The organism is Streptomyces camponoticapitis (assembly GCF_014646115.1).
GTDB lineage: Bacteria > Actinomycetota > Actinomycetes > Streptomycetales > Streptomycetaceae > Streptomyces > Streptomyces camponoticapitis.
Map to the genome: position 1 here is coordinate 1 of NZ_BMMV01000025.1, position 55,529 is coordinate 55,529.

Below are 55,529 nucleotides of genomic sequence, written 5' to 3' on the forward strand. Positions count from 1 at the left end.
TCCTACGAAGCAGCTGTCACCCTCGCATCACTCCTGATGTGGGCGTGACATTTGACGACAGAACCTAGGGCGTGTTTTGAAAGTCCCGTCTGGCTCACGGCGCCTGGCACGCACGCTCGCCGCGTTGTCGGGTCGCCCGAGTACGCCCGGTACGAGGGCGATCCTCCGCCTTGCGATCGCACGCACCAGACGCCGTGAGCCCCGCCCTGCGGGCGGACGACGCCACTTTCAAAACACGCCCTAGACCGAGCTGGTGCGGCAAGGCTGAAGCCGATCGAGGGCAGCCCCGTCCTGCGTAGGCAATGGCGAAGAACACGGCGAGCACGCCGGCCCCGGAAGCGGGCCGTGCGGCCGCCACGCTCAGGAGCGGACAGCCGTCCCAGCGCCAACTGGGCCACGGCAGAGGCGGCGAACACCGCGCCGCCCCCCGGGCGTAGCCCGAACCGGGCGGCGGACTCTCCCGTCTCCTGCCGGTCCAGGGTCTCCGGGCCGGTGGCCACAATGGCTCCCAGGACCAGGAGCACCACGCCGAACAGCACGAAAGAAGTGGTCAGGGGCGCTGGGGCCCGCTGGGCCAACATCCGGGCAACCAGTGGTCCCAAGGCCAGGCCCGCCGAAGTTCGCGACGGCCGGCCGCCACCGCCCCTGGCACGGGCGATCCGGTCCGCTTCGGATGGGCCCGGGAGTAGAGGTCGCTCAGGTAGGCGGTGGCTGTCGAGGCCATCAGCCCCGTGCCGATCCCTGTCACCACGCGAGCGACGAGCAGCCCCGTCACTCCGTGCCAGGTCACCAGCAACAGGGCGGCGAGGGCGGACGTCAGCAGCGCCGGGACGATGATGCGCCGACGGCCCAGCCGGTCAGAGAGGTGTCCCAGCAGGAGAAACCCCGCCGCGGCGCCCACGACCATCGCCGCGAAGGCCACAGTGACCATCGTGGAGCCAAATCCGTCACGGCCCGCGAACAGCGGCCACAGAGGCGTCGGCACCGTACCGAAGGCCATCAGCGCTCCCAAGGCGATCGCCACGGTCCAGAAACTCCGCGCGGGCGCGATCCCCCCGGATGGCTCGTTCAGCGCCCCGCCGGAACGGTTGTAGAGAGTGAGAAGACAACGAAACAGCTCCGCTCGTGCGAGAGGAATGAAACGCGCCAACCTCGCTGACCAGTACTTCCGTTCCAACCTGCTCTGTGACTCTCACGATTTCCACTGATCAACAGCAGGTAGAGATGATCCACATCTCTGTGAGAGATTGCTTCTATGGAACTTCGCCACCTGCGGCATTTCGTCGCGCTCGCCGAGGAGCACAGCTTCACGCGCGCCGCCGCGAGGGAGCTGATCGTCCAGTCCGGACTGTCCTCCTCCGTGCGCGCTCTGGAAAAGGAGGTGGGGGCCCTCCTGTTTGTGCGCGGCAGCCGCCCGGTCCGGCTGACACCCGAGGGCCAGGCCCTACTGCCCGCCGCCCGCCGCACCTTGGAAGCCGCGGCAGCAGCGAACCAAGCGGTGCAGGATGTGCGCGGCCTGCTCTCCGGGCATCTGCGCATCGGCACCTACCCGGTCAGCCCTCGGCTCCTGCCGCTGCCTTCGTGGCTGGCCGGATTCGCCCGCGCCCATCCGGCGCTGGAGATCACTGTGCGTCAGACCGACGGACCGGCCATGACACTCATGGTCGCCGACGGCCGACTCGACTGCGCCGTGGCCGACCCGATCGCGGGCCCACCGCACGGCCTTCTTGCCATGCCTTTGGCCTCCGAACCTCTCAGGGTCGCCCTTCCGACCTCGCATCCGCTGGCAGAGGAGACGGACCTGACGCTTCAGCAGCTCGCAGGGGAACCCTTCGTCGAGACCGATCTGGCCTGGACGACCCGTACCCGCACCGACGCGGCGTTCGCCGCCGCAGGCCTGCCCAGACGCATTGTCTGCGAGGTCGCGGACTGGCAGCTTGTGCTCGACCTGGTGCGCGCCGGGCTCGGAATCGCCCTGGTCCCCCCAAGCCAGGCCGACACCTGCGACGTGGAGACCTTGAACGGCCTCCGGCTGCTCCCCCTGTCGGGAGTGGACATCCAGCGGGAACTGGCCCTGGTGCTTCCTGTCGGCCAGTCCGCCTCCCCGGCGGCCAGGCGCTTCGCCTCGTACCTGAGCCAGAGGGTTCAGGAGAGTGCGACATAAGCATGGATCCCTTCGGTGGCGCCTACGCGGAGTACATCGTCCTTGACGCCCGACAGGTCGTCAGGGCCCAGGCCGGAACCACACACGCGGAGGCTGCCACGCTTCCCGCGAATGGTCTGACCGCACGCCGCGCGCTCGACGTACTCAACCTGGCCACCGACGACTGGGTCGCTGTGACCGGTGCCGCAGGCGCTGTGGGCGGGTACGCCGTCCAGCTGGCCAAGGCGGACGGGCTGCGCGTGGTGGCTGACGCGGCGCCGGCCGACGAGGAGCTGGTGCGTTCGCTGGGGGCCGATCGGGTCGTCGGCCGGGGACCGGGCATTGCGGGACGCATTCGGAAGGTCGTTCCCGCCGGCACGGAGGCCGTTGTGGACGCCGCGCTGATGGGCCCCGAGGCACTCCCCGCCATCCGGCCCGGCGGCCAGATCGCCCTGGTACGTGGCGACGGGGAACCCGGCACGATTTCCCTCGGCGAGCACAAGAACGTGACGGTCCGGAACGTGTTCGTGCCTGAGTGCCGCTATGCCAACGACAAACTCGACGCCCTGCGCGTGCTCGCGGAAGAGGGCCGGATTTCCTTGCGGGTCACGGAGAAGTTCCCGGCCGACCAGGCGGCCGAGGCACACCGCCGTCTTGAGGCAGGCGGTGTGCGAGGGAGGCTTGTCCTCGACTTTTGAGTCGACGCGGGTCCCGGCGGTCGGCGGCGGGTGGTCACGATCCTGCTCGACGGGATGCGCTGCTCCCGGGCGAACACTCCTCGACGGGCCCGGACCGCAGCTCTGCCGCGTGGAAACCAGTGCTGCGCACGCCCCATAAGCCCTTGACGCGGCGACGCGCCGAGACGATAGCACCGCTGGGTTCGTTCCGGTGAGCGCCGTCACGCCTGTTCGGCGTTGAAGGCTGTTCTTGAATCGAGAATGCCGCTGGCATTCTCCTCCGCCCACCGGGCCAGTGCCCGGACGACTCCCAGCAGGCTGAGCCCGCGCGGCGTGAGGGCGTAGTCGACCCGCGGAGGCTTGGTGTTGTGGACGGTCCGCGTGACGAGACCATCGCGCTCCAGCCTCCGCAGAGTGGCGCTGAGCATCCGCTGGCTGATGGGGCCGCTGAGGCGGCGTAGCTCGTTGAACCCGCGCGTGGTGTCGGCGAGCTTGCAGATCACGACGACGGACCATTTGTCGCCGATCCGCTCAAGCACGTCGCGGGTGAGGTCGCGGCCCTCCTCGCACAGGGCGGGACCCGTGTCGAGAGGTTCCGTGATCAACTCCGTCATGGCACCAAGTATACGAGCGTAACCGGGTACGGGGCATCAACCAGGTACGGTCACGGCCCGTCCGGCTGGGGTGGTTCCCCCGGGTGTGACACCTGCGCACTCAAAAGTGCTCTCTTGCGGCATCGCGCCTGGTTCCAGACACTCGAAACCAGGTACGGAATGCGTACCCGGTATTCATCAGTTATTGCTCTAGGGGTTTTATCGGCACCGCCCTTCTCAACACCATCGCCGCCAGCTCCACCACCGCCTACCTCCTCTCCCACGGACCCGGACTACAGCACACCCTCCGACGAGACGACGTCCCCGGGCACGACCCGCCCCCGGGCACCAGTAGCACATCGTCGGCTTGTTCTTTAAAGTCTGGCCTGGCCACGTTCAACGATGTTGGGGATGTCTGGTCGTTTGGCCCACTCGGGGTGACGGGGTGCCGGTTCTCCGAGCGGGCGGGCGTCCGGGGCCGGGCCCGCCGAGCTTCAGGCGGGTCCAGCACAGTGTCTGCCTGAACAGGCGGAATATGTGCTTCACATCCAATCTGCGTAATCGACGTCCTCACCCCACAGACTCGTCGCCGACGACCACATCCAGACAGCCAGTGCCCGCCAGGCAGACGGCCAACAGCTGGCGACAGAACCAGGAGAGATACCGCCCAGAGTGGCACCTTCGTCAATTCCATCTGCCCATTTATCCTCTGCGAAGCAGGCAGACCAGTGGCGCCTGTCGCCCGTTGGTTCGCTGGTTCGTTGATGGATGAAAGGTCGTCGATGTCGACACCCGGCCTGACACACAACAAAAAGGAGCCGATGAACTGCGACTTCGACGCCCTTGCCGCGAACGAGCACAGATGGCGGGCGCGCGGTGCCGATGTCGTCGCGGTAGTCGCAGCCGGCGGCATCCTCGGAGCAGAAGCCCGCTACCTCGCATCTCGTCTCTGGGCCGAGCCTCCCGGCCGGTTCCCTTACACGACCTTCGGCGTGAACCTATTCGGCTGCTTCCTCATCGGCGTCCTGCTCGTCATCGTCAGCGATATGCGCACGGTGACCCGGCTGGTGAGACCATTCCTGGCAACAGGCGTACTGGGCGGCTTCACAACATTCTCCACCTACGTTGTCGACAGTCAGCGCCTGATCTCCGCCGGACACCCCGGGGTGGCACTGGTCAACATCGTGGGCACGATGGCAGGGGCGCTGGTCGCCGTGAGTATTGGCGCGCTCGGGACGCGCCGTATCATCGCTCTCCGCCACAACCGGCACGCTCGGTGAACGGCCTGTGGGTCGCGCTCGGCGCTGCCCTGGGCGCACCGATGCGCTACTTGATCGACAAGCAGGTACAGGCTGCATGGAAGACGGTGTTCCCCTGGGGGACGCTCGCGGTCAACATCCTGGCCAGTTTGGTCCTGGGCGTTGTCACAGGACTCGTCCTCGCCGGCTCCCCCGACGCATTGTTCAGTGGTCTGGGAGTCGGGCTGTGCGGAGCACTGTCGACATACTCGACGTTCTCCTACACCGCCCTCCGCCTGTTCGAGGACGGGTTCAGGTTCTACGCCGCCGTCAATGTCGCGGTCTCCATCATGGCTGCCCTGGGCGCCGCCTCACTGGGCTTGGCTCTCGCCGCCTACTCGACGGCATAAGGCTGGACTCGGGCCTGGCAGAGGGTGAGCACGGCGTGGGCGGGCTGTCAGGATCGGAGAATCGAGACGTTGGCCCGGCGCCGGGGGCTCCTCCGCCAAGCGCCAGGCTTGGCTTGGGCTTGTGGGAGGACCTGGATTGCGCACGACCTCTCTGGCCCATCAATGAGGGCTCCGGCGGTTCGTTCTCATGGCACCGGTGCCGGCCGTGAAGACGGTGTCGTCAACGCTGCGGGGGCTGAGAGGCCGGAAGACGCAGCCCGCGAGTGCACCTCCGGCCAGGTCCGCCACAAGTCAAATCCAGATCTTGGCCGACGCAAAAAGGCCCGTGGCAGCCGATCCGATGGCGACAGCCGGATTAAAAGCTCCGCCGGATACACCGCCTACCGCTACGGCGCCCGCCGTCACCGTCAATCCAATCGCCAGCCCGTAGAAGCCGTTGTGCGGGTGGTCGGAGGATGTCGCCACGTTGAGCATCACGTGGACCAGAGCGAAGGTGAAGAGGAACTCCGCGAGTAGCGCAATGCAGGTTGCGCGGACCGAGGGCGACAATGTCCGCACTCGGTCCGGGTCGATGAGGTACCGGGCGACGGGTGTGGCAAGCGCCGCGCTCGCCACCTGGGCAACCCAGTGCGCGACGGCACGTTGCCAGGAGATCTTGCTGCGGATCAGTACGCCCAAGGTGACCGCCGGGTTGTAGTGACCGCCGGAGATGTGGCCGCCTGCGTAGACCATGATCATGAGGGCCAGCCCGATGGCGAGCGGAGCCAGTGCGGCCTTGCTGAAGAGGACACAACCGACCGTGAGGACAAGAAAGAAGGTACCGATCGCCTCGGTCATGACGCCTCGCAGGACATTCCGCTTCATCCCTGAGACCCCGCTCTCTTCTCTGGCCCTGCAGGACCGACACATCGCGACAGCACCGGAACGGGAAGTCTGCGAGTTGCGCCAGCAGCTGCCGGGATATTCCACGCGTGTTCCCAGGTGGCACGCAAAGGCGGAGAGGCGAGACTCTCGGTGCGACGACCCGGCTGGTCATCGGAGTACGGTTCTCAACAGACTGGCAACGGGGGTTATCCAAGGGTGGCTGGGGCTGACGGCTGCTCGACGCGCCCGAGTGCCGGTTGTCGGTTAGCCTGGTGAAAACGACGTGCTCATACCTGTCGCGTTTAGCTGCTGACCTCATCGTCGCTTTCTTTGCACGTCATTTGCTGATAGCGGCGTGAACCCCAGCTTCTGGCCGGCGACTGAACTCCGCGGAACTGTGGGGTTCCGTACGAGCTGGAAAGGAACGCACCATGCCCTTCGCCACCGCAAAAGACGGCACACAGATCTACTACAAGGACTGGGGCGAGGGTCAGCCCGTCGTCTTCTCCCACGGCTGGCCGCTCATCGCCGACGCGTGGGATCCCCAGATGAAACTGATGGCGGACAACGGGTTTCGCGCTATCGCTCACGACAGGCGTGGCGGCGGGCGCTCCGGCCAGCCCTGGGGAGGCAACGACCTCGACACCTATGCCGACGATCTCGCGGCGGTCATCGAGGGCCTTGATCTGCGCGACGTCATCCTGGTCGGCCACTCGACCGGTGGTGGAGAGGTAACCCGCTACATCGGCAGGCACGGCACCGGACGGGTCGCCAAGGCGGTACTGGTGGGAGCGATCCCGCCGCTCATGCTCAAGACGGAGGCGAATCCCGAAGGCCTTCCGATCGACGTCTTCGACGGAATCCGGGACGGGGTGGCCAAGGACCGTTCGCAGTTCTACAAGGACCTCAGTGCCGCCTTCTACGGTGCGAATCGTGATGGCTCGACCGTCACCCAGGGGACCCGCGACGAATTCTGGCTGTGGTCAATGTCGGTCGGTATCAAAGGCGCCTACGACTGTGTGAAGGCGTTCTCCGAGACCGACCTCACCGAAGACCTCAAGCAGATCGACGTCCCCACGCTGATCGTGCACGGAAACGACGACCAGATCGTTCCCATCGTCGCGGCCGGCGACAAATCCTCCAAGCTCGTCAGGGACGCCGTCTACAAGGTCTACGAGGGCGCGCCCCATGGGCTGGCGATGGTCCCCAAATTCGCAGAACGGTTCAACGCCGACCTCCTAGAGTTCGCACGCAGCTGAACCAGAAACCGCCCGGCCACGATCGGCTTCTCAAACCGAGTCCGGCCCGGCCCGGGGGCTGGGGTATGAAATCGTCCGCGCGACGGGCTTGGGCCGGCCATCAGGTGATGGCCGGCTTCCGCGGCCTCGGGTTGTCGGCGCCGACCACGACCCGCCGCAGGGGATACTCGGTCACGGTAGGACAGACGTGGTGGCCCCTCCGCCAACAGGCAGCGGAAGTCAGATGGCCGGACCGGCTGACTGCGGCTCGCATGGCCTGAACACTCCGTGCAACAGGCCACAGGTCGCCCTCATCTCTCGTTGGCGTACGCGTCCTCACGAGCGCGGTTCATGTCCACCCGCGCCCCAAGCATCGGTGTCCCTTCAGCATGGAGGAGTTTCGGCGCCTGTCCGCCGTGACACGAGGCGGGTGTTCCGTCGGCGTAGACGATTCGCCACCACGGCACACCGTCGCCGAGTAGGCTCATTGCCCGTCCCACCTGCCGTGGACCTGCTCCCACCCTCCGGCCTATATCACCGTAGGAGGCAACAAATCCGGCGGGAATCGCAGTGACCGCTTCACGGATCTCGTCGATAATGCTCATATTTTCCTCGTCAGGACGGCTGCGGGTAGGTCAAATGGCCTTCCTCGACTCGTGCGTTTTCGTTGAGGGCCGCCATTTTGGTTACTCCGCGTGACATGATGTGCGCCACTTCCACACCCTCGACGATCAGGGCATCGGTGATCAGTCTGCGATGACAGCGCCACGGAACCGCCTCACTGCACATGATCGCCGGCCGTTCATGCTCGGCCAATTCCATCAGCTCCTCCAGCCCGTCCGTGAACTCGTCGCCGCCCATGTAGTCGGCGTAATCACGGAAGGCTTTGACCCGCCATGCGCCGTTCACGCTCGGTAGCCCTTTCGGAGTGTGCCGCCTGCCGCCGAGCTTCGGAATCCACCGGTATTCGAGGTCATTCGGCAGCGCCTCGGTGATCGCCGACTGATTCCACTGTGGAAACTTCTTCGACGACGGGAACGAGCGAACGTCGACCAGACAGGTGATGTGGTTGCTCCGCAACATGTCCACCACCTCTTCGAAGTCACGGGTTGAATGGCCCACCGTACAGATGCGGTTCGCCATGCCGCCGCCTCTCTCGCATCACCATGACACCGTCAAGGTTTCCGTCACGGCCTGGTCTTTCAGGGTAATAGACCATCTTCCCTTGGCTGGTCCACGCGCTGGGTCTCGGCAGTCTGCTATTTAAAAGGCATTGCCGTCGGAAGGTCGTCCTGCGCGATGCCCCGGCGAATTACTCGGCCAACTCACCTTCGGCCGTTCTCGGCTGGATGCCGAACAGGTCGGAGATGATCATGGGCGGCAGGTCGGCGAGCGCTTCCGTCATGGCGGTGTTGCGAGCGGCGCGGGTGGGCACGGCGTGACAACTCATGGTGTCCGCCGAGCCCCATGGGCTTGCGAGGGCGATGGGCTTGCTCTGCCGCACGTCCGGCCGGACGCCCGGGAGGACGTGCCGGACGATCGCGCAAGAAGCGTGGACGGTGGAGCGTGGTCGGGCGCCCGGCGCCCCCATAACCTCGGTGGGGAGCCGAGCGCCGCGATCCACTCGCCGCCGCCCCGCACTCTGTGTGGTGACCGGCGGGTGAGTAGGGCTCGCCCTCAAGCGGCGCGCGTCACCGTCATCTCTCCTCGAAGGCCGTTCCATGACTACCGCAACGCACGGCAATCCGATAATCCTGCTCGTCCATGGCGCCTGGCACGGCGCCTGGTGTTGGGAGAAACTCGTTCCCGAACTCACCGACCAGGGATGGCGAGTTCTCACGGTCGATCTGCCCAGCGCTTCGTCCGACCCCGCCAATACCGCGGGGATGTACGACGACGCCCGCGCCATTCGTAGGTGCCTGGACGGTGTGGACGCCCCGGTGACCGTCCTGGCGCACTCCTACGGAGGCTTGCCCGCCACGGAGGCCGCCGCCACTGCCACCAACGTGTCCCGCCTGGTCTATCTTGCCGCTTTCCAGCTGGATGAGGGCGACTCCCTCGCCAGTCAGAGTGGAGGGCAGCTACCCACCGGCGACACCGGCATCCTGCCTGTTCCCGAGGATCCGGCCAAGCACTTCTACGGCGACGCCGTCTCCGAGGACGCCGACCGCGCCGCGCGGCGGCTGGTACCGCAGACCGTGAAGTCCTTCAGCGAATCGCTCACTGAACCGGTGTGGAAGACGGTGCCCTCCAGCTACATCATCTGTGAGCAGGACGAAATCCTTCCGCCGGCGCTTCAGGAGGCGATGGCTGCCCGCGCCGACCGCTCATATCGCTTGTCCTCCAGTCATTCCCCTTTCCTGTCCATGCCGGGCGACCTGGCCCGGCTGATCACCACCGACGCCGACCGTTAGAGGCCCGTCCGCCACCGTGGCACACCGCATTTACCGGCGTTCTGGTTCCGACCGCACAGCGCTGCTTCTCGTCCAGGAAGGCGCACCATGAACACAAGCTCGCCCGTCACCACTCCTTTCTCCGGCCGTGCCACCGCCCTCCAGGTGCTGGACGGCGTGGATCTCACCGGTCGCCGTGCCGTGGTCACCGGCGGTGCCTCCGGTATCAGCGCGGAGACCGCCAGAGCGCTGGCCATGGCCGGGGCGGAGGTCATCCTGGCCGTCCGCCGTCCGGCGACCGCTGCGCCACTCGTGTCAGAACTCTCCAGGGCTCCCGGTGCCGGACCGCTCCGCGTCACCGCGCTGGACCTTGCCGACCTGTCGTCGGTGCGGGCCTTCGCCCGTGCTTGGAGCGGTCCGCTTGACATGCTCGTCGCCAACGCGGGGATCATGGCTCTGCCGACGCGAACCGTGACCGGCGGCGGATGGGAAATGCAGCTCGCCACCAACTTCCTCGGCCACTTCGCACTGGCCGGCTTTCTCCACGGTGCGCTGCGTGAGGCGGACACAGCCCGCATCGTGACTGTCAGTTCCGGCGTGCACCGCAAGGTCTCCTTCGACTTCGATGACCCGCACTTCGAGCGGCGTCCATACGATCCGTGGGCGGCCTACGGGCAGTCAAAGACGGCCGGCGTGCTGTTCGCTGTTGGGGCCCGCCGCTGGGCGGCTGAGGGGATCATGACCAACGCGGTCGCACCCGGCTTCATCCTCACCAACCTCCAGCGCCATCTCGACGACGACACCATGCGAGCGTTCGGCGCGATGGACGCTGAAGGGAACCTCACCCCGCTGCCCCACTACAAAACCCCAGCGCAGGGAGCGGCGACTTCCGTGCTGCTGGCGGCCTCGCCTCTGCTGGAAGGTGTCACCGGCCGGTACTTCGAGGACAATCAGGAGGCCCGTGTCGTTCGCGGCGACGAGGAACAGCCAGGCGGCGTCGCTGCTCACGCTCTGGACCCGCAAACGGCGGACCGGCTCTGGGAGTATGCCGAGAGTGCGGTACGGGACTGACCGGTAAGAAGGCAGCGCCGCGGGGCGACGCGTCCTCGCAATGGACGGGGGCGCTCGTCGCGTCCCACAGCACAGCACATGGACAATACATGTACACATACCCGTCCTTCACGGTTGTCCGGAGCCTTATGTGGATCCCTTGTCGCATGTCCTGTCCCTGCTCAACGTCGAGGGTGTCGTCTCCGTCCCGCTGCTCGCCGGCGGGGACTGGGCCGTGGACTTCAGCAGCCACCGGCATGTGAAGTTCGCTGCCGTCCTCACCGGCCGGTGCTGGCTGATCGTGAAAGGCGTCGACGAGCCCATCCGGCTTCAGCAAGGTGACTGCTACCTGGTGATCGGTGACCGTCGGTATCGGCTTTCCAGCAACCCGGACGTCCCTGCCGTCGACGCCGCGCCGGTTTTCGCAAACCTGATCGACGGCCTGGCGCGCTGCGGCACCGGCCACGACACCACCTTGGTCGGTGGCCGTTTCACATTCGACGAGGCCAACGCGGCACTTCTGCTGGACGGACTGCCGCCGGTCATCCACGTTCCCGCCGGCTCGGATCAGTCGGACGCCATGCGCACCGTCGTGAACCTCATCGGTGGTGAGGCACTCGGCTCCCTCATGGGAAGTACGCTGATGCTGGACCGGCTCGCCCAGGTCCTACTTCTCCAAGCCCTTCGCGCCCACGCCAGAAGCGTCTCGCACGACGCCCCGGGCTGGCTCGCAGCACTGCTGGATCCGCGGGTTGGGCCTGCCCTGAACCTGATGCACAGTGAGCCGGCCCGCCCCTGGACCGTCGCGAACCTCGCCGCCGCCGTCAACGTGTCGAGGTCGACGTTCGCCTCGCGGTTCAAAAACGCGGTGGGCGCCAGCCCGGCCGAATACCTCACGCGGCTGCGCATGCATGTGGCAGGCGCGATGCTCCGCGACACCGATCTGTCCGTCGCCTCCATCGCGACGGCCGTAGGTTACGCGTCGGAGTCGTCCTTCACTACGGCGTTCAGGCGCGTCATGACACGCACACCGCACGTGTATCGGACGCGCGCACGCCAGCCGGACCACCCCCCAGGGCAGCACGCGCTACCGGCTGCGGTCGTCGGTGCGCTCGCTCCCGTGGTGAGTACGTCCCGCCGGTGACGGGCGCGGCTTCGCGGTCTCCCAAGCAGGCACCCTGGTAAGCGGATCAAGGGCGGTCCCAGGCCACCCGGTCTCCGCTCGTCGTAGACGGTGGACAATGTGACGCCCCGACCGGTGTGTTCGCCGTACCCACCCGTGCGAGCTCCGGCTTACGGATGACGGAAGCCAATCTGCGACGCATGCCGTCGGTGCATGTCGCACCCGCCGTCAACCATGTCTTCCAGCAGCCCGAAAGCACCTACGAGCGGAAAGCCGCGTAGACCCCCTGCTCGGCTCGTCCCGCCGGGCCAGCACGCGCCCTGAGTTCCGTTCCCTTCCTGGCACAATGAAAATGGCGGTCGGGCGGAGCCGCCTCCAACCGACCGCTTCCACCCCTCACCAGAGCCACGAACATTCTTGCCGACGCTGCGGACGAAGCGAGCGCTGACGCTTTCGTACATGTGTCCTCTCACCCGTCGGGACGGGAGTGCGGCCTCACCCACGCAGGCTGGACGCGGCGGAATGTGACCTGCACCAGCGCTGCCTGCCTCTTGGTCGTGGCTGCGGCCCCGACGGGGGGCCGAGGCCAACGGAAGCAGAGTGCCGCGCGCCCCTGGCGGACGAGACGCGCAACGTGACGGCCCAGCAGACGAGATGGGACCCGGGACGGACACCGACCTGTGCATAGCAGATCGCGTGATGGCGGTGACCGTACCGACGGAGCCCCGCGGTAGCGCCTACTCGCAGTACCTCGCTCTGCCCATGAACGGGCTCACCGCCCGCCTGGCTCTCGACCTGGCCAACGTGTCCGCCGGTCAGACACCCGTCGTCATAGGTGCCGCAGGGGTGGTCGGCGGAGACATGACGCAGATGGCGCGCCGTGCCTGGGCGCTGACAGCCTGGTGGACCTGCCGGCCTCGGATCGGCGGCGGTCGCCGCGGCCGTGCACAAGGGAGGTGCGATCCTCGCGCTCAGGCGGACTGCGCCCTCCCAACCCGGCCGAACCCCGACGCCGGTCTCTACGCAAGTCCTGGCCTTCGTCCCGGACTACCGGGACGAAGGCCACAGGAGGCTGGACCGCCTGCGCGGGCAGGTGGAAGCTGGCGAACTCACTCCCCGCGTCACCCGTGTCCTCTCCACCGAGCGGACCGCCGAAGTCCATCGCCTGATGGAAGCCGACGGCGTGCGGGGCCGGCTCGTCGTCGAGTTCTGAGCGGCCCGTGATCCTCGCCTTTCACGTACCGCTTGCGAGACAGGTGGTCGGTGGCACGTGGTGCGGGTCAAAAAGCGGGACTGACACCTGTGTGCCCAGGGTCCGCCAGACGGGCGGCAAGCAGCCCTCCCGGCCAGCTGGACTTCGGCGCCTTCCCTGGACATCGCAGGCCCTGCTCGACCACCGCGTCACCGAGTACGGCCTCGATACCCATCCGCGGAAATCGAGCGAGCGAGGCGGACAACTGCCTGTCATCGGCCCCTGACAGATCGGTCGCGCCGAAGTCAGCCAGTACGCCGAGCCGGACAAGCCTCGGCAGCGTCCCCATGCGCTCGGCGATACCCGGAGACGTGTGCAGGGCAATGGCCTCCCACACCTGCTGAACCAACGGTTCAGGCCAGCCATACGTAGAGAGGAAGTCACTGGCCGCGTCCGCTCCCTCCACCTCGAAACGCTGCGGTCCGTCATACGCATCGGCTGTTCCCGCGTCGTGAAACAGGCACGCGACGGCCAGAGCTTCGCGCTCCCGTTCCTCAAGTCCCTGCCGTCGGCCCAGGTGGTCGGCCACCAGCCAGACCCGCACGCTGTGGTTGACGATCGCTGGCCGTAGGACGGACTCCACGTGCGCGTAGGCGGAGTCGGCGACCGCTCCCCCGAAGGAGACCTTCATCCCGTGCCTTCCTTTGTCCGAGCCGTTTGGGGACGGCACCGCATCGTGACAATAGCCGCCCTGCGGCCGGCCGCCCCGCGCCTTTGCTGCGTGGCTCAACTGCGGGCCGCTCCTACCGGGATCACCATCCGCGAGGTGTCGACCAGCGGAACGCCCGGGATGCGGAACGCGGGCAGGACCGTCGGCTGCCAGAAGCCGGCGCAGCCCCAACCGACCTCGTCCAGGAGCCGGGCGAACAGCAGCCCGGAGAACGCGGCGGCCACACAACAGGTCAGCATGAACACCCCGGAGCCGCGTCCCACATGCGCTATTCCGGGACTGGCGGGGCCGGTCAACTCAGCGTGGGACTGCGTTCGGTGGCTCGGAGGGGTGAAGATGAGGCAGCTGCCGGGCAGGGAGGCGGGGAAGAGGGTGTGGCTGACGAATTCGATGGTCTTCCCGCCCAGGGTCGGGAGTCTCGTCCGGTGGATGTGGCCGTCGCCGTTCTCGGCCACCTCGGTGGTCGTTTCCCACAGGTGGAGCACGGCGGGGTCCGCGCACACGTTTTCGGCGAGCCTGGCCAGTACGGCCTTGTCGGGCCGGCCCGCCAGGGCGAACCGCAGCAGTCTCACCTACCGGTCGGCGTGTTCGCGCAAGTCGAGGTACTGGTGGCGGGCTTCCGGGTCGAGCAGGAGCCTGGTCAGCGGGTTGGGGCCGGGTTTCGTCACCCACGGCCACCAGTTCGCCATAACGGGGTTGTAGGCGAGGACGTTCCAGAACCGGTCGCAGAGGAAGCTGGGTGAGGGCTGCCTGTCGATCAGTACCCGCAGGGCCTCGGGGACGCGCGGTCCGGTCTGTGTGACGGGCAGGCCGAAGAAGCCGCCAGCGTTGTGCGGCAGCGCGTGGCGCTCGCCGCGGTCCTTGCCGCGGTACGGCGGGACGACCAAGATCGGTGTCTTCTCGCCGTTCGGGGACCAGTACACCGGGTAGCACCGTTTGGTGTTGGTGTCGACGGCCGGTTTGGCCTGTCCGGCGGTGCAGTCGGCCGGCAGGTAGTTGACCACTGACTGCGCGCCGGTTTCCGATGTGATCGTGTAGAGGCGCGGCTTGTGCAGGGGCAGGATGTCGTCGCTGTTGCCGTCGACGCGGTTGGCGAGGAATTCGTGGGTGAAGGTGACCGGGGGCAGGGCTATTTCGGTGCCGTGCTGGCCGGTGTGCCGGTTCTGCCACCAACGACCAGCTTCTCCTCCTCGCAGGCGCAGAGAAGCACGTCCGGGACATGACCGCCGGCGCTTCACCATCTACTGCAGTAGTCCCTGAAACGCCGCGTCAAGCCCCAGGCGCACCCGAACGTTGAGATCATCAAGGAACGAAGCTTGAGGCTGGCGAGATAGCTCTCGGGCGTCTCGTCGAAGCGGGTGGCGATGCCACGCCAGTCCCTCAGCCGGCTGATCAGGCCCTCGAAGACATTCCCTTGCTTGCAGAGGTCGGCGTCGCGGCTGATGGGCCAGCCGCCTCTCCTGCCCTTCTTGCCGCGGCACCCGCTGGTTCTGTCCCGCACAAATCTCTGGAAGGCCAACCTCCGTAGCACGAACCTCACGGACGCCAAGCTGCAGAGAGCCATCCTCCGTGGTGCGCGCCTCACGAACGCGGTTCTTCGGGGAGCCGACCTGTCCCGCGCAGATCTGATGCGCGCCGATCTTTCGGAGGGAGCCTACAGACAGCGGACGCGCGTGACGCGGACTTCCTGGGCGCAGACCTTACCGGGGCACGCGTCAACCTGGATGGCATCTGCCTGGCGTGCATCTATCCCCCAACAACCTTGCCCCCGACCCTCACACGGGGACGGGGCCCCGAATCATAGGCTCTTCACCTTCGGGCCGCGTGAGGCGGGCTGTCCGACGAGTGGTCTGGTAAGCGAGGAGCCCCTCTGACCAGGAGCCTTATAGGAGAAAGTGATCTCTCCCCTGCCGGTCACCACATCGGTGGGATGGGCGATTCGAGGGCCATACACCATCCCAGACCCTTCGATGGGGTTTTCACGCGCTTCGAATCCTGCGAGCATCTTGTCGCGTTCGCATGCCTATTGGGGGGTGTTGCATGACATTCGTGCAGAACAACGACCAGCGGCTACTCGACCGCATCCTGGATGATCAGCATCGTCGGCTGGCACCGCATCAGGGACGGGACGATTTCTTCACTTTCTTCGCCGCTGACAAGGCACTGCAGGACTGGGACCTCGACAACGACGAGATCTTGGACGGAATCGTGGACGGGGCGCACGACTGCGGTATTGATGGCATCTGGTCGTTCGTCGACGGCCGCTACGTCACCGCCGATGCTCACCAGTACCTGCCCTCACGGGCGAGCACCATCGAACTGGTCGTCCTCCAGGCGAAGACGTCTCCCGGTTACCAGGAGACGGTCTTCGAGAAACTGCACTTCCACCTGCCGACGCTGCTCGACATGAGCCGCAACGAGGACGACCTTGTGGCGCACACGAACGCAAAACTCCTGGAGCGCACACGCCGGTTTTTACGAATCCTGGAAGAGATGGCCTCGTCGTTCCCCCAGGTCCAGATCAAAGTCATCTACGCCAGCAAAGCCGCCGAGGGCCCTCACCCCAATGTGAAGTCCAAAGGCGACCGTCTCCGGCGTGAACTATCAAAGATCACCTCCGACACAGCCGCCACGATCGAGTACCTGAACGCACCCGGCCTGCGCGAGCGCACCGCCCGGGGCGCCAAAGCCGTAGCACAGCTCATCTTCTCCGAGACCCCGATGAGTACATCGCTCGGCGAGGGCTACGTCTGCCTAGCCCGACTGGACGAGTACTACCGCTTCATCACTTCCGACAACGAGGCTCTACGGCTGGAGCTGTTCGAGTCGAACGTACGGGACTACGCCGGCTCGACGGCGGTGAACAACGCCATCTCCGAGACGCTCAAGTCGGGCACGCGCGAAGACTTCTGGTGGTTCAACAACGGTGTCACGGTCGTCGCCGAGGCCGCCCAGATAGCGGGCAAGAAAATCGTCATCAAGGAACCGCAGATCGTCAACGGGTTACAGACCAGCCACGAGGTCTACAGCTACTTCCAATCCGGCGGACAGCACCGTGACCGCTCTCTGCTGGTCAAAATTGTGGTTGCCCCCCAGTCCGGCACCACGCGCGACAGAATCATCCGGGCCACCAACAGCCAAACCCAGCTTCCAGCCGGGGCCCTCCGGGCGACCGAGCCGATCCAGAAGGACATCGAAGAGAGCCTCACGCACGCCGGAGGCTACTACTACGAACGCCGGGCCAGTTACTACCGCAACCTCGGGTTCAACCTCGAACAAGTCGTCAGCATGGCCCGCCTCGCGCGCGAATTCACTGCGTTCGCCCTGCGAGACCCGCACACAGCGCTGCGACACTCTGAGGCCCTGCTACTGGACGACGGGCACTACAGCCAGATCTTCTCTCCCCGGCTCGACCTGGACATCTATCGCCTCACATTGGACGTCCACGCCCACCTCCGCCGATTCCTGACCCAGTACGCCCAGGACCGGCCTCTGCTGGGAGAAACCATCGAAAACTGGCTCTACCCCATGGCTTGTGTGTCCGCGTACACCCTGACGCGCCTGCGCCAGCCCACCACACGGGACCTGCTCAACATCGACCTGAACCACCTGAGCCCGGATCTGATGCAGCGTATGGCCGGAACCCTGGACCAGACCTTCAAAGCAGCTCTGCGTCAAAACAAAGCCGGTGGTGTCGACCGAATCGCCCGCAGCGAAGACTTCACCATCAAACTACGCCAGTCCGTCATCTCCCAAAGCCGCTACCAAATCGAACGCTGACGAACCCGCAAGGGCTGGGCGCGCACTGACCTGGCGTCCCGCTCATTACGGGCATCGGGCCGGAAACATGACGAAGAAGTCGCCAGAGGAAGGTGAAGCGACGTTGTGGTGAGGGCTCGACGAGGTGCTGTCCGGCCCCCACCGTCCCCGTCGGGGGGAAGGTCCCGTCGACAGGAGAGGGAACGAGGACACGCCGGGGGCTGATGCGTGGGACGGCTCACGCTTGTCCGGCTTTGCCGGTGGCGGGTCGAAGGGGGTGTGGTCATGGCGTGCCGTCCTCTTTACGGTCGGGGACGGCCGTCACACGGTGCCCGGAGGCGGCTGCGGCTGCCTGCGGGTGTTCGGCACCGACGAGGTCACCGAACTCGTGGCCAGGGCGTGCCGGTAGGCGGTGAAGGTGCGGTAGCGGCTGGTGGGGTTGGCGAGGTAGTGGCCCGCCGTGTCCACCGCGAGAGGGAGCCCACCGAGCCGCTCCCCGAGCGCGGCGGCCTCCTCCGCCGTGCCGGCGGCGGGTGCGGCATCACGCAGCGCCGCGCCCGAGGGGCCGGGGTCAAGGGGTTCGAGGGGGACGAGGCGGGCCTGCGGTCCCCAGGTGGTGGGCGCGGTGTCGCGGGTGGTGACCAGGAGAAGTCCGGCGCCGTCGGGCGCACCCACCCACGGTAGGAACCCGGCGGCTCGCTGCCGGGTCCGAGGTTGCGGGGGGGGTGTCGACGTTGTCGATCACGATCACCCACCCCCGCACGGCTGCCAGTTGATCCCACACCACGTCGACAAGCGCTGCCCGGCCGCTCTGGGCGTCGTGGAGCCGGGTTTCGGAGAGGCCCAGTTCCTGGGCGATGCGGGTGAGGTCGTGGGCAAGGCGGGCAGCGTCGTCCTGCCACCGCACCCAGAACACCGCCCGTCCTCCCGCCTCTGCCTGTTGGGCGGCCTGGGCGGCGAGAGTGGTCTTGCCCAGCACACCCGTCCCGCAGACCACCACCAGCCCGCCCTCCCGGCCGGCCACCAGAACCCAGGAGGTCGGCGAGCTGACTGTCACGGCCAAACACCGCGCGGCCGCGTCCGGCAGGCCGAGGCGATGCCTTACCGGTCAGTCACCGGTGGGGTCGGGGCGCCGCAGTATGGGCTTCAATTCCCGGTCTACACCGCACCGCACACACAGCGCGGTGCCATGCCAGTCCGCTTCGAACAGGGCGTCCCTCAGGGACAGTACCGGCGCGTAGGGAGGGGCCTGCTCGCAGTCCGGGGCGTGCAGGAAGCGCCCGCGGTCAGCGCTCAGCTTCTGTATGACCCACCCGGCCGGCCGGCCTGGCTCCCGCGCATGGCGGCCGGGACCAGCGATGCCCGACACAATTGCCTCCAGAGACGGCTCACGCCGGTGTATCTCGTCCACAAGCCAGTGGTTCTCCGTCTCCGTCTCCCAACTCACCAGCACTTTCAGCACGTTGCCGTTCGTGCCGGCTCCCCGGTCCTCCAGCATCCGGTACGCGTACTCCGCCAGCCGGGGCCGTCCGTACCGAAATCCCACTTCTTTCGCGAACCAGGAACCAGGCTGAAAGGCTTCCGGCAAGGCCGCGCTGAACTCTGGGCGAGCCTCCACATACTCAGTCAACGCGGCCACCGCCGCCCGGTTGATGGCCGCCCACCCGTGAGTACCGGCCCGCCGCCATACCGTGATGGCGAGCGCGCGCCTCGCTATCCATGAGACGGGCACTTCCTCCTTCGTGACGGCGCTGATCAGGCACTTCTTCACCTGCTGATGAATCTGCACGATCCGGCGGATTCCGCGGAAACCCAACACCGGTCCCCAGATGGGGAACAACAAGACGATCAGCGCGGAAAACAGAACCAAACTCGCGATCCCAGCGGCACCCATGATCAGGGGCCAGCTGGGAATCAACCGTCCCTGCATGATCGGCACAACCACGAATATGAAGACGAAACCCCCAATAGCGACAAGGGAAAATGCAATCTCACCGACCACGTCCGCCCCCGGTTCCGAAACTCCGTGCGACCCACCACTACACGTGGCCCGGAGCTGCTGCCCGGCTCAACAAGCCTGACAGGTAAGGGCCTTGACGTCATGGACAGTGACAAAAGCGTCCCCCGCTGCCAAGCAGTTCCCTCTGTGGAACACGCCGACTCTGGTGGGGGCGGCGCAGACGATTCCCGCATACAACGGCGGACCGATCTCCGGGCTGTACGCCACCGGGGAGATCACCGGAACCAGGCCCAGCGCACCAACGAGGAGGCTGGTGCCGCTGAGGATGTCCAGCCGTCGGCAAAGCTGTCGCTCGGGTCGAAGCCGCGTAGGTTGTCCGTGCTTCCGAAGAGGCAGAGGTCGATCCTCTGGCCGTGCACGTTTCGAACCTGAACGTGCATGAGTGCAGCGCTTTGGGTGTGCGATGCGGCGAACTCTGCGAACTCGACTTTGCCAACGCCGCTGACGTACGCGGCTTCGGGTTCTGTGTCCAGGCTCTCCGTCGCCGCGCTACCGATGTGCCGCAGAACACGGCGCGCTTCCTCAAGCCGGTTTCGTGTCATCCGCTGCTTCGGGCCGAAGCCTCCTTGGAGGCCGATGAGTGAGAGGCCGAAGGTCCAGCTTCGACGTCCCGCGAGCTCGATGCCGTTCTCCTCGGCAACCCGTTGGACTGCTCGGTCTGACCAGTACACATACCGGCCGACCTCGTTAGGGGCTGCCATTCGACCTCGAGTTCGTCGGTGCACTCCGGGTTCCGGAGTTGAGGCCAGGGTCGACTGCCGAGCCAGTCTTCGCGGGATCTTCGAATTCCCACCCAGGAGAGGGCAAGCCCTGGTAACGGAGGTCGGTTCGCAATCAACAGGCATGAGAGCCAGAGCATTCCACTTTTCTGTGATCGCCTGGTTACGCGCTGCGGCTGGGCTGTGGTAATCCTGGGGATCTTGGATTTTCCAGCTCGCGGCGGTGGGCACGGTGGGCGGGCAGCTTGGGGGTGGCTGTGGTCGACGTAGCTGTAGACGCTGTGGATGATGACGATGACTTCGTGCAACCGATCTTCCGGACGGCGCCGGGCGAGGACAGCGGTTCCGACACCCTTGGCCTGTGCCGGTTCCAGGCTGAAATCGCGGCGCAGGCGTGTCTGGCCATGCTCACTCACGAGGACATCGAGTACGTCGTCTGCGAGTGGCACGAGGACTTCGTCGTCGGTTTCAAAGACGGCCGGGTCGAGCTAGTTTCGGTGAAGCACCGTCAGTACCGCCGGACGCTCTGGAACGTCAGCGACTTGTGCGAGGACGGGGGCCTGGCCCACCTGTTCAACAGCTGGCGTGCGTGTGGCGGTGCAAGCAACGTCCAGCTGCGCCTGACCACTAACGGGGCTCTGAACACCTCCAAGAACAACGCCGCCGCTCTCGCGCAGATGTGCGGCTCTGATCCGGAAGTCACCGACGGTATCGACACCGTGGCGAAGACCATCGCACAGTACTTCCTGAAGATCCGCTGGAAGCAGCCTTGCCCGAACATTCCGGTGGTGCCAGAGGTCGCCAGGATGGCCGACATAGCCATTCCCGATGGCTTCATCGCCACGATTAAGGCCTTCATGGCGGTGCTGCACATCGACTTCGAGAACGTGCCGCCCGCCAGGTTCGTTACTGACGTCAATATCCAGCAGCTCCTGCGGCCGGCTATCGCGTAACTACCTGGCCTTTCTCGGACTGGCATCCGCCATCTGCTGCTACAAACGGCTCCTCAAACTGACCATGTAGGACACGGTCTAAGAGCAGGCCGCGGATCGGCAGTCCGGCGTGGAGGTCAGCCGCGGATGGGTGCGCTCGCTGGCCAGGCGGCGCGCCCGGTGATCCGGGTCGGCGGTCCAGGGCCTGATGACCTTGAATATCTCGGTCGGGAAGTCTTCGATGCTCTACCGCATGGCGTCCTCGGCCGAGAAGTGCGCCGTGAAGCGCCGCAGCGCGCCCAGCGCGTGCTCCAGGTCCCTGCCGTTGCGGCAGTGCTCGGGCCCGCGTCCTGCGGTGTGGCGGGCAGCGAGCGCAGCAGGATGCCGACGGTCTGGACGGCAGATGAGCGCTGAGTCGCTTGCTGGTGCGGGCGATCCGATCCTTCAAGCCGAGCCGCGGGAAGCCGACGACGATGTCGCGTGCAAATACCTCGGCATCGAATTGTGGGCCGACCGCGTGGACCTCCCTGCCGATCCGGTTGACGCGGTTTTGACTGAGCGAATGCTCCTTCTCGGCCATGCCAACACCCCATGGCCAACGCCGGCATCGTCCAGGACGGCGCCCCCGTCCTCATCCGCGCCGCCCATCTCTTCGGCCTGCCCACCCAGGCTGAAGAGGCCCGGGAGGTCACCACCTCGCCTATGGACGCAGTCGGCCGCGTCCGCCAACTCCACACATTCGGCAAGGGCAGTTGTCCGCGCTGCTAGGGCCTGTTTCTCGGATCATGTGCGGAGCCAGATAGCGAGGGCGGCGAGGGTGACGGTGCCGAGGTAGATGTAGGCGCGTTTCTCGTAGCGGGTTGCGACGGCGCGGAAGCCTTTGAGGCGGTTGATGGTGCGTTCGACGGTGTTGCGTTTCTTGTAGCGCTCGTTGTCGAAGCTGGTGGGTCGGCCGCCTTGTGATCCCCGGTTCTTGCGGTGTCTTTGCTGGTCAAGGCGTTCTGGGATGGTGTGTGGGATCCCGCGTCGTCGCAGGTGGCGGCGGTTGCTGCGGGATGTGTAGGCCTTGTCCGCCAGGACCCGGCCGGGTCTGGTCCGGGGTCGGCCGACTCCGTTTCGGGGTACCGAGACCTCTTCCAGTACGCGCTCGAGCTGGGGTCCGTCGCCGTAGTGTCCGGGTGTCAGGACGAAGGCGAGGGGCCGGCACCGTCCGTCGGCGGCGAGGTGAATTCTGGTGGTGAATCCGCCGCGGGAGCGGCCCAGACACTCGCCGATCTGACCACCTCCTCCAGCCGGACGACGAGTTTCCGCAGTACCGGATCGACCTGGTTCGTCCCTCGAACATTCCCCCTTTGAGGCGACGCGTCCGGCGGTGCCTTCCTCGCACCGGCAGCGTGCTGGTGGGCTCGTACCGCTGTCGAGTCCACCGATACGTCCCAGTCGATTCGGCCCGCAGCGTCCTCGGCAGCCTGAATCCGCGACAGGAGCATCGCCCAGGTCCCGTCGGCCGACCAGCGGCGATGCCGCTTGTAGACCGTTTCCCACGGCCCGAACCGCTCCGGCAGATCTCTCCACTGAACGCCCGTCCGGACCCGGTAGAGCACTCCGTTGATCACCCGGCGGTGATCACTCCACCGCCCACCACGGGCACCACCAGGAGGTAAGAACGACTCCAGCCGATCCCACTCCGCATTGGTCAGATCTCCACGCCCCATACCAACAGCCTGACCCCAACACCCCACTCATGTCGGGAGATCCGAGAAACAGTGCCTAGTAGTGCTTGGTCAGGTTGGTATCGGTTCTGGCATGTTGCGGTGACAGGTGGGGCAGGCGCCGGTCCAGACCGCGAGCAGTAACTGCACTTCGCGGGCGACTTGGTAGAGGCTCAGGCTGGCGCCGTCTCTTTTGGGGACCGGGTGATGCCCTGGAGGGTGCAGAAGGCGTGTGCGACGGATACGAGGGTGACGTGGTGGTGCCAGCCTCTCCAGGTGCGGCCTTCGAAGTGGGCCAGGCCCAGGGCCTGCTTCATCTCGCGGTAGTCGTGCTCGATTCTCCAGCGCAGTTTCGCGGTGCGCACGAGGGTGGCCAGCGCCGTGTCGGCGGGCAGGTTGGACAGCCAGAACTGGACGGGTTCGGGCTCGGCGGCGGGCCATTCGGCCAGCAGCCAGCGCACCGGCAGCTCCGGGCCGTCGCAGGCTTTGCGGATCTCGCGTCCGGCGGGCCTGATCCGCAGGGTCACGAAGCGGGAGTACATGCGCTTGACGCCGCTGCGGCCGCTGCCAGGACGGGAGCCTTCCCGCCACTGCACCGGCTTCGCGGCCTGCTTGCCCGCCTCGATGACCAGTTGCTTCACCGCCTGGGCCGGCTCGGGGTAGGCGGGCTGCGGCCGTGGGCCGCGTCCGCCGTAGGGCGGGATGCGGGGCCTGGCTTCTTCCGGCTGGGCGGTGGTCGTGGTGGAGATGCCCACCACGTGGTCAAGGCCGCGTTCTTCCAGGCCGAGGCGGAAGGCCGCGGTATCGCCGTAGCCGCCGTCGGCGACGACGAGCGGGACGTCGATGCCCCACGACCTGGTCTCGTCGATCATGTCCAGGGCCAGCTGCCACTTCTCGACGTGTCCCACGTCGGTGGGGATGCCACACGTGGTGCGGCGGGCCACCTTGCCCTCATCAGCCTTGGGTGAGGCGGGATCCCAGCTCTCGGGCAGGAACAGACGCCAGTCGACGGCCGCCGACGCTGCGTCGGAGGCCAGGTGCAGGGACACCCCGGCCTGGCAGTTGGTGACCTTGCCCGCGGTGCCGGTGTACTGCCGGGCCACACACGCCGAGGCGTCCCCGTCTTTGAGGAAGCCGGTGTCATCCACAATCAGCGCGGTCGGTTTGATCACGTGCTGCATCCGCCAGGCGAGGCGAGCGCGCACATGCGCCGCGTCCCACGGGCTGGTGGTGATGAAGTTTGCCAGGGCCTGCCGGTTGCCGTCCTCGCCCAGGCGGGCGGCCATCGGTTCCACCGACTTGCGCCGCCCGTCCAGCAGCAGGCCCCGCAGATAGACCGTTCCCCACCGGCATCGATCCGCCCGCGCGAACGGCTCGAACATCTCCGCCGCGAAGTCCTCCAGATCACACCGGACCGCGGCCAGCTCCCCACCCATCACAACAGGCCAACGACACACCCGATCAAACGGACACGCCACCGGCGAGTGAACCTGACCAAGCCCTACTAGTGCGGAGGCACCAGATCGGGTGGGCGGTTGGTTCGGGGGCACCAGGGCAGGTCGGGTTCGGGGGACGATGCCCCGTGGGGGTGGCCGACGGGAGTGTGGGAGGCACGCGGGATCTCGCGTGTTTCTCAATGTTCTCTGGAGTGATCAGCACGTGGCTACTTTTTTTTATCGGGCCGGGCGGTGGGCCTTCCGGCGACGCCGACTCGTAGGGGGTCTGTGGCTGTGCGCTCTGGTGCTGGCCATCGCGGCCGGCGCCATGGCGCCGGCCGCGGAGGACGAGGGGCTCTCCATGCCCGGCACCGAGTCGCAGAAGGCGTTCGACCTGCTGGACGAGCGATTTCCGCAGGGCAACTCACAGGGTGCCGAGGCCCGCTTGGTGTTCCAGGCCCCGGACGGGGAGCGGGTGACGGCCCAGGGGAACAGGACGGCTGTCGAGGAGACACTCGGCTCGCTGGAGGGGGGCAGCCAGGTCGCGTCGGCCAGCGACCCCTATGAGACCGGTGCCGTCAGCGAGGACGGCACCATCGCCTACTCCACAGTCACCTACACCGCGGACGTCATCGACCTGACCGAGGCGACGAAGAGCGCCCTCGAAGACGCCGCGGAGCAGGCCCGCAACGCGGGGCTGACCGTCGAGATCGGCGGCTCGGCCCTGGACGCGGACGAGGCGCCGGGCGGTACGACGGAACTCATCGGCGTGGCGGTGGCCGCGGTGGTGCTGGTCCTGGCCCTGGGGTCGCTGGTCGCGGCCGGACTGTCCCTGCTGACCGCCTTCATGGGGGTCGGCATCGCCTTCGGCCTGGTCTCCGCGCTGGCCGCTCCGCTGGGCCTGACCTCAACGGTCGCCATCCTGGCGCTGATGCTGGGACTGGCGGTCGGCATCGACTACGCCCTCTTCATCACCTCCCGCTACCGGGACGAGCGCGCCAAGGGCAGCGAGCCGGAGGAGGCCGCCGGTCTGGCGGTGGGGACGGCCGGGTCGGCCGTCGTCTTCGCAGGTGCGACCGTCTTCATCGCCCTGGTCGGTCTGGGGGTCGTCGGCATCCCCGAACTCACCAAGATGGGCATGGGCGGCGCGGGCGCCGTGGCCCTCGCCGTACTCGTCGCCCTCACGCTGGTCCCCGCGCTGTTCGGCTTCTTCGGCCGGCGGGTCCTTCCCCGCGCCCTCCGCAAGGCCAGCCAGCCTAAGAGCGAGCGTGCCCGCAGGGCGGCCGGACGGCTCGGGCTCGGCGCCCGCTGGGCTCGGTTCGTGCTGCGTCGGCCGGTGGCCGTGCTGCTGGTCGCCGGACTGTGCCTCGGAGCGGTGGCCGTACCGGCACTGAGCCTCGAACTCGGCCTCCCCGGCGACGAGTCCAAGTCGGTGGAGACCACCCAGCGCCGCGCCTACGACCTGCTGTCGGACGGCTTCGGCCCCGGATTCAACGGCCCCCTGACCGTGGTGGTGGACCTGTCGGAGTCCACGGACACCCGGGCCGCCGCGGACGTGGTCGTCAAGACCATGGAGAGCGTGGACGGGGTGGCGTCGGTCGATGATCCGGTGCTCAGCAAGGACGAGGACACGGCCATCATCACCGCCGTCCCGGAGACCGCGCCGAACAGCGGCGAGACCAAGCAACTGGTGCACACGCTGCGGGACACAGCCCCCGGCATCCGGGCCGAGACGGGCGCCGGCGTCCTGGTGACCGGCATGACCGCGATGAACATCGACATCTCCGAGGCCATGTCCGACGCCCTCATCCCCTACCTGGCCGTGGTCATCGGCCTCGCGGTACTGCTGCTGTTGGTGGTCTTCCGCTCGGTCCTGGTCCCGGTCAAGGCCGCGCTGGGGTTCCTGCTGTCGGTGGGTGCCGCCTTCGGTGTCCTCGTCGCCGTCTTCCAGTGGGGCTGGGCGGCGGACCTGCTCGGCATTGAGCAGACCGGACCGGTCATGTCGCTGATGCCCATTCTCATCATCGGCATCGTGTTCGGCCTCGCCATGGACTACGAGGTATTCCTCCTGTCCCGGATGCGCGAGACCTACGTCCACGGCGCGTCCCCCGGCGAGGCGATCGTCAGCGGATTCCGGCACAGCGGGCGGGTGGTGGCCGCGGCGGCGATCATCATGGTCAGCGTGTTCGCCGGATTCGTCGGAATGAACAGTCCGACCATCCAGACGATGGGCGTCGGCCTGGCCTCCGCCGTCGCATTCGACGCCTTCGTGGTCCGCATGGCGATCGTGCCCGCGGTCCTGGCCCTCCTCGGCCACCGGGCCTGGTGGCTGCCCCGTATCCTGAACCGTGTGCTGCCGAATGTGGACATTGAGGGCGAGACGCTGAACAGGACCGTCCCGGCCTCTGTAACCGCGCCCGACCCGACCGTGCCCGGCCAGGCGGCATGGCGGCCCGCCGTGGGCCGTGACTGAGCAGGCCGTGAAACCAGCACGCCACACGTGGCTGCGCGAGGCGGCGATCACGGCGACGGCACTGGTGTTCTGCCTGTTCGGCGGGGCCATCGGGGTCGACGACACCACCCTGTCGGCGCCGCCCGCCGCCGCCTACGCCGTCGCCGTGCTGTCCTGTGCCGTGGTGCCGCTGCGGCACCGGGCGCCCCTGGCCACCCTGGCGGCCACGACCGCGATCGGCGTGCTGGCGCCGCTCCTGGACCTCCTGCTCACCCCGCCCCTCGTGGCCCCTGCCCTGATCACCGCCTACTCCTTCCCGCTCGCCGCGCGCACCGGACGCCGCGCGGCGGGCGCGGTGCTGCTCATGTCCGCGGCACTGACGGCCGCCACCCCCTTGTCCGGGGACTTCTCGTGGAAGGACGCGAGCCGGATGGGGGTGATGGCGTTGGTCCCGCTGCTGGCCAGCGTACTCGGCTACTCGGTGCGGAACCGGCGGGCCTACCTGGCGGCCGTGCAGGAGCGGGCGAGGCGGGCCGAGCAGAGCAGGGAGAGCGAGGCGCGCCGGCGGGTCACCGAGGAGCGGATGCGCATCGCCCGCGAGCTGCACGATCTCGTGGCCCATCACATCACCCTGGCCAACGCGCAGGCCACGGTCGCCGCCCACCTCTTCGACAACCGTCCGGAGCAGACCCGCAAGAAGCTCGGCGAACTCATCGAGACCACCTCCGACGCCCTCAACGACCTGCGGGCCACGGTCGGTCTGCTGCGTCAGACCGGGGACGCGGCCGCGCCCTCCGAACCGGCGCCCGCGCTGTCCCTCCTGCCCACGCTCCTCGCGTCCTTCCGCCGCGCGGGTCTGGAGGTGTCGGCCCACCAGGAGGGCACGGCCAGGCCGCTCGCGCCGGGAGTGGACCTCACCGCCTACCGCATCGTCCAGGAGGCCCTGACCAACGTGACCAAACACGCCGGCACTGACCATGCCCAGGTGCGCATCGTCTATCACCGCGACCATGTGGCCCTCACCGTCGCCGACGACGGGAGGGGCTCCCGTACCACGCCGGCCGCATTCAGGGCGCCGGACCGGCCGCCCGGCTACGGCCTGATCGGCATGCGTGAACGCGCCACCGCGGTCGGAGGACAGCTGTCCGCGGGCAGGCGTCCGGAAGGCGGTTTCCTCGTCTCCGTCCGGCTGCCCCTGCCGTCCGCCAAGGACACGCCGCGCGGAACCGACGCGGCGGCGTCCATCGAGGGGCCAACGGGCACCGACGAGGTCGGGAGCACGCCATGACGTATCGCGTGCTCCTCGCCGACGACCAGGCCCTGCTGCGGGACGCCTTCAGAATGCTGCTCGACAGCGCCGACGACATCACCGTGGTCGGCGAGGCCGCCGACGGCAGGGAGGCGGTGCGCCTCACCCGGGAGCTGCGCCCCGACGTGGTGATCATGGACATCCGTATGCCCGAGGTGGACGGCATCACCGCCACGGCGCAGATCTGCGCGGACCCGGCCCTGCGGGCCACCCGCATCCTGATCCTCACCACGTACGAGACCGACGAGTACGTGGCCCAGGCGCTGCGCGCGGGGGCCGGCGGGTTCATCGGCAAGGGCCTCGGGGCCGAGGAACTGCTGGGCGCCGTACGGACGATCGCCGACGGCGACACCCTGCTGTCCCCCAACGCCACCCGCTCCCTGGTGGCCCGTTTCCTGGCCACACCGGAGGCGGTCCCGCCGCACCACGTGGAGCAGCTCGTCACGCTCACCCCGCGCGAACGCGAGATGGTGGCCGCGGTCGCGACCGGCCTGTCCAACCAGGAGATCGCCGAGCGGATGTATCTCAGCCCCTTCACCGTCCGCGCCCACGTGCAGCGCGCCATGACGAAGCTGGAGGCCCGCGACCGGGCCCAACTCGTCGTCATCGCCTACCGGACGGGCCTGGTCCGCGTCGCCCCCGGCGGCGACGAGGACCATTCGCAGTGACCTGAAGCGGCACGGCGTGGTCCGCGGGACGCTCCCGCGGACCACGCAGTGCCGCTGTGCCGCTGTGCCGCCCGCACCGGATCACTACGGCGAAGGGAACGCCGGCAGCGTGAGGGCCGTGTGGGCCGGCCGGGGTGTGGCGGTGGGCAGGGCCTCCAGGCCGCGCAGCGCCGTATTGCGTTGCTCCAGGGCCTGGGCGGTGGTGGGGAAGAGTGTGGCCGAGCCGTGGCCGACCAGCGCCTGGTTCATGGTGACGAACTCGCGGGTCCCGCGCTCGTAGGCGGCGAAGGCCGCCGTGTGGTCCCGGTGCTCGGCCAGCGCGCCGGCCAGCATGTAGCCACCGGCCAGCGCGAGGCTGGAGCCCTGTCCGGTCAGGAACGAGGGTGCGTGGGCGGCGTCGCCGACGAGCGCGACCCGGCCGCTGGACCAGTGGGGCATGCGGATCTGGCCGACCGTGTCGAAGAACAGGTCGTCCGCGTCCCGCAGGGCGCCGACCATCCGGGGGATCTCCCACCCCGCGCCAGCGAAGGTGGCGGCGACCAGGTCTCGTTGGGCGCCGGGGTCCCGGACGACGCCGGCCGGCAGTTCCGGCTGGTGGAAGGTAAGAAAGGCGTGCAGCTCGTCGTTGCCTCCGACGGCGTAGAGAGCCCCGGCCTTCCCCGGGGTGTTCCACAGCACGACCTCCCTGGAGAGCCCCAGGGTGTTCGGCATGGTGAAGATGGCGAAGCAGTACCCGAGGTAGTGGTGGAACTGTTCCTCGGGGCCGAACACGGCCCCCCGGGTGTGCGAGTGCATGCCGTCGGCGCCGACCACCAGGTCGAACGTACGCCGCCGCCCGCTGCGGAAGGCGACGTCGACCCCGTGCCCAGACTGGTCGAGGGTGTCGACGGAGTCGCCGAACAGGAACTCCACGTCGTCGCGGACCAGCGCGTACAGGATCTCGGCCAGATCCCCGCGACGCACCTCGAGGTCCTGTCCCTCGGCGCCCCCCGCCACGGCCGCCGGGGCGAGTGAGGCCACTTCACCCCCGTCGGCGTCGAGGAAGGTCAGGCGCCGCGAGCCGACATGCGCGTCCCGCAGCTGCGGGAGTATGCCCATCCGCCGGACCACCTCCAGCGCGGTACCGCGGATGTCGATCGGGTACCCGCCGCCGCGCAGCGCGCCCGACTTCTCCACCACGGTGACCTCGTATCCGGACCGGTGCAGCCAGTACACCAGCGCGGGTCCGGCGATGCTGGCCCCGGAGATCAGGACCTTGCGCTTGAGACCATGGGGTGTCATGCCTGGACTTCCCTTTCCGTGGTACGGACGTTCGTGGTGCGGACTTTGACGCGTCGGACGAACAGCAGTGACAAGGCGGCGACGAGGCCGGCGACGACGAACCCCGTGACGAAGGCCGATTCGGCTGGCAGGCCCGTCGCCGGATCGTCTCCGGCGTCGAGGATCGCGCCGGCGACCTGGGCGCCCAGCGCGACACCGATCACGCGCGTGACCACGAGCAGACTGGTGGCGATGCCGATGTCCTCGGTCTCGATGGCGGTGGCCGTAGCGGCGAGCAGCGCCGTGGTGCCCACTCCCGCGGCGAACGCGGTCAGCACCTTCGCGAGGACGAGGTGCCACTGCTCGGTGTGCAGCGAGGCCAGGGCGGTCATCGTGGCCGCCGTGACGACGGCGGTCACCACGACCAAGGAGGGCGGGCCGAACCGCCGCGCCGCGATTCCGCCGACCGAATCGCTCAGCACCCCGGCGATGGAAGCGGGCAGCAGGAGAAGTCCGATGTCGGTGGTACTGGCGCCGAAGCCGTACCCGTCGGCCGGGGCCGCGAGCATCTGCGGGAGGAGCAGGAGCACCATGCCGGAACTGGCGCTGATGACGAACGTGAGCGCACAAGCCCTCCAGACCGCGGATTTCGCCAGCATGCGAAGGTCGACCATCGGCGAGGGCGCCCGGCGCTCGACGACGACCCACCCGGTCGCGAGGGCGGCCACGAGCAGCGCGAGGGCGCCGATCGCGAGCGGCGGAATACCGCCGTCCCTCGTCACCGTCACGAGCCCGAGCATGAACACGAGCAGCGTGCCGCTGAGCAGGGCCGTGCCGGGCCAGTCGATCCCGTGCTCCGACGGGACCGGCGGATCATGCGGCACCAGCCGGGCCACGGCCGACGTCGCCACGACGACCACGATCGTCGGCAGCCCGAATATCCACTGCCAGGCCAGCCCTTCCGCGATCGGCCCGGCGAACAGCATGCCCACGATGCTGCCGCCCGTGAACAGCGCGACGACCAGCCCGATCACCGCGTGTGACTCTCCTGCCGCGAGGTGCTTGCGCACCAGGATGAAGGAGAGGGGCAGCGCGCCGACCATGACGCCCTGCAGTACCTGACCGACCAACAGCACGGGCAGGCTCGGCGCCAGAGCCGCCATCAGCCCACCCACCGAGACCACTGCCATCAGCCGGACCAGCACCCGCTTTCCGCCGTATCGGTCACCGAGCTTGCCAGCGAGGGGTGTGGCGACCGCGCCGGCGACGAGGAGTGCGTTGCCGATCAGCGCCCCTTCGGACGCATCGACTCCCAACTCGCTCTGCAGCAGCGGCAGGGCGGGCTCCACCACCGACTGCAGGGTGCCGAGGGCAAGGGCCAGGATGCCGAGGGCACCGATCGCCGGCCACCCAATGCGGGCGGGGGCGGTCACGGCTTCGGATACGGACGTCTTGTTCACCGGCGCCCGTCCAGTCGGTCGAGCGCCTTCTGTGACGCGGTACCGGGTAAGGCGAGGGGAAAGGTCGCCACCTGTTGATCACTCCAGACACCACAGGAGATGAGGGACGCACGGGATTCCGCGCGCTGCCCACACTTCCCTGCGGTGCCCCCGGCGGGCATCGTCCCAGGCAGCCGTCCTGACCTGGTGCCTCAGGACCAGTCGCTCCCCCACTCTGGTGCCTGCGCACTACGAACGGGCCCGTACGTACTGAGGGCCAATTAGCAGGAAAGAGCGAAGGCGAGCGCTCGGCCCGCGGTGGCGCCGGTTGCCGGATCAGATGGTGCTGGTGCCCCTGCGCGAGCTGCATCGACGCACGACGGCTGCGGCTAACCAGCCGCTACCTGCCGACCAACGACATCAACCGACAAGACGGTAACGAGAAGAGGTCTCACCATGTGGAACAAGTGCCAGCGCTGCAAGGGCGATGGAAAGTGCACCACCTGCGATGGCTCCGGCTACCGAGGTGTGTGGAAGTGCGACAGCTGCCGGGGCAGCGGCGACTGCGAGGCGTGCGACGGCCGCGGCTGAGCCGACCACCTTGGGATGACCTGCGCTCCCTGTCGTCGACCGGGTCGACGACGGCGAGCGGGTGCAGGGTCTTGGCGATCCGCCCGTACTCGGCGAACGCCTGCCCCAGTGGGGTCGGGCGCCCCTCTCGGCCGAACATCCGCAGCAGGTCGTACGCCCTCACCTGATTGGTGACCAGGGAGCCGGCCACCCGTAGCGTGTCCAGCCAGTGCGTGATCACCTTGTTCAGGTTGACCCGGTTGCGGGCGATGTCCTCCAGCGGCCTGTACGTCCCGGTCTCCACGCCGGGCATCGTCGCGCGCCAGAACCGCTGGTCGTCCAGGTCGCGGAACCTGGGGCTGAAGTTGTATCCGAGGATCTTGAACAGGCCGAACACCATGTCGGAGTACGAGGCGTTGTCGGTCGCCACCATCTCCGGCTTCACCCCGCCATCGAGGTTCAGCAGCGCGTCCAGGATGTACAGCGAGTCGCGCGGCGTGCCCGGGACGACCATCTGCCCGATGCCCGCGACCTGGTCATTCACGGCGTTGAGCCAGGTGGTGCCCCTCTTGAACCCGGAGTACTTCGGCGAGGGCGCGGCGCTGATCGTACGGACGGGGACGACGAAGCGGAGGCCGTCGACGGAGGCGAGCAGCCCGTCGCCCCAGTACCGGACGATCGGCACCTGGGACTGGGCGGTGATCAGGGCGGCGTTCGCCGCGGCGATGGTGTCGGCGCGCCGGCCACAAGGAACCGTAGAGGTCACCACTGACAACGGGACTCGGCCCGAGCCCATGACGGGATAAGCCAGGCCGCCTCGGGCGGGAAAACGACAAACAAGAGGCCGGAAACATCCAGATTCTGGATCGTTCCCGTTCTCGCCCTTGCGACCATTCCCGAACACAATTTCGAGTCTCGGCCGGGGATTTTGGCTCGCCTACCGGCCCGCCGATGTCCTGCCCCATCTGGGCGGACGCGAGGCCGTGCCATCGCATCTTGATCCCGTCCAGTCAGAGCTGGGCTGTAGCCGGTTTGGTTTTCTGTCGGAATTCCAGTCGTTGCTTCCCCGTGACAGCTATGACGGCGCAAATGCAGGGAGGGCCTCGCGGATGAACGGGCAGATAGATCAACGGATGTTGGTGCTCATGCTCGTTGGTTGCGGCACCGTGCATGTCACCTTCGAGCACCCGTCGTTCGGCACCACCCTCGTCGTCGGTGTCGCCGTGGTGACACTGCTCCACTTCCTGATGCGGGGGCGCTGACCCGCATGCCGCTGAACTTCGATGGCAAGCGCTCACGGTTCTCGACAAAAGCCGCCCTTACGCGGAAGCTGCCAGGACGGCCGCCCCTCAGGCTGTCCAGGTCGCCGACGCCTGGCACGTCTGGAACAACCTCGCCGAGGCCGTGGAGAAGACCGTCACCGGCCACTACGGCTGCCTCCGCACCGCCCACCAGCCTGAAGAGCCAAAGCCACCGGCGGAGCCGGACGGCATGCTCGACGTCCGCGGCCGGCCCCGCCGAATCGTCGCCACCATCCGCGAACGCCACCGCGCCGTCCAGGAACTTCATGCCCAGGGCCGGTCCCTTCGTCGGATCAGCCGTGACCTGAACCTGGACTATTACGCCGTCCGCCGATACGCCCGGACTGCGGACGTCGGCGAGCTGCTGGTGAAGGTCACCCAGCGCCGGACCCTGTTCGGCGACTACAAGCCCTTCATCTACCTGCGCTTCACCCAGGGATGCCGCAACGCCAGCCAGCTCCACCGGGATGTACGCGACCAGGGGTTCCCCGGAGACAGGAGCGTGGTCAACTCCTATGTACGTCTGCTGAAGCAGGGCACCGTCACAGCGCCACCACCCCCGGCACTGCCGAAACCCAGGAGAGCACTGCGCTGGATCATGACCCACCCCGAGCGCCTTCGTCCGGAGGTGGCCGTGGGGCTGAAGGAGATCCGGGCGGCCTGCCACGAACTGAACGCCGCAGTCAAACACGTTCGAGCATTCGGCACGCTCATACACGAGCACCGTGGCGAAGACCTCCGCGAATGGATCGAGCAGGTCAGACAGCACGATCTGCCCGCCCTGCGGCAGTTCGCCGACGGCCTTCTCCACGACTGGGACGCGGTCGTCGCCGGCCTGTCCAGCACTTGGAGCTCCGGTCAGGTCGAAGGCCAGGTGACCAGGGTCAAGCTCCTCAAACGCGCAGGCTACGGCCGGGCCAAGCTCGACCTTCTCCGCACCCGCATTCTCCTCCGGCATTGAGACGGGCGAGATTCTGACCTCGCATCGCCGAAGGTGGGCAAAGATCTCCTCATGGACGACCTCCTGAAGTTCCTTCACGCCCGTTACGAGGCGGACAACCATGCCTATGCCGAGGTGGCCTACCGTTTCGGGGCTGACGCCCTCCTTGACAGCCACCTGCCGATGCTCGACCTCCTCGACATGCTGGCCCGGGATTACGAGGCAATGAATCCGACCGACGCGCGCTTCGTCGGCCTTGGACATGCCCTTCGCGTGCTCGCACAGTCGTACACCGAGCACCCCGACTACCGGGCGGAGTGGCGACCCTAGAGGAGCTGGCCGGTCACAAGATCAGCGACAGAGCCCGTTCATTCGTACGAGGCTATGCGCGTTCACGTGTACGCCGACACCTGCAGCCAGGCGACTTCCCGGGCCTGGGCGCGGGCAGAAGCCAGCCGGGCGAGAGCGGTCTCGTCGATGTCGGCGAGCAGCCGCCAGGCCGTCGGTGTCGAGGCGACGGGGCCGAACACCCCTGCCTGGTCCCGTAGTACGGCGAGGTCCGCGATGGCCTTGCCGCCGTCGGCGAGCATCACGGCCAGATCGGTGGCGATCCGGCCCGGGTCATGTCCCCTCCCGCGCGGCCGAAGCGGTCCGAGCGCGGCGGAGTACGCGGTGGTCAGCCCTGTGGCATTGGCCAGATCCGCCAGCAGCCGTGCCCCGGCATGACCGACCACCCCCGCACCGTCCGCGCCGACATGGACCTTGGGACGCAACCCGATACCCCGCACGTAGAAAGTGCCCTCCGCCCGGACCGACAGAACCCCTCAGCAAGGTTCATCGTCCCAGGTCAGGAAGGCACTTTCGCGTTTCCGCCGCAACAACCCCCGTACCTAAGCGAAACGGCGAAGTTAACGCCCCGCAAGGAAGACGTGATCCGTCGGCTCCTGGCCCACCACGCCGAGCAGAGCCGGCAGGCGGCCGAGCGGAAGGCGCCCGCTCCGGCGCCGGGCTATCGGCAGGAGACGATGGACGTGCTGTTCGGCAAGGGGATCGCGTGATCGCCGCCGAACGCCTCGCTGCTGCACCGGTGGTCTCCCGGCCCCATCTGTCGGCCGAACAGCAGGCCGAGAAGTTCCCGCCGCGTCCCGTTCCAGCACACTGGTCTGCCGCCGGGATGGACCGCGACGGAGTACTGCGGACGTGGGGCGAGGCGACGCCGCGGCAGGAGGATTCTCGCAACCACGACTTCCGTCGGCGCGGCCTGATGCTGATGCTGGACTGGTTGCAGGAACAACCGGGCCGGACCTGGCACCAGCGCTGGCACGCCAGCGGCGCCGATGCAGCTGGTGAGCGGTGGGCCGACGGCCCGGCGTGCCGGCTGGAGCGGCACGCCAAGTTCTCGCGGACCCGGCTGGAGACCATGACCAGCTCCCTGGTCGTCATGGTCGGTGCCGACGTCATCCGGCCCTTGCTGGGCTGGTTGCTCACCGGGGGCAGGAAGCGCAAACTCGCCCGGAAGATGATCCGCTCCCGCGACGCCGACGGCTTCGCCCGGCTGGACAATTTCTGCCAGGCCGATCCCGGGATCAGCGACATGGCCCGCCCGCCGCCTTGTTCCGCACCACAGTCATCATCGCCGCCAAGGGCGGGACGGTGGCCAACATCGTGGTGGGGGACCTACTGGACGCTCTGGCAGTCGAGGCAGTTGCGTGGAAGCCGGCGCTCCGGCTCGGCGACGTTCCGGGCGCTGCGCGAGACCGGCGTCTTCGGCGCCGGCGTCCCTACGCTGCGGGAGATCCAAAGCATCGGCCAGCGTCCAGTCGAGGAGCTCGTCGACCGCTATCCGATCGCCTGCCGTCCGATCCGCGATCTGCTGGTGGAGTACCTCAAGGAACGACAGCCCGCCCTGGACTACGGCACCCTACGCGGGCACACCTACCAGCTGACCAAGTGCTTCTGGCAGGACCTGGAACTGCACCATCCCGGCATCGACTCGCTGCGTCTCGCCGCCGACGTCGCCGCCACCTGGAGACGACCACACCCCCGAGCAGATGCTCCGCCTGCGGCACAGGAATATGACGCACGTGTTCATCGGATGGGACTGGTTGCCCGAGACTCGCCGGAAGCTTCGACCCCGACCCGGCGGCCGGCCGGGTCACCAACGCCGCCCGTCGCTACTAACAGGGTCGGCAAACCGGGCCCCGGGCCCGTACTCGCCGACAGCCCGTCGATCTTCCCAGCGCGCAATGACATCGGCGCCCTCCTTCCAAACACAACGTTGGCCTTCACGACCCCAACGGTCACGAAGGCCAACGTCATGCTTGCCCCCCCAAATTCGCCAACAGTGTCAGTTAGCGCGGGGAAACCCCTTGCCCCCATGGGAGACGAATGGGAGAAGGATCTTGCCCATGAGGGCTAACTAAAGCTAACTAAGGCTAACTAGAGCTAGATTCTCATGGCGGAGTTCAGCAGATAAGCCGCTGACCAGCGACTTTCTGGGTCACACCGTTAATCCAGACGATCACGGTTCCCCCTCTTCCGTAGCCCCATGTGGATTGCCCGCAACACCCGGCAGTGGAAACACGTGGCCGATTCCGGCTGCCCCGTCGACACTCGGCTGTTGCTGGTTCGTGGCCTTTTCGCCACCTCTTGCGCGGGCCCCGGCGCGTCCTGTCCCGCGGAACGTTTTCAGCCGGGGCCGTAACACACGCGGACAGAAGGTCGTTGGAGACGGATGTGACCGAGGGGGTTCGCCATGCACCGTGACGTACTGGAGAGGTTCCCGGCGGGGGATCCGCGAGGGAGCTGGCGCGCCGAGGAGTTCGCGCGGGCGCGCCGGGACGAGGGCACCCCCGCCGAGGTGGTGATGGACCTGGAGTCGGACCACTTCCTGGTGGTGGTGCCCCAACAGGCCCGGGAATCCGCCTCCTGAGGGAGCCGCTTCGGGGCCCCGGCTCTCAGCCCTTGCTGGATCCGAGGGTGAGACCGGCGATGAAGTGTCGCTGGAGCAGCAGGAAGACGATGATCGTCGGCAGCGCCACGATGATGGAGCCCGCGGCCAACAGGTTGTAGTCGGTGAAGAATTGACCGCGAAGATTGTTGAGCGCCGAGGTCACCGGCAGTTTGTCGCCGTCGGAGATGAAGACCAGCGCCCACAGGAAGTCGTTGTACATCCAGGTGAACTGGAGCGTGCCGAGGGCCGCGAGGGCCGGCCGGCACAGCGGCAGGGTGATCCGCCAGTACTGCGCCCAGACGCCCGCGCCGTCGACGATCGCCGCCTCCAGGATCTCGATCGGCAGCGTCCGCATGAAGTTGGCCAGGACGAAGACGCAGAAGCCCATCTGGAAGCCGACCTGGACGGCGACGACGGCCCAGTACGAGTCGTACATCGTCATCGAGTCGGACATCCAGTACGGCAGCGGGATGCGGTTGAACAGCACGTACAGCGGCGTGATGATCACCTGCTGCGGCAGCAGATTGCCCGCCGTGAACAGCATCAGCAGCACGATCGATCCGCGCATCCTCAGCCGTGCCACGGCGAAGGCGACGAACGAGGCGAGGAAGAGCGCGAGCAGCACTCCCGGGACGGCGATGAGCAGCGTGTTGACGAAGTACTTCGTCATCCCGGAATCGGTGAACGCCTGCCGGTAGTAGTCGAAGGACAGCCTGTCGGGCAGTGAGAAGTAGCCGCGCTCGGCCGTCTCGTCGTACGGCCTGAGCGAGGCGTACGCGGCCAGCAGCAGCGGCGCGAGGAACCCCAGCGAGACGGCCATCAGGAAGGCGTGCACCCCGAACCGCCCGGGGGTGAGGCGACGCCGGCGGGCGGACGGCCGCGAGGACGCGGGAGCGCCGGGGGTGGCGGGTGTGGGCGCGGGCGGGCCCGGGGTCGCGGTGTCGGCGTGCACGCTCATCGGGTCTTCTCCCCTCGGATCTCCTGGACCAGATACGTCACGACGAAGCCCATGGAGACGACGAGCAGCACGACGGCGATCGCCGATCCGAAGCCGATCCGGCTCGCCTCTCCGATGATGTTGTCCGTGACGAGCACCGAGAGCAGTTCGAGGCCGTTTCTGCCCTTGTTGACGGCGTAGACGATGTCGAAGGCGCGCAGCCCCTCGATGACGGTGATCACGCCGACGATGACATTCACCGGACGCATGGTGGGGAAGACCACCCGGAAGAATGTCTGAGTCTCGCTCGCGCCGTCGATGGCCGCGGCCTCCTTGAGAGAGGCGTCGACAGCCTTGAGTCCGGCCAGATAGAGGATCATCACATAGCCGGTGTGCCGCCAGGCGGCGGCCAGCAGGACCATCCAGATGTTGAGGTCCGGGTCGCCGAGCCAGTCCGTGGGATTCTCCGTGTCGCCGAGGATCGCGTTGAGCGCGCCCTGGTCGCGGGAGAAGACGAGTTGGGCGATGAAGCCGACGACGGCGAGCGAGAGCACCACCGGCAGATAGATCGTCGACTGGTAGAAGCGGCTGAAGCGCACACCCCGGTCGATGAGGACGGCGAGGAACAGTCCGAAGGGCGTGGCGACCAGTCCGAGGAAGCCCAGCCACAGGAGGTTGTGCTGGACGGCGGGCCAGAACTGCGGGTAGTTGGTGAACAGGTTCTCGTAGTTCTCCGTACCGACCCACTCGATGTCGCTGATCCCGTCCCAGCTGGAGAAGGACAGCACGATCGAGGCGACGGTCGGGCCCCACACGATGACGAGATCGAGCAGGAGAGGTACTCCCAGCAGCACGCACAGGACGGCACGGTCCCGGGCGGAGAACCGCCGGGGGCCGCGCCGCCGGGTGCGACGCGTCGTGAAGAACGCCACGGATCAGAGCTCCCGGTCGGAGTCGGCGGGCACGAGGGGGGGCGGGCGTGGGGAGCAGCGGCGGGCGGGTGCTGTCCGGGAGGCTCAGCTGCCGGCGTCGGACGCGAAGAGCGTCTTCTTCTGCCGCTCGATCCCGTTGACCAGTCCGTCCACGTCGTCCGGCTCGTTGATGAAGCTCTGGATGGCCTGGATCATCACCGTGGAGGCGAAGTCGGGCCGGGTGTCGCGGTCCATGAACTGCGATATCTGCTTCGAGCCCGCGATCAGGTCCACCGCCTTCTTCTGCAGCGGTGAGTACTTGGAGATGTCGGCGTCCTCACTGACCGCGACGTTGTTGGGGTCACCGGCGAGATAGACGTCCTCGGCCCTGCCGGTGGCCAGCCAGGACAGCAGATCCCTGGCGCTCTCCATGGTCTGGTCGTTCTTCAGACTCTTGGAGTTCTTCGCCAGCAGGAATCCGTCGATGGGCGCCTCGACCGCGTCCTGGCCGTGCTCCGGGTTGATCTCGGGGAAGGCGAAGAAGTCGATGTCGTCCTGCTCGTCCTCGGGGAACTGCTGGCCGGGGTGCGGCAGTCCGAAGACGGCCATTCCCGTCTCGCCCTTCTGGAGGCTGGTCGCCGCCTCCTGCCAGGTACGGCCGTTGGCGCCCGGCTGGCAGTAGGGCAGGATGCTCCGCCAGGTGTCGAAGACGTCCTTGACGCGCCTGTCGGTCCAGGCTTCCTCGCCCGCCATCAGCGACTTGTGGAACTCGTAACCGTTGGTGCGCATGTTGATGTAGTCGAAGGTGCCCATCGCGGGCCAGCCGTCCTTGTCGCAGAACGCGATCGGGGTCAGCTTGTCCTTCCGCATCCGCTTGGCGAGCGCGAGATACTCGTCCAGGGTGCGCGGCGCCTCGTAGCCGCGCTCCTCGAAGACGCTCTTCCGGTGGAAGACCGCCCACGGGTAGTAGTAGTACGGCGTGAGGTACTGCTTGTCGTCCGAGCCGGTCGACTGGGCTTTCAGCGCCTCGGAGAAGCCGGTGTAGTCGCCCCACAGGTCGCTGATGTCGTGCAGCAGCCCCTTCTCGGCGAAGAACTGCATCCGGTAGCCGGCGAACCACATGAAGACGTCGTCCGGCTTGCTCTGCAGATAGCGGCTGATGTTCTCCTGGAAGCTGTTGTGGTCAACGGTGTTGACGTCGACCTTCCGCTTCTCCTGGGACTGTTTCTCGTACGCCGCGAAGGCCTGCGCGAACGCCTTCTTCGGGACCGGATCGGAGGCGTTCGAGCCCATCGTGACGGTCTTTCCGTCACCGCCGGGGCCGCCGCCGCACGCGGCGAGCAGCGACGGCAGTGCGATCGCACCCGCCCCGGCCGCCGCACCACGCAGTAGATTTCGCCGGGAGATCCGGTGCCCGGCCAGACTCGCCGGTACCACCGAACCGTTGAACGGAGACTGAGACATGTCCCCCTCCTCAGGGGTGCAACCCAACACAACCGAACGCGAGGGTTGGATCTCACTCCCCTGAGAGGGAGTCGTCAAGGGTTCTGACGGGATACCGAACAACCGTTACCCGGTCTTACGCAACAGAGCCGAACAGGCTCAACCGCAAACGCGCGCAATGCCACAAACGCGAAGACAGGTACACCGAAGGGGATTTGACGGCCCGTCGAGTCGCCTCACGCGACCTCCGCCCATTCGCCGGGACGGTCGCGTGAGGGCGACTCGACGTTTGTCTGACGGGTCGTCAGAGACTTGTCGGCGCGGTCATGGCCGAGTGGTTGTTGCTCGAAGGGGCAGGCCCGCGCCCCAGCGCGGCGGCCGCCGCCGCGCCCACCAGACCCGCGTTCGTGCCGGTCAACGCCGGTGCCACGGTGAGGTTCTGGACGAACGAGAGCGTCGCGTACTCACGCAGCGAACGGCGCAGCGGCAGGAAGAGCACATCTCCCGCGTTCGCCACTCCCCCGCCGACGACCGCGATCCCGATCTCCACGAGCGTCGCCGTCGCGGCGATCCCCGCGGCCAGGGCCTGCGCGGCCCGCTCGAACGAGGCGATGGCGACGGCGTCGCCCGCGCGCGCCGCCGCGGCGACGGCGGCAGCCGAGGTGTCACCGTCCTTGCCCGGTCGCCAGCCGCCCTCCAGGGCGCGACGGGCGATGTTGGGACCGCTGGCGATGCGTTCGACGCAGCCGCGTCCGCCGCACGGGCAGAGGTCGCCGTCGAGATCCACGCTGATGTGGCCGATATGGCCGGCGTTCCCCGAGGGGCCCGGGTGGAGCTTGCCGCCGAGCACCAGACCGCCGCCGACGCCGGTGGAGACGACCATGCACAGGGCGTTGTCGTAGCCGCGGGCCGCGCCCTGCCAGTGCTCCGCCGCCGTCATGGCGACGCCGTCGCCCACCAGCGTCACCGGCAGCCCGCTGGTGGCTTGCCGGACCCGCTCGACCAGGGGGAATCCGCGCCAGCCGGGCACGTTCACCGGGCTGACGGTGCCGGCCGCCGCGTCCACGGGCCCGGCGCTGCCGATGCCGACAGCTGTTGTACGCGCCCAGAGGGGCGAGGCGCCGATCTCCTCCAGCACCTCCGTGACCGCGCGCATCACCGACTCGCCCTCCTCGGTCGCCGGGGTCGGCCGGCGGGACCGTACGAGGATCCTCCCGTCACCGTCCACCAACGCTCCGGCGATCTTGGTACCGCCGATGTCGAGAGCGGCGACTAGCTCGGTATGCATCAGTGTCGGATCTCCAGTGGACGAGAGGGTCCCCGCGGGTGGGGGTTGTGGGGACGCGCGGGGACCTGCGGGTTCATGGAACAGTCTCCATTCACCTGACAACGTTGTCCAGGGCCTATGCTCAACGCCACAAGTCTTGAACACAACCGAACGACGACAGGACAGCGCACAGTGGCCGACACCGCCCGTCACTCCGAGCCCCGCTACGGTAATCGGCCCACCATGAAAGATGTGGCAGCCCGGGCCGGTGTCGGGCTCAAGACGGTGTCCCGAGTGGTCAACGCGGAGCCCGGAGTGACGCCGGACACCGAGCGGCGCGTCCAGGAGGCCATCGACGCGCTGGGCTTCCGCCGCAACGACTCGGCGCGCGTCCTGCGCAAGGGCCGTACCGCCAGCATCGGTCTGGTGCTGGAAGATCTCGCCGACCCGTTCTACGGCCCGCTGAACCGCGCGGTCGAAGAGGTCGCGCGCTCCCACGGCGCGCTGTTGATCAACGGGTCGAGCGCCGAGGACCCGGACCGCGAGCAGGAGTTGGTGCTCGCCCTCTGCGCGCGCCGCGTGGACGGCCTGATCATCATTCCCGCCGGCCATGACCACCGTTATCTGGAGCCGGAGATCAAGGCCGGGGTCGCGACGGTCTTCGTCGACCGCCCCGCCGGGAAGATCGACGCGGACGCCGTACTCTCCGACAGCTTCGGCGGCGCCCGTTCGGGCACGGCCCATCTGGTCGCGCACGGGCACCGGCGGATCGGCTTCATCGGTGACCAGCCCCGGATCCACACGGCGGTGGAGCGCCTGCGCGGCTACCGGGCCGCGATGGCGCACGCCGGCCTGCCGGTGGACGACTCCTGGGTGTCGCTGGGCACGACCGCTCCGGACCGCGTGCACGAGGCCGTCGTGTCGATGCTGAAGGCCCCCGAGCCGGTCACGGCGATCCTCACCGGCAACAACCGTGTCACCGTCACGGTCGTACGGGCCCTCGCCGCGCACGACCGGCCCGTCGCCCTCGTCGGCTTCGACGACATCGAACTGGCCGACCTGCTGGACCCCGGGGTCACCGTCATCGCGCAGGACGCGGCCACTCTCGGGCGTACGGCCGCGGAGCGGCTGTTCCGCCGCCTGGACGGGGCTGCCGACGCCCCTAACCAGGTGGTGGTGCCGACCAGGCTGATCGCACGCGGCTCGGGCGAACTGCCGCCGTCGGCAGACCGGTAGGCCCGGCAGCGGCTGGTCGTTGTCGCCGCCCGAGAGACAGACGTCGCTGACGAAGACCCTCGTGTTGCCCCTGTCGTCGGTCCCGGCCACGCGACAGCGGTCGACGACTGCCTGAGGGACGGCGGTCGCGGGTGGGGCGGGCCGGGTGCGTACGGCGGTCGGAGCGGTCCGGCCTCAGGGCGCCGAGACAGTGAGGGCCGCGCGGCGCGGGGCCGCGAAGCCTTCGAGGTCGGCGCGGCTGAGCCCGGTGAGGCCGGTGACCTCGTCGGCGTCGAGGGCTCCGCAGTCGAGTCCGCGCAGCAGATAGCCGCTGAGGGCCTTGGCGGTGGCCGGCTCGTCCATCACGTCGCCCCCGGCCTTCGCCACGTAAGCGGCGAGTCGCGCGGCGGCGGTCTCCAGGCCCTCGCGGTAGAAGGCGTAGACGGCGGCGTAGCGCGTGGGCAGGTGGCCTGGGTGCATGTCCCACCCCTGGTAGTAGGCGCGGGCCAGGGCGCGGCGGGTGAGCCCGTAGTGGAGCCGCCATGCCTCGTGGACCTGGCTGGTGGGGCCGACGGGCAGGACGTTGGTCGAACCGTCGCAGACCCGTACGCCGGTGCCGGCGGCGGCGACCTGCATGACGGCCTTGGCGTGGTCGGCGGCCGGGTGGTCGCTGGACTGGTAGGCGGCGCTGACCCCGACGCAGGCGCTGTAGTCGAAGGTGCCGTAGTGCAGTCCGGTGGCGCGGCCGTCCGCCGCGACGATCATCCGGGCGACGGCGGCGGTGCCGTCGGCGGCGAGGATCGACTGGCTGGTCTCGATCTGGATCTCGAAGCCGATCCGGCCGGTGCTGAGCCCGCGCGCCTTCTCGAACTCCTCCGCCAACCGGACCATGGCGGTGACCTGTTCGGGATAGGTGACCTTCGGCAGGGTGAGGACGAGCCCTTCGGGGAGCCCGCCGGCCTCCATCAGTCCGCTGAGGAAGACATCGAGGGTGCGGATGGCCCGGTCGCGTACGGGGGCCTCCAGGCACTTCATCCGGATGCCCATGTACGGGGCGGCGGTGCCGTCCTCGTACGCGGCGTGCACGAGGCGTGCGGCGCGCGCGGCGGCGATGTCCTCCTCCTCGCCGGAGTGCGCCCCGTAGCCGTCCTCGAAGTCGATCCGCAGGTCCTCGACGGGTTCGCGCTCCAGCTTGGCCCGCACCCGCTCGTACACCGGGCCGGCCAGTTCGCCGGAAATGCCGAGGGCGCGTGCCAAGGAGGCGGCGTCGGGGGCGTGTTCGTCGAGGGCGGCGAGGGCCTGGTCGCCCCAGGAGCGGACGGTGCGGGCGTCGAAGGCGTCGGCGGGGACGTAGACGGTGTGGACGGGCTGGCGGGTGCCGGGGTCTCCCGGATAGCGGCGGGCGAGCTCCGCGTCGACCGGTGCGAGCGAGGCGCCGATGCTCGTTCCGACCGCGTCCGGAAGGCTCGTCGTCACCTTGTCCTGCTGGCCCTGGCCCATTCCCACGCCTCAACTTTCCGCTATATGGAATTCATCATCCGCATGGTGAAGTTAATCGTCTGATCCAGGCTGCGTCAATGGTCGCCCGGAGGGGCCGGGGAAGCGAGCACTCAGCACGGAGGGGCCGCTCGGCACAGACGCCGCGCGGCCCCTCCGGGTGCTTGCTCGGGGCTCAGCCCTTGCGTGCCTTGATGGCCTCGGTGAGCTGCGGGACGACCTGGAAGAGGTCCCCGACGATGCCGTAGTCGACCAGGTCGAAAATGGGCGCCTCGGCGTCCTTGTTGACCGCGACGATCGTCTTCGACGTCTGCATGCCCGCCCGGTGCTGGATCGCGCCCGAGATGCCGGAGGCGATGTACAGCTGGGGGGAGACCGACTTGCCGGTCTGGCCGACCTGGTTGGAGTGCGGGTACCAGCCGGCGTCGACGGCGGCGCGCGAGGCGCCCACGGCCGCGCCGAGGGAGTCGGCGAGCGCCTCGATGATCGCGAAGTTCTCGGCGCCGTTGACGCCGCGTCCGCCGGAGACGACGATCGCGGCCTCGGTCAGCTCCGGGCGGCCGGTCGACTCACGCGGGGTGCGGGCGACGACCTTGGTGCCGGTGGCGGCCTCACCGAAGGTGACGGCCAGCTCCTCGACGGCGCCCGCGACAGCGGCCGGCTCGACGGGGGCCGAGTTGGGCTTCACGGTGATGACCGGAGTGCCCTTGGTGATCCGGGACTTGGTGGTGTACGCGGCGGCGAAGACCGACTGGGTCGCCACCGGGCCCTGGTCGTCGGCGGTCAGGTCGATCGCGTCGGTGATCAGGCCCGACCCGATGCGCACCGCGAGACGGGCGGCGATCTCCTTGCCCTCGGCGGACGAGGGGACCAGTACGGCGGCCGGGGAGACGCTGTCGTACGCGGCCTGGAGCGCGTCGACCTTCGGGACGACGAGGTAGTCGGTGAACTCGGCGGCGTCGGCGGTCAGCACCTTCACCGCGCCGTGCTCCGCCAGGGTCGCGGCGGTGTCCGCGGCGCCCGCGCCGAGCGCGACGGCTACCGGGTCGCCGATACGGCGGGCCAGCGTCAGCAGCTCCAGGGTGGGCTTGCGGACGGCGCCGTCCACATGATCGACATAGACGAGGACTTCAGCCATGGGATGTGTTCTCCTGCGAATGCGTGTGCGTGAAGGAACCGGGACCGGCTGGGGCGGTGAACCGCACCCGTCAGATGAACTTCTGGCTCACGAGGTACTCGGCCAGCTGGTCGCCGCCCTTGCCCTCGTCGTTGACGATGGTGCCCGCCGTACGGGCCGGGCGCTCCGTGGCGGAGTCGACCGCCGTCCACGCGCCTTCGAGACCGACGTCCCCGGCCTCGATGTCCAGGTCCCCCAGGTCCAGGGACTCCACCGGCTTCTTCTTCGCCGCCATGATCCCCTTGAACGAGGGGTAGCGGGCCTCGCCCGACTGGTCCGTCACCGACACGACGGCCGGCAGGGAGGCTTCGAGCTGCACGGTGGCCGCGTCGCCGTCGCGGCGGCCCTTGACGGTGGAGCCGTCGACCGAGACCTCGGACAGCAGCGTCACCTGCGGGACGCCAAGACGCTCCGAGAGCATCGCGGGCAGGACGCCCATCGTGCCGTCGGTCGAGGCCATGCCGCAGATGACCAGGTCGTAGCCGGTCTTCTCGACCGCCTTCGCCAGGACCAGCGAGGTGCCGAGCGCGTCGGTGCCGTGCAGATCGTCGTCCTCGACGTGGACCGCCTTGTCCGCGCCCATCGACAGCGCCTTGCGCAGCGCGTCCTTCGCGTCCTCGGGGCCGACCGTCAGCACGGTGACCTCCGCGTCACCGTCGTGGTCACCCGCGATCTGCAGCGCCTGCTCGACCGCGTACTCGTCGAGCTCGGACAGCAGACCGTCCACATCGTCACGGTCCAGCGTCAGGTCATCGGCGAAATGCCGGTCACCCGTGGCGTCGGGCACGTACTTCACACAGACAACGATCCTCAAGCTCACGCCGGCTCTCCTACTGCATCGTCATTTCTGGGCTGCGTTGTTGCTCGCAGCATAGGCGCCTGATGGGGGGTTTTCCGGTCAGGTCGACCCGTGCACCGACCATAATATTACTCGCCAGTACATCCAGCTCATGCCCACTGAGCAAGCGCTTTGAACTGTGACCTTCCCAACGCCCGCCGGTCCGGAGCCCCGACACGGAGCGGCCGGCGGCGCGGCGTGTCACCCGCCGGAGGGCTCGCCGGAGACGGCCACACCCAGTGCGGCGATCACATCGGCCTTACGGGGTGCCCCGGCCGCCCTGCGGACGATCCGGCCCGCCGCGTCGAGGACGAGCACCGTGGGCGTCCTGAGGATGCCGAGTTCGCGTACCAACTCCAGGCGGTCCTCGGCGTCGAGCTCCACATGGGCGACGCCGTCGACCATGCCCGTGACCTCTGCGAGCGTGCGCCGGGTGGCCCGGCAGGGCTGGCAGAACGCGCTGGAGAACTGGACGAGTGTGGCCCGCTCCCCCAACTCCGCGCCCAACTCGGCCGCGCCGAGCCGCCTTTCGCCGTCACGCCCGCGCACCTTGAGCCTCCCGTTCGTACGCCGGTGGAGCACGCCGAAGAGGCTCGCCGCCGCGAGCACCGCCACGCACACCATGAGCCCTGTCGTCGTCATCTCCCGTGCAGCGTTCACACGACCGCAAGATATTCCGCGGTCCCGGGCGTGCGGCCCTGAGCGATGCTGGTGTCATGAACATAGATGTCAGAGGTCCCCGCTTCGGCGCGGCCGTCACCACCGTCGTCCTGGCCGCGGTCCTCGTCACCGGCAGCGGCGCGCTTCTCGGCTGGCAGGCCCTGGTCTTCGCGGTGGGCGCGCTGGCCGGTGCGGGGCGTTCGCCCTACGCGTGGCTGTTCCGCACCGTCGTACGGCCCAGGATCGGACCGCCCACGGAGTTCGAGCCCCCGGAGCCGCCGCGTTTCGCGCAGGCGGTCGGGCTGGTCTTCGCGCTGGTCGGGCTGGTCGGCTATGTGTGGGGGCCTCTCTGGCTCGGACTGGCCGCTACCGCCTGCGCCCTCGCCGCCGCCTTCCTCAACGCGGTCTTCGCCTACTGCCTCGGCTGCGAGATGTACCTCCTGCTGCGCCGTACGACCGAGGCGCTGCGCTGAGCTGCGGCAAACGCCCTGATCACCCGGGAATGACGTGATGAGAATCTCGCTCCGCGCCGTCGACAGGACTGGCCACAAGGCCTCGTTTGGGGCACGATCTGCCCAATGCCGAAAACCTACGGCTGCGTAGCTTCCGTCGGGAGAACCCTCCCCGGGAACAGAAGGGTCTCCTCCAGATGGCAGAGCTCGTCTATCGGCCGGTCATCGGCGCCGCCCGCACGATGTTCAAGGCGCTGGACCTCAAGATCGAGACTCAGGGCTCCGAGAACATCCCGCGTGTCGGCGGCGCGGTGCTCGTCAGCAACCACATCAGTTATCTGGACTTCATCTTCACCGGCCTCACGGCACTCCCCCAGAAGCGGCTCGTCCGCTTCATGGCGAAGGAATCCGTCTTCAGGCACAAGGTCTCCGGGCCGCTCATGCGCGGCATGAAGCACATCCCGGTGGACCGTACGCAGGGCGAGACCGCCTACTCGCACGCGCTCGACTCGCTGCGCGCGGGCGAGATCATCGGTGTATTCCCCGAGGCGACGATCTCGCAGTCGTTCACGCTCAAGTCCTTCAAGTCGGGCGCGGCTCGCCTGGCGCAGGAGGCCGGCGTGCCGCTGATCCCGATGGCGCTGTGGGGCACCCAGCGGCTCTGGACCAAGGGGCGCCCCCGCAACTTCCGGCGCAGCCACATCCCCGTGACGATGCGGGTCGGCGAGCCGGTGGAAGCCCCCACCGACCAGTACGCGGGGGCGATCACCCGGCGGCTGCGCGAGCGGGTGCAGGAGCTGCTCGAAGCCGCCCAGCGCGCCTACCCGGTACGGCCCAGGGACGCGAGCGACACCTGGTGGGTACCGGCGCATCTGGGCGGTACGGCCCCGACCCCGGCCGAGGCCCGCGAAGCCGGCTGAGCCTGGCGGCCCCCGCGGGCGCCGCCACCGAAACGTCACCGCACGGCCCGTCGCCCGACCGGCGTTCCGTCATGTGGTGCGTCAGAGCGCGGGGCGCACGGTGATCCGCGCCCCGGGGCTCAACTTCTCCAGCGATTCGGCGAGTTCGGTGCCCGCCGCGTCGAGCTCCGCGCCGGTCATCGGAGCCAGGCTCTCCAGCAGGAAGACGGCGTTCACCGACTCCTCGGTGAGCCGGGTCCGCACTCCCTGACGCCAGTTCCAGCGCCGGCAGGTGACACCCTCGTCGTCGCGCCACACGACCTCGCCCGCGTCCGGGTGCTCGACGACCGGCTCCCCGCCCGCGGCGGTGTGGAACGGCTCCTCGCCCGTGGCCCGTACGAGCCGCATGGCGCCCGTGATCCGGTCGGTGTCCTCGCCTCCGACGGGGATCAGATGGGCCACGCTGATCGCGTTGTAGAGGTCCACGAGCAGATTGATCCGGGGCAGACCGCCGTCGGCGAGCGCGCGCTTGGCCAGCGCCTCGGCGGAGTTGCGCGTGCGGTTCGGCTTGCTGCCGAAGGCCGTGTACGCGGCGCGCCAGGCGACCATATGCGGGTCCTCGTGCGGCGCGCGGCCGTCGAGGCGGGCGGCGAGCCGCCGGGCCGCGTCGTCGAGCAGCGCCGAACTGGCCTCGTTGCTGGGGCCGTTCACCAGGCCGTGGGCCTCGACGGCGAGCGGGGTGAAGCCGGGGACGAGGGAGTGCACCTCGTCCGACACGGTGAGCGTCAGGGTCATGGTCTGCCTTGCCTCGGGACGTACGGAATCGGTGCATCAGAGCACACCGAGAGGTCTACTGTAATGCACCGGGGAACGCCCGCGACCACGCGAGTGCGGGGCCGGGGGTGAATCCCCGGCCCGACGCCTCTACGGGTTACCTGGCCATCTCTTCCTTGACCGCCTGGACGAACGCGTCGACGTCGTCCTCGGTCGTGTCGAAGGCGCACATCCAGCGCACGTCACCGGCCGTCTCGTCCCAGAAGTAGAAGCGGAAGCGCTTCTGGAGCCGCAGGCCCGCCTCGCGCGGCAGGCGGGCGAAGACCGCGTTGGCCTGGACGGGGTGCAGTATCTCGACCCCGTCGATCGCGCGCACGCCGTCGGCGAGCCGCTGGGCCATGGCGTTGCTGTGCCGGGCGTTGCGCAGCCAGAGATCACCGGCCAGCAGTGCCTCCAACTGGACGGAGACGAACCGCATCTTGGAGCTGAGCTGCATCGACAGCTTGCGCAGCCGCTTCATCGCGCGGACCGCGTCCGGGTCGATCACGACGACGGCCTCGCCGAAGATCGCGCCGTTCTTCGTCCCGCCGTAACTCAGTACGTCCACGCCGACGGTGTTGGTGAACGTGCGCATCGGTACGTCGAGGAAGGCCGCCGCGTTGGATATCCGGGCGCCGTCGAGATGGACCTTCATGCCGCGCTCGTGGGCGTGTTCGCACAGCGCGCGGATCTCGGCCGGGGTGTAGACGGTGCCCAGTTCGGTGTTCTGGGCGATCGACACGACCTGCGGCATGGCGCGGTGCTCGTCGTCGTACCCCCACGCCTGCCGGTCGACCAGCTCCGGGGTCAGCTTGCCGTCGGGGGTGGGCACGGTCAGCAGTTTGAGGCCGCCGACCCGCTCGGGCGCCCCGCCCTCGTCCACGTTGATGTGCGCGGAATCGGCGCAGATCACCGCTCCCCAGCGGTCGGTCATCGACTGGAGCGCGACGACGTTCGCGCCCGTGCCGTTGAAGACCGGGAAGGCCTCGGCGGTGGGGCCGAAGTGGCTGTGCATGACGCGCTGGAGATGGTCGGTGTACTCGTCCTCGCCGTACGCGATCTGGTGGCCGCCGTTGGCGACGGCCAGCGCCGCCAGCACCTCGGGGTGGGCGCCCGCGTAGTTGTCGCTGGCGAACCCGCGCACGGCTGGGTCGTGGTGCGCACGCGCGGCGGTCGTACGGGACGTCATGACTCGGGGCTCAGCCACAGGCGGCTTCCGTTCACTTCACCGGCGGGCCGCTCCCAGACCCCGGCGATGGCGTCGGCCAGGTCTCCGGCGTCCGTGAAGCCCGCGAACTTCGCATTCGGGCGCTCGACGCGCATCGCGTCGTGCACCAGTGCCTTGATGACCAGGATCGCAGCAGCCGCGCGCGGCCCTTCGTCGCCCCCGGCCTTACGGAAGTCGTCGGCGAGCGCCAGTGTCCAGGCCTCGGCCGCCGCCTTGGCCGCGGCGTAGGCGGCGTTACCGGCCGTGGGTTTGCTCGCTCCGGCCGCGCTGACCAGCACATAGCGCCCGCGGTCGCCGCGCAGCAGGGCTTCGTGGAAGGCGAGGGAGGTGTGCTGGACCGTGCGGATGAGCAGCTTCTCCAGCAGGTCCCAGTCGGCGAGGTCGGTGTCGGCGAAAGTCTTGCCGCCGCGCCAGCCGCCGACGAGATGGACCAGCCCGTCCACGCGGCCCCGGCCGGCGTCCTTCTCGATCCTGGCCGCCCACGCGCGGGTGGCCGCCGGATCCAGCAGGTCGACGGTGTCTCCGGTGACGGTGGCGCCGCTGTGGGCGCGGCGGGCGGCCTCGACGGCCTCGGCGAGACTCGCCGCGTCCGCGTCGGCGCCGAAGACCGTCGCCCCGGCCGAGGCCAGGCGCAGCAGGGTGGCGCGCCCCGCGGGGCCGCCCGCTCCGGCGACCGCCACGACGGCGCCGTCCAGCGCGCAGCCCTTTCCGGTGCTCGCGCTCATGGTCGTCTTCTCCGTCATCCCGGTGTCCCCCGTGTCTGCGCGTCGTCGTTCATGCCGTGGCCGGCCGTGCTGTCGCGGGACACGTTCTCCCGCCGAGAGCAGTGTCGTACGAACTCACGCGGCTCGCTTCTCGGTGGTCGTGGCCCGGATGCCCTGGGTCGAGGCGATCACGGTCTTGAGCTTCTTGCCCAGAGCCTCGTAGAACATGCTGAGCGGAAACTCGTCGGGGAGCACGTCGTCCACCAGCTTGCGCGGGGGCAGATCCAGGTCCAGGGCGTCCGGGCCCTTGGCCCAGCGGGATCCGGGGTGCGGGGCCAGATAGGTGGAGACGAGGTCGTAGGCGGCGAACCAGTGGACCAGCTTCGGGCGGTCGATGCCGGCCCGGTAGAGGCTCTCGATCTCGGCGAGCAGCTGCTGAGTGACCCGCGGAGCCCGCTCCCAGTCGATGCGCAGGGTGTTGTCGGTCCAGCGCACCACGTCGTGCTTGTGGAGGTAGGAGAAGAGCAGCTGGCCGCCGAGGCCGTCGTAGTTGCGCTGCCGGGCGCCGGTGACGGGGAAGCGGAACATCCGGTCGAAGAGCACCGCGTACTGCACGTCGCGGCCCTGCGGGACACCGTCGGCCGCGAGCTGTACGGCCTCCCGGAACGCGGTGAGGTCACAGCGCAGCTCCTCCAGGCCGTACATCCAGAACGGCTGCCGCTGCTTGATCATGAACGGGTCGAACGGCAGGTCGCCGTGGCTGTGGGTGCGGTCGTGGATCATGTCCCAGAGGACGAACGCCTGCTGGCAGCGGTCCTGGTCGCCGACCATCTCGCGGATGTCGTCGGGGAGTTCGACCCCGAGGATGTCGACGGCGGCCTCGGTCACCCGGCGGAAGCGGGCGGCCTCGCGGTCGCAGAAGATGCCTCCCCAGCTGAACCGCTCGGGGGCCTCGCGGACCGCGATGGTCTCCGGGAAGAGGACCGCGGAGTTGGTGTCGTACCCGGCGGTGAAGTCCTCGAAGGTGATGCCGCAGAAGAGCGGGTTGTCGTAGCGGGTGCGCTCCAGTTCGGCGAGCCACTCGGGCCAGACCATGCGCAGGACGACGGCCTCCAGATTGCGGTCCGGGTTGCCGTTCTGCGTGTACATGGGGAAGACAACCAGGTGCTGCAGCCGGTCCACCCGGTCGGCCGCGGGCTGGAAGGCGAGCAGCGAGTCCAGGAAGTCGGGTACGTCGAAGGCGCTGTCGGCCCATTTACGGAGGTCCGCCACGAGCGCCCGGTGGTAGGCGGCGTCGTGCGGAAGCAGGGGTGAGAGCTGCTCTACGGCGGAGGTCACCCGGTCGAGGGTGGCCTCGGCGAGGGCGCGCGAAGGCGCGTCGTCGGCGTCGAAGTCTATGGAGCCGTCCTTGGACTGCCAGGGGCGGATCTCCTCGACGGCGTTCTTGAGCTCGGTCCACGCGGGGTGCTCGACCACCCGCTCGCCGTCGGCCTGGAGCCCTCCGGTCCGGTCCTGCACAAGAATTTCCGTCATGTCACACCCTCCACGGGAGAAGCTCGCGTCAAGGCACCGTATCGGTCTTTGATTCTCCCGTACAAGGTCGGATGAGACAAATTATCCTGCCACGCTTCGTGTTTACGGGCGTTTTTCCCGCCGTATGCGCTGCTGACAGCAGGCATCTCCACTCGCCTGTCACGCGCGGGTCCATACCGGCGTACTGACCGTTAGGCTGCCGCCGTGCCGCGTGGGGCACCAGCGCCGCGCGGGAGCCGCCGACGACGGAAGCGAGTCAGCCTTGACTTTCCTCACCATCGGTCATCGTGGAGTGATGGGTGTCGAACCCGAGAACACCCTGCGCTCCTTCCTGCACGCCGAGCGGGCCGGTATGGACGCGATCGAGCTCGACCTTCATCTGAGCAAGGACGGCGCCCTCGTCGTCATGCACGACGCGGAGCTGGACCGGACGACGGACGGCACGGGCCCGATCGCCGACCGGACCCTCGCCGAGCTGCGGGAGCTCGACGCCGGGCGGGGCGAGCGGGTGCCGGTGTTCGAGGAGGTCCTGGACGCGGTGGGCTCACCGCTCCAGGCGGAGATCAAGGACGTGGCGGCGGCGCGGGCGCTGGCCGAGGTCATGCGCCGGCGGCAGCTGGTGGGACGGGTGGAGGTGTCCTCGTTCCACGACGAGGCCGTCGCCGAGATCTCCGCCCTGGTGCCGGGCGTACGGACGGTGCTGATCGCCAGCCGCTGGGGCGCGGATGTGGTGGACCGGGCCGTCGCGGTGGGCGCGGACTCGCTCGCGCTCAACATCCGGCGGCTGACGCTGGAGGTCGTCGAGCGCGCGCACGAGGCGGGGCTCGGGGTGATCGGCTGGGTGGTGAACACCCCGGACCAGTTGCGGCTGGTCCGGGCGCTCGGTCTGGACGGCGCGACCACGGACTTCCCGGAGATCCGCCGCACCGGGCGGTTCACCGCCTGACGCGCGGAGCCGGGAAACAGGGCGGAACCGGGACACCGGACCACTTGGCCGTACCGGGGGGGGTGGCACTCGGGTCCGGCGTCCCGGCGGTCAGGGGTAACTGATGCCGGTCAGCTCCTCGGCGGCGGCCCACAGCCTCTTCCCGCATTCGGGATCGGCCGCCCGCGGGTCGGGCTCGGTCGGGGCAACCGGGCCGCGCAGCTCCTTGAAGCCGGACGGGCCGTAGAACTGGCCACCGCGCACGCCGGGCGCGGTCGCAGCGTGCAGCTGTGACCGCGCACCCTCCTGGACCGGGGCGAACGCCCGCTGCGTCGCCCGGTCGACGGCCCGCGAGATGGCCCACTGGTCCTCAAACGCCCGCGGGCTGAGGTTGGTGCGGCAGATCCCGGGATGGGCGACGACGCTGAGCACGGGAGAGCCGGCCGTCTCCAGGCGGCGGTGGAGTTCGAGGCCGTACACGGTGCAGGCCAGCTTGGAACGGGCGTACGCGCGGCGGGGTCCGAAGTTCTTCCGCGACATCAGGTCGTCCAGGTCGAGACGGGCACCCCGGTGGGCGGTCGAGCTGATGCTCACCACGCGGGCGCCTTCCGCGCGGCCGAGGGCGCCGAGCAGCAGGCCGGTGAGCGCGAAGTGGCCCAGCATGTTGACGCCGAAGTGGGTCTCGAACCCGTCGTCGGTGGTGCGGGCCGGACCGAGATGGAGCACACCGGCGTTGTTGACCAGCAGATCGATCGCCGGGAAGTCGTCGTTCATCCCCTTCGCGAAGGCGCGCACGGACCGGAGCGAGGCCAGGTCGAGTTGACGTACGTGGATCTCGGCGTCGGGTGAGGTCCGCCGGATGTCCTTGGCCGCCCGCTCGCCGGCGGCGCTGTCGCGTACGGCCATCACGACGTGTGCCCCGCCGCGGGCGAGCTCGGTCGCCGTGACCAGGCCGAGTCCGGAGTTCGCGCCGGTCACGACGGCGACCCGACCGCTCTGGTCGGGCATGTCACGTTCGGTCCATTCGGTCATGACCGCTGCTCCTGGGAAATGGTGTGCCCGGCTGGGGGATGGTGTGCACGGCTGCCGGGCGCCAACGGTAGGAGCGGGGCGGCGAGTCGGGGTCGTACCCACTTCCCTAGGAGTGCCAGACCTACCTTCGGCCCACGCCGTGCCCGCACACTGTCCGTATGGCTGCCGACCACTCGTTCGCCCGTGAACTCGGTGACTTCCTCCGCGCCCGGCGCGGCCGGCTGAGCCCGCGGGACGTCGGGCTGGAGCCGGGCCCCCGGCGCAAGGTCACCGGGCTCAGGCGCGAGGAGATCGCGCTGCTCGCCGGGCTGAGCACCGACTACTACCAGCGCATGGAGCAGGGCCGCGACGTACGCCCCTCCGACAACGTGCTCGACGACCTCGCCACCGCCCTGCACCTGGACGACGACGAACGGCGGCATCTCTTCGCCCTCGCCCAGGCGGCACGCAGGCCCCAGCGCGTCCGGAGGCGCCGCGCCCCCGAACGCGTGCCGGACGGCACCCGGCAGCTGCTGGCCACCATGAACACCCCCGCGGTGGTGCTCGGCCGGCACCTCGACCTGCTCGCGTGGAACACCCTCGCCGAGGAGCTGTTCGGCGACCCGAACCAGCAGCCGCCGGAGCACCGCAACATGCTCACCTCGCTGTTCCACGACCCCGAGACCCGCATGCGCTGCCCCGACTGGGAAGCCACCGCGCTCCAGTACATCGGCATGCTGCGCGGCGCCGTCGTCACCGACCCGACGCACCCGCGGGCCACCATGCTCATCGGCGAACTCAGCATCCGCAGCGCGGACTTCCGGCGGCTCTGGGCCCGGCACGAGGTGCGCGAGACCGTGCAGGGGACGAAGCTGTTCCGGCACCCCCAGGTCGGCGA

57 protein-coding genes and 3 pseudogenes (1 of these 60 running past the window's edge) are annotated in these 55,529 nt (G+C 68.4%); 28 read left to right on the top strand and 32 right to left on the bottom strand.

Features of this window, described 5'->3' with window-relative positions; all coding sequences use genetic code 11:
* Positions 1-550 precede the first annotated feature (550 nt).
* A complete protein-coding gene (locus tag IEY79_RS29755) occupies positions 551-1,177 on the bottom strand; it encodes an MFS transporter (RefSeq protein ID WP_373292649.1) in 627 nt (208 codons plus the stop codon).
* Positions 1,178-1,255: 78 nt separating this feature from the next.
* On the opposite strand from IEY79_RS29755, the gene IEY79_RS29760 reads away from it, so the two are divergent.
* Positions 1,256-2,164, top strand: coding sequence for a LysR family transcriptional regulator (locus tag IEY79_RS29760; RefSeq protein WP_189110743.1), 909 nt, complete (start codon positions 1,256-1,258; stop codon positions 2,162-2,164).
* Between the two features lie 2 nt (positions 2,165-2,166).
* Entirely contained in the window at positions 2,167-2,841 is a 675-nt protein-coding gene (locus IEY79_RS29765; RefSeq protein ID WP_189110744.1) for a zinc-binding dehydrogenase, read from the top strand.
* A gap of 200 nt (positions 2,842-3,041) precedes the next feature.
* Here IEY79_RS29765 and IEY79_RS29770 read toward each other — a convergent pair whose 3' ends face one another.
* A complete protein-coding gene (locus tag IEY79_RS29770; RefSeq protein WP_189110745.1) occupies positions 3,042-3,434 on the bottom strand; it encodes a winged helix-turn-helix transcriptional regulator in 393 nt (130 codons plus the stop codon).
* Positions 3,435-4,141: 707 nt separating this feature from the next.
* Between IEY79_RS29770 and crcB the strand changes: the two genes are divergently transcribed.
* Positions 4,142-4,693 (top strand): fluoride efflux transporter CrcB, encoded by a 552-nt coding sequence (gene crcB / locus IEY79_RS29775; protein WP_229701230.1) that lies wholly within the window; start codon positions 4,142-4,144, stop codon positions 4,691-4,693.
* On the top strand, positions 4,690-5,061 hold the full coding sequence (locus IEY79_RS29780; RefSeq protein WP_189110746.1) for a fluoride efflux transporter FluC: 372 nt from the start codon (positions 4,690-4,692) through the stop codon (positions 5,059-5,061). The genes crcB and IEY79_RS29780 overlap by 4 nt, the downstream gene beginning before the upstream one ends.
* 291 nt (positions 5,062-5,352) lie before the next feature.
* Here IEY79_RS29780 and IEY79_RS29785 read toward each other — a convergent pair whose 3' ends face one another.
* Positions 5,353-5,970, bottom strand: a complete 618-nt coding sequence (locus IEY79_RS29785; RefSeq protein WP_308426700.1) for an MIP/aquaporin family protein — start codon at positions 5,968-5,970, stop codon at positions 5,353-5,355.
* Positions 5,971-6,356: 386 nt separating this feature from the next.
* Between IEY79_RS29785 and IEY79_RS29790 the strand changes: the two genes are divergently transcribed.
* Positions 6,357-7,184, top strand: coding sequence for an alpha/beta fold hydrolase (locus IEY79_RS29790; protein ID WP_189110747.1), 828 nt, complete (start codon positions 6,357-6,359; stop codon positions 7,182-7,184).
* 290 nt (positions 7,185-7,474) lie between these two features.
* On the opposite strand, the gene IEY79_RS29795 is transcribed toward IEY79_RS29790, so the two are convergent.
* From IEY79_RS29795 to IEY79_RS38085, 3 genes are all read right to left on the bottom strand, one after another.
* Positions 7,475-7,768, bottom strand: a complete 294-nt coding sequence (locus IEY79_RS29795; protein WP_189110748.1) for an MGMT family protein — start codon at positions 7,766-7,768, stop codon at positions 7,475-7,477.
* A 10-nt stretch (positions 7,769-7,778) separates the two neighbouring features.
* The gene (locus IEY79_RS29800; protein WP_189110749.1) at positions 7,779-8,306 is read right to left on the bottom strand and encodes a DUF488 domain-containing protein; all 528 of its coding nucleotides are present in this window, start codon (positions 8,304-8,306) and stop codon (positions 7,779-7,781) included.
* A 169-nt stretch (positions 8,307-8,475) separates the two neighbouring features.
* On the bottom strand, positions 8,476-8,598 hold the full coding sequence (locus IEY79_RS38085) for a hypothetical protein (RefSeq protein WP_268240625.1): 123 nt from the start codon (positions 8,596-8,598) through the stop codon (positions 8,476-8,478).
* Positions 8,599-8,884: 286 nt separating this feature from the next.
* Between IEY79_RS38085 and IEY79_RS29805 the strand changes: the two genes are divergently transcribed.
* The 4 genes from IEY79_RS29805 to IEY79_RS29820 all read left to right on the top strand — a co-directional run bounded on the left by IEY79_RS29805 (position 8,885) and on the right by IEY79_RS29820 (position 12,942).
* On the top strand, positions 8,885-9,577 hold the full coding sequence (locus IEY79_RS29805; protein WP_189110750.1) for an alpha/beta hydrolase: 693 nt from the start codon (positions 8,885-8,887) through the stop codon (positions 9,575-9,577).
* Between the two features lie 87 nt (positions 9,578-9,664).
* Positions 9,665-10,627, top strand: coding sequence for an SDR family NAD(P)-dependent oxidoreductase (locus tag IEY79_RS29810; RefSeq protein WP_189110751.1), 963 nt, complete (start codon positions 9,665-9,667; stop codon positions 10,625-10,627).
* Between the two features lie 130 nt (positions 10,628-10,757).
* Positions 10,758-11,750 (top strand): AraC family transcriptional regulator, encoded by a 993-nt coding sequence (locus IEY79_RS29815; RefSeq protein WP_189110752.1) that lies wholly within the window; start codon positions 10,758-10,760, stop codon positions 11,748-11,750.
* Positions 11,751-12,672: 922 nt separating this feature from the next.
* Positions 12,673-12,942 carry a zinc-binding dehydrogenase gene (locus IEY79_RS29820; protein WP_189110753.1) on the top strand — a complete coding sequence of 90 codons (270 nt, stop codon included), beginning with the start codon at positions 12,673-12,675 and terminating at the stop codon, positions 12,940-12,942.
* A 67-nt stretch (positions 12,943-13,009) separates the two neighbouring features.
* Here IEY79_RS29820 and IEY79_RS29825 read toward each other — a convergent pair whose 3' ends face one another.
* From IEY79_RS29825 to IEY79_RS37595, 4 genes are all read right to left on the bottom strand, one after another.
* Positions 13,010-13,612 (bottom strand): HD domain-containing protein, encoded by a 603-nt coding sequence (locus IEY79_RS29825; RefSeq protein WP_189110754.1) that lies wholly within the window; start codon positions 13,610-13,612, stop codon positions 13,010-13,012.
* Positions 13,613-13,707: 95 nt separating this feature from the next.
* Positions 13,708-14,223 (bottom strand): hypothetical protein, encoded by a 516-nt coding sequence (locus IEY79_RS29830; RefSeq protein WP_189110755.1) that lies wholly within the window; start codon positions 14,221-14,223, stop codon positions 13,708-13,710.
* On the bottom strand, positions 14,224-14,892 hold the full coding sequence (locus IEY79_RS29835; RefSeq protein WP_189110756.1) for an MmyB family transcriptional regulator: 669 nt from the start codon (positions 14,890-14,892) through the stop codon (positions 14,224-14,226).
* Complete coding sequence (locus IEY79_RS37595; RefSeq protein WP_373292658.1) at positions 14,886-15,191, bottom strand: hypothetical protein; 306 nt, start codon at positions 15,189-15,191, stop codon at positions 14,886-14,888. Before IEY79_RS37595 ends, IEY79_RS29835 begins: the two co-directional genes overlap by 7 nt.
* On the opposite strand from IEY79_RS37595, the gene IEY79_RS38470 reads away from it, so the two are divergent.
* Together IEY79_RS38470 and IEY79_RS29845 are read left to right on the top strand one after the other, a co-directional pair.
* Positions 15,094-15,525, top strand: a complete 432-nt coding sequence (locus IEY79_RS38470; RefSeq protein ID WP_373292654.1) for a pentapeptide repeat-containing protein — start codon at positions 15,094-15,096, stop codon at positions 15,523-15,525. The two genes, IEY79_RS37595 and IEY79_RS38470, sit on opposite strands and share 98 nt — an antisense overlap.
* 166 nt (positions 15,526-15,691) lie before the next feature.
* Positions 15,692-17,431, top strand: a complete 1,740-nt coding sequence (locus IEY79_RS29845; RefSeq protein ID WP_189110758.1) for an AIPR family protein — start codon at positions 15,692-15,694, stop codon at positions 17,429-17,431.
* A 300-nt stretch (positions 17,432-17,731) separates the two neighbouring features.
* On the opposite strand, the gene IEY79_RS37600 is transcribed toward IEY79_RS29845, so the two are convergent.
* The 3 genes from IEY79_RS37600 to IEY79_RS29860 all read right to left on the bottom strand — a co-directional run bounded on the left by IEY79_RS37600 (position 17,732) and on the right by IEY79_RS29860 (position 20,101).
* Positions 17,732-18,085, bottom strand: coding sequence for a hypothetical protein (locus tag IEY79_RS37600; protein WP_229701232.1), 354 nt, complete (start codon positions 18,083-18,085; stop codon positions 17,732-17,734).
* A gap of 433 nt (positions 18,086-18,518) precedes the next feature.
* Positions 18,519-19,412: a DUF6233 domain-containing protein gene (locus IEY79_RS29855; RefSeq protein ID WP_189110759.1), complete on the bottom strand. Its 894-nt coding sequence runs from the start codon at positions 19,410-19,412 to the stop codon at positions 18,519-18,521.
* A 233-nt stretch (positions 19,413-19,645) separates the two neighbouring features.
* Entirely contained in the window at positions 19,646-20,101 is a 456-nt protein-coding gene (locus tag IEY79_RS29860) for a hypothetical protein (RefSeq protein WP_189110760.1), read from the bottom strand.
* 350 nt (positions 20,102-20,451) lie between these two features.
* Between IEY79_RS29860 and IEY79_RS29865 the strand changes: the two genes are divergently transcribed.
* Positions 20,452-21,102 (top strand): dsDNA nuclease domain-containing protein, encoded by a 651-nt coding sequence (locus IEY79_RS29865; protein ID WP_229701233.1) that lies wholly within the window; start codon positions 20,452-20,454, stop codon positions 21,100-21,102.
* 570 nt (positions 21,103-21,672) lie between these two features.
* Positions 21,673-21,849, top strand: coding sequence for a hypothetical protein (locus tag IEY79_RS29870; protein WP_189110762.1), 177 nt, complete (start codon positions 21,673-21,675; stop codon positions 21,847-21,849).
* Positions 21,850-21,864: 15 nt separating this feature from the next.
* Here the strand turns inward: IEY79_RS29870 and IEY79_RS29875 are convergent.
* Positions 21,865-22,796, bottom strand: a protein-coding gene (locus IEY79_RS29875) for an IS5 family transposase (protein WP_373292651.1) whose coding sequence is annotated in 2 segments (ribosomal slippage) — positions 21,865-22,391 and positions 22,391-22,796 — 933 coding nt in all. Because the reading frame shifts where the segments join, the coding sequence is not laid out codon by codon here.
* 170 nt (positions 22,797-22,966) lie between these two features.
* Complete coding sequence (locus tag IEY79_RS29880) at positions 22,967-24,229, bottom strand: IS701 family transposase (protein WP_229701234.1); 1,263 nt, start codon at positions 24,227-24,229, stop codon at positions 22,967-22,969.
* 223 nt (positions 24,230-24,452) lie between these two features.
* On the opposite strand from IEY79_RS29880, the gene IEY79_RS29885 reads away from it, so the two are divergent.
* Genes IEY79_RS29885 through IEY79_RS29895 form a run of 3 tightly spaced genes read left to right on the top strand, consistent with a single transcriptional unit; the run spans position 24,453 to position 28,658 of the window.
* Positions 24,453-26,702 carry an MMPL family transporter gene (locus IEY79_RS29885; RefSeq protein ID WP_189110764.1) on the top strand — a complete coding sequence of 750 codons (2,250 nt, stop codon included), beginning with the start codon at positions 24,453-24,455 and terminating at the stop codon, positions 26,700-26,702.
* A 7-nt stretch (positions 26,703-26,709) separates the two neighbouring features.
* Positions 26,710-27,969 carry a sensor histidine kinase gene (locus tag IEY79_RS29890; RefSeq protein ID WP_229701235.1) on the top strand — a complete coding sequence of 420 codons (1,260 nt, stop codon included), beginning with the start codon at positions 26,710-26,712 and terminating at the stop codon, positions 27,967-27,969.
* Positions 27,966-28,658: a response regulator transcription factor gene (locus IEY79_RS29895; RefSeq protein ID WP_189110766.1), complete on the top strand. Its 693-nt coding sequence runs from the start codon at positions 27,966-27,968 to the stop codon at positions 28,656-28,658. The genes IEY79_RS29890 and IEY79_RS29895 overlap by 4 nt, the downstream gene beginning before the upstream one ends.
* Before the next feature lie 84 nt (positions 28,659-28,742).
* On the opposite strand, the gene IEY79_RS29900 is transcribed toward IEY79_RS29895, so the two are convergent.
* From IEY79_RS29900 to IEY79_RS29910, 3 genes and pseudogenes are all read right to left on the bottom strand, one after another.
* A complete protein-coding gene (locus IEY79_RS29900) occupies positions 28,743-29,939 on the bottom strand; it encodes an FAD-dependent monooxygenase (RefSeq protein WP_189110767.1) in 1,197 nt (398 codons plus the stop codon).
* Positions 29,936-31,378 (bottom strand): MFS transporter, encoded by a 1,443-nt coding sequence (locus tag IEY79_RS29905; protein WP_229701236.1) that lies wholly within the window; start codon positions 31,376-31,378, stop codon positions 29,936-29,938. Before IEY79_RS29905 ends, IEY79_RS29900 begins: the two co-directional genes overlap by 4 nt.
* Before the next feature lie 586 nt (positions 31,379-31,964).
* Positions 31,965-32,666 (bottom strand): annotated as a pseudogene (locus IEY79_RS29910) (Tn3 family transposase); the annotation flags it as partial.
* A gap of 370 nt (positions 32,667-33,036) precedes the next feature.
* Here IEY79_RS29910 and IEY79_RS29915 point away from each other — a divergent pair.
* From IEY79_RS29915 to IEY79_RS29930, 4 genes and pseudogenes are all read left to right on the top strand, one after another.
* Positions 33,037-33,189 (top strand): hypothetical protein, encoded by a 153-nt coding sequence (locus IEY79_RS29915; protein WP_189110768.1) that lies wholly within the window; start codon positions 33,037-33,039, stop codon positions 33,187-33,189.
* A gap of 49 nt (positions 33,190-33,238) precedes the next feature.
* A pseudogene (locus IEY79_RS38090) lies at positions 33,239-33,334 on the top strand (hypothetical protein); the annotation flags it as partial.
* Positions 33,335-33,418: 84 nt separating this feature from the next.
* Positions 33,419-34,189 (top strand): transposase, encoded by a 771-nt coding sequence (locus IEY79_RS29925; RefSeq protein WP_268240629.1) that lies wholly within the window; start codon positions 33,419-33,421, stop codon positions 34,187-34,189.
* 51 nt (positions 34,190-34,240) lie between these two features.
* Positions 34,241-34,498: a DUF6221 family protein gene (locus IEY79_RS29930; protein WP_189110842.1), complete on the top strand. Its 258-nt coding sequence runs from the start codon at positions 34,241-34,243 to the stop codon at positions 34,496-34,498.
* 80 nt (positions 34,499-34,578) lie between these two features.
* Here IEY79_RS29930 and IEY79_RS29935 read toward each other — a convergent pair.
* A pseudogene (locus IEY79_RS29935) lies at positions 34,579-34,986 on the bottom strand (transposase); the annotation flags it as partial.
* 111 nt (positions 34,987-35,097) lie between these two features.
* On the opposite strand from IEY79_RS29935, the gene IEY79_RS38095 reads away from it, so the two are divergent.
* The 3 genes from IEY79_RS38095 to IEY79_RS29950 all read left to right on the top strand — a co-directional run bounded on the left by IEY79_RS38095 (position 35,098) and on the right by IEY79_RS29950 (position 37,100).
* Complete coding sequence (locus IEY79_RS38095; RefSeq protein ID WP_268240626.1) at positions 35,098-35,226, top strand: hypothetical protein; 129 nt, start codon at positions 35,098-35,100, stop codon at positions 35,224-35,226.
* Positions 35,223-36,587: a hypothetical protein gene (locus IEY79_RS29945; RefSeq protein WP_189110770.1), complete on the top strand. Its 1,365-nt coding sequence runs from the start codon at positions 35,223-35,225 to the stop codon at positions 36,585-36,587. The genes IEY79_RS38095 and IEY79_RS29945 overlap by 4 nt, the downstream gene beginning before the upstream one ends.
* 336 nt (positions 36,588-36,923) lie before the next feature.
* Entirely contained in the window at positions 36,924-37,100 is a 177-nt protein-coding gene (locus IEY79_RS29950; RefSeq protein ID WP_189110771.1) for a DUF8839 family protein, read from the top strand.
* 25 nt (positions 37,101-37,125) lie between these two features.
* Here IEY79_RS29950 and IEY79_RS29955 read toward each other — a convergent pair whose 3' ends face one another.
* The 4 genes from IEY79_RS29955 to IEY79_RS29970 all read right to left on the bottom strand — a co-directional run bounded on the left by IEY79_RS29955 (position 37,126) and on the right by IEY79_RS29970 (position 41,700).
* A complete protein-coding gene (locus IEY79_RS29955) occupies positions 37,126-38,079 on the bottom strand; it encodes a carbohydrate ABC transporter permease (protein ID WP_229701237.1) in 954 nt (317 codons plus the stop codon).
* The gene (locus IEY79_RS29960; protein WP_189110772.1) at positions 38,076-38,990 is read right to left on the bottom strand and encodes a carbohydrate ABC transporter permease; all 915 of its coding nucleotides are present in this window, start codon (positions 38,988-38,990) and stop codon (positions 38,076-38,078) included. The genes IEY79_RS29955 and IEY79_RS29960 overlap by 4 nt, the downstream gene beginning before the upstream one ends.
* Positions 38,991-39,074: 84 nt before the next feature.
* The gene (locus tag IEY79_RS29965; protein WP_189110773.1) at positions 39,075-40,433 is read right to left on the bottom strand and encodes an ABC transporter substrate-binding protein; all 1,359 of its coding nucleotides are present in this window, start codon (positions 40,431-40,433) and stop codon (positions 39,075-39,077) included.
* Between the two features lie 283 nt (positions 40,434-40,716).
* The gene (locus IEY79_RS29970; protein ID WP_189110774.1) at positions 40,717-41,700 is read right to left on the bottom strand and encodes an ROK family protein; all 984 of its coding nucleotides are present in this window, start codon (positions 41,698-41,700) and stop codon (positions 40,717-40,719) included.
* A gap of 171 nt (positions 41,701-41,871) precedes the next feature.
* Here IEY79_RS29970 and IEY79_RS29975 point away from each other — a divergent pair, with 171 nt between their 5' ends.
* Complete coding sequence (locus IEY79_RS29975) at positions 41,872-42,915, top strand: LacI family DNA-binding transcriptional regulator (RefSeq protein WP_189110775.1); 1,044 nt, start codon at positions 41,872-41,874, stop codon at positions 42,913-42,915.
* Positions 42,916-43,089: 174 nt separating this feature from the next.
* Here the strand turns inward: IEY79_RS29975 and IEY79_RS29980 are convergent, their stop codons facing one another.
* The 4 genes from IEY79_RS29980 to IEY79_RS29995 form a co-directional block, all read right to left on the bottom strand.
* Positions 43,090-44,394, bottom strand: a complete 1,305-nt coding sequence (locus tag IEY79_RS29980) for a DUF6986 family protein (RefSeq protein ID WP_189110833.1) — start codon at positions 44,392-44,394, stop codon at positions 43,090-43,092.
* 172 nt (positions 44,395-44,566) lie between these two features.
* Positions 44,567-45,529, bottom strand: a complete 963-nt coding sequence (locus tag IEY79_RS29985; protein ID WP_189110776.1) for an electron transfer flavoprotein subunit alpha/FixB family protein — start codon at positions 45,527-45,529, stop codon at positions 44,567-44,569.
* 70 nt (positions 45,530-45,599) lie between these two features.
* Positions 45,600-46,388, bottom strand: coding sequence for an electron transfer flavoprotein subunit beta/FixA family protein (locus IEY79_RS29990; RefSeq protein WP_189110777.1), 789 nt, complete (start codon positions 46,386-46,388; stop codon positions 45,600-45,602).
* Positions 46,389-46,607: 219 nt separating this feature from the next.
* Complete coding sequence (locus IEY79_RS29995; protein WP_189110834.1) at positions 46,608-47,030, bottom strand: TlpA family protein disulfide reductase; 423 nt, start codon at positions 47,028-47,030, stop codon at positions 46,608-46,610.
* Between the two features lie 92 nt (positions 47,031-47,122).
* Between IEY79_RS29995 and IEY79_RS30000 the strand changes: the two genes are divergently transcribed.
* Together IEY79_RS30000 and IEY79_RS30005 are read left to right on the top strand one after the other, a co-directional pair.
* The gene (locus IEY79_RS30000; RefSeq protein ID WP_189110778.1) at positions 47,123-47,539 is read left to right on the top strand and encodes a DUF4395 domain-containing protein; all 417 of its coding nucleotides are present in this window, start codon (positions 47,123-47,125) and stop codon (positions 47,537-47,539) included.
* Positions 47,540-47,715: 176 nt separating this feature from the next.
* On the top strand, positions 47,716-48,438 hold the full coding sequence (locus tag IEY79_RS30005; RefSeq protein WP_189110779.1) for a lysophospholipid acyltransferase family protein: 723 nt from the start codon (positions 47,716-47,718) through the stop codon (positions 48,436-48,438).
* 81 nt (positions 48,439-48,519) lie between these two features.
* On the opposite strand, the gene IEY79_RS30010 is transcribed toward IEY79_RS30005, so the two are convergent.
* The 4 genes from IEY79_RS30010 to IEY79_RS30025 form a co-directional block, all read right to left on the bottom strand.
* Complete coding sequence (locus tag IEY79_RS30010) at positions 48,520-49,212, bottom strand: B3/B4 domain-containing protein (protein ID WP_189110780.1); 693 nt, start codon at positions 49,210-49,212, stop codon at positions 48,520-48,522.
* Between the two features lie 136 nt (positions 49,213-49,348).
* Positions 49,349-50,419 (bottom strand): threonine aldolase family protein, encoded by a 1,071-nt coding sequence (locus tag IEY79_RS30015; protein ID WP_189110835.1) that lies wholly within the window; start codon positions 50,417-50,419, stop codon positions 49,349-49,351.
* Positions 50,416-51,183: an SDR family NAD(P)-dependent oxidoreductase gene (locus IEY79_RS30020; protein ID WP_189110781.1), complete on the bottom strand. Its 768-nt coding sequence runs from the start codon at positions 51,181-51,183 to the stop codon at positions 50,416-50,418. The genes IEY79_RS30015 and IEY79_RS30020 overlap by 4 nt, the downstream gene beginning before the upstream one ends.
* A gap of 114 nt (positions 51,184-51,297) precedes the next feature.
* Positions 51,298-52,695 carry a DUF6421 family protein gene (locus IEY79_RS30025; protein ID WP_189110782.1) on the bottom strand — a complete coding sequence of 466 codons (1,398 nt, stop codon included), beginning with the start codon at positions 52,693-52,695 and terminating at the stop codon, positions 51,298-51,300.
* Positions 52,696-52,957: 262 nt separating this feature from the next.
* Between IEY79_RS30025 and IEY79_RS30030 the strand changes: the two genes are divergently transcribed.
* The gene (locus IEY79_RS30030; protein WP_189110783.1) at positions 52,958-53,641 is read left to right on the top strand and encodes a glycerophosphodiester phosphodiesterase; all 684 of its coding nucleotides are present in this window, start codon (positions 52,958-52,960) and stop codon (positions 53,639-53,641) included.
* A gap of 90 nt (positions 53,642-53,731) precedes the next feature.
* Here IEY79_RS30030 and IEY79_RS30035 read toward each other — a convergent pair whose 3' ends face one another.
* Entirely contained in the window at positions 53,732-54,652 is a 921-nt protein-coding gene (locus IEY79_RS30035; protein ID WP_189110784.1) for an oxidoreductase, read from the bottom strand.
* 158 nt (positions 54,653-54,810) lie between these two features.
* Between IEY79_RS30035 and IEY79_RS30040 the strand changes: the two genes are divergently transcribed.
* Positions 54,811-55,529 carry the 5' portion of a helix-turn-helix transcriptional regulator gene (locus tag IEY79_RS30040; protein WP_189110785.1) on the top strand. It continues 202 nt past the right edge of the window, so only the first 719 of its 921 coding nucleotides appear in the window; the start codon lies at positions 54,811-54,813; the stop codon falls past the right edge of the window.

Bases quoted from the DNA above. Each gene is read 5' to 3' on its own strand.
- IEY79_RS30015 (WP_189110835.1), bottom strand. From the start codon at position 50,419: ATGACGTCCCGTACGACCGCCGCGCGTGCGCACCACGACCCAGCCGTG.
- IEY79_RS29915 (WP_189110768.1), top strand. From the start codon at position 33,037: ATGAACGGGCAGATAGATCAACGGATGTTGGTGCTCATGCTCGTTGGT.
- IEY79_RS30025 (WP_189110782.1), bottom strand. From the start codon at position 52,695: ATGACGGAAATTCTTGTGCAGGACCGGACCGGAGGGCTCCAGGCCGAC.
- IEY79_RS29985 (WP_189110776.1), bottom strand. From the start codon at position 45,529: ATGGCTGAAGTCCTCGTCTATGTCGATCATGTGGACGGCGCCGTCCGC.
- IEY79_RS29895 (WP_189110766.1), top strand. From the start codon at position 27,966: ATGACGTATCGCGTGCTCCTCGCCGACGACCAGGCCCTGCTGCGGGAC.
- IEY79_RS29825 (WP_189110754.1), bottom strand. From the start codon at position 13,612: ATGAAGGTCTCCTTCGGGGGAGCGGTCGCCGACTCCGCCTACGCGCAC.
- IEY79_RS29995 (WP_189110834.1), bottom strand. From the start codon at position 47,030: ATGGTGTGCGTGGCGGTGCTCGCGGCGGCGAGCCTCTTCGGCGTGCTC.
- IEY79_RS29800 (WP_189110749.1), bottom strand. From the start codon at position 8,306: ATGGCGAACCGCATCTGTACGGTGGGCCATTCAACCCGTGACTTCGAA.
- IEY79_RS29870 (WP_189110762.1), top strand. From the start codon at position 21,673: ATGGCCAACGCCGGCATCGTCCAGGACGGCGCCCCCGTCCTCATCCGC.
- IEY79_RS29770 (WP_189110745.1), bottom strand. From the start codon at position 3,434: ATGACGGAGTTGATCACGGAACCTCTCGACACGGGTCCCGCCCTGTGC.
- IEY79_RS30020 (WP_189110781.1), bottom strand. From the start codon at position 51,183: ATGAGCGCGAGCACCGGAAAGGGCTGCGCGCTGGACGGCGCCGTCGTG.
- IEY79_RS30010 (WP_189110780.1), bottom strand. From the start codon at position 49,212: ATGACCCTGACGCTCACCGTGTCGGACGAGGTGCACTCCCTCGTCCCC.
- IEY79_RS29965 (WP_189110773.1), bottom strand. From the start codon at position 40,433: ATGTCTCAGTCTCCGTTCAACGGTTCGGTGGTACCGGCGAGTCTGGCC.
- IEY79_RS38470 (WP_373292654.1), top strand. From the start codon at position 15,094: ATGGGCCAGCCGCCTCTCCTGCCCTTCTTGCCGCGGCACCCGCTGGTT.
- IEY79_RS29970 (WP_189110774.1), bottom strand. From the start codon at position 41,700: ATGCATACCGAGCTAGTCGCCGCTCTCGACATCGGCGGTACCAAGATC.
- IEY79_RS29795 (WP_189110748.1), bottom strand. From the start codon at position 7,768: ATGAGCATTATCGACGAGATCCGTGAAGCGGTCACTGCGATTCCCGCC.
- IEY79_RS29835 (WP_189110756.1), bottom strand. From the start codon at position 14,892: ATGGTGAAGCGCCGGCGGTCATGTCCCGGACGTGCTTCTCTGCGCCTG.
- IEY79_RS29930 (WP_189110842.1), top strand. From the start codon at position 34,241: ATGGACGACCTCCTGAAGTTCCTTCACGCCCGTTACGAGGCGGACAAC.
- IEY79_RS29900 (WP_189110767.1), bottom strand. From the start codon at position 29,939: ATGACACCCCATGGTCTCAAGCGCAAGGTCCTGATCTCCGGGGCCAGC.
- IEY79_RS30000 (WP_189110778.1), top strand. From the start codon at position 47,123: ATGAACATAGATGTCAGAGGTCCCCGCTTCGGCGCGGCCGTCACCACC.
- IEY79_RS29845 (WP_189110758.1), top strand. From the start codon at position 15,692: ATGACATTCGTGCAGAACAACGACCAGCGGCTACTCGACCGCATCCTG.
- IEY79_RS29760 (WP_189110743.1), top strand. From the start codon at position 1,256: ATGGAACTTCGCCACCTGCGGCATTTCGTCGCGCTCGCCGAGGAGCAC.
- IEY79_RS29785 (WP_308426700.1), bottom strand. From the start codon at position 5,970: ATGTGTCGGTCCTGCAGGGCCAGAGAAGAGAGCGGGGTCTCAGGGATG.
- IEY79_RS30035 (WP_189110784.1), bottom strand. From the start codon at position 54,652: ATGACCGAATGGACCGAACGTGACATGCCCGACCAGAGCGGTCGGGTC.
- IEY79_RS29805 (WP_189110750.1), top strand. From the start codon at position 8,885: ATGACTACCGCAACGCACGGCAATCCGATAATCCTGCTCGTCCATGGC.
- IEY79_RS29790 (WP_189110747.1), top strand. From the start codon at position 6,357: ATGCCCTTCGCCACCGCAAAAGACGGCACACAGATCTACTACAAGGAC.
- IEY79_RS29925 (WP_268240629.1), top strand. From the start codon at position 33,419: ATGCTCGACGTCCGCGGCCGGCCCCGCCGAATCGTCGCCACCATCCGC.
- IEY79_RS29955 (WP_229701237.1), bottom strand. From the start codon at position 38,079: ATGAGCGTGCACGCCGACACCGCGACCCCGGGCCCGCCCGCGCCCACA.
- IEY79_RS29980 (WP_189110833.1), bottom strand. From the start codon at position 44,394: ATGGGCCAGGGCCAGCAGGACAAGGTGACGACGAGCCTTCCGGACGCG.
- IEY79_RS29950 (WP_189110771.1), top strand. From the start codon at position 36,924: ATGCACCGTGACGTACTGGAGAGGTTCCCGGCGGGGGATCCGCGAGGG.
- IEY79_RS29880 (WP_229701234.1), bottom strand. From the start codon at position 24,229: ATGGGTGGGGAGCTGGCCGCGGTCCGGTGTGATCTGGAGGACTTCGCG.
- IEY79_RS30005 (WP_189110779.1), top strand. From the start codon at position 47,716: ATGGCAGAGCTCGTCTATCGGCCGGTCATCGGCGCCGCCCGCACGATG.
- IEY79_RS29810 (WP_189110751.1), top strand. From the start codon at position 9,665: ATGAACACAAGCTCGCCCGTCACCACTCCTTTCTCCGGCCGTGCCACC.
- IEY79_RS29765 (WP_189110744.1), top strand. From the start codon at position 2,167: ATGGATCCCTTCGGTGGCGCCTACGCGGAGTACATCGTCCTTGACGCC.